Annotated in this window: 47 protein-coding genes and 4 tRNA genes; 23 read left to right on the forward strand and 28 right to left on the reverse strand. The window is 59.8% G+C overall.

Going from position 1 to position 57,671, the window contains the following annotated elements; all coding sequences use genetic code 11:
• The 4 genes from KTF55_RS03140 to KTF55_RS10040 form a co-directional block, all read right to left on the reverse strand.
• The coding region (locus KTF55_RS03140; RefSeq protein ID WP_217108525.1) for an N-acetylmuramoyl-L-alanine amidase at positions 1 to 1,838 on the reverse strand (1,838 nt) is incomplete at its 3' end.
• Between the two features lie 207 nt (positions 1,839 to 2,045).
• Positions 2,046 to 3,149, reverse strand: coding sequence for a hypothetical protein (locus tag KTF55_RS03145; RefSeq protein ID WP_055252476.1), 1,104 nt, complete (start codon positions 3,147 to 3,149; stop codon positions 2,046 to 2,048).
• A 140-nt stretch (positions 3,150 to 3,289) separates the two neighbouring features.
• Positions 3,290 to 3,412: a hypothetical protein gene (locus tag KTF55_RS10035; RefSeq protein ID WP_255413388.1), complete on the reverse strand. Its 123-nt coding sequence runs from the start codon at positions 3,410 to 3,412 to the stop codon at positions 3,290 to 3,292.
• 49 nt (positions 3,413 to 3,461) lie between these two features.
• Positions 3,462 to 3,944, reverse strand: a complete 483-nt coding sequence (locus tag KTF55_RS10040) for an IS3 family transposase (protein ID WP_158571032.1) — start codon at positions 3,942 to 3,944, stop codon at positions 3,462 to 3,464.
• A gap of 160 nt (positions 3,945 to 4,104) precedes the next feature.
• On the opposite strand from KTF55_RS10040, the gene KTF55_RS03155 reads away from it, so the two are divergent.
• The 4 genes from KTF55_RS03155 to KTF55_RS03170 all read left to right on the forward strand — a co-directional run bounded on the left by KTF55_RS03155 (position 4,105) and on the right by KTF55_RS03170 (position 8,078).
• Positions 4,105 to 4,332 carry a phage holin gene (locus KTF55_RS03155; RefSeq protein WP_217107906.1) on the forward strand — a complete coding sequence of 76 codons (228 nt, stop codon included), beginning with the start codon at positions 4,105 to 4,107 and terminating at the stop codon, positions 4,330 to 4,332.
• Between the two features lie 162 nt (positions 4,333 to 4,494).
• Positions 4,495 to 4,986, forward strand: a complete 492-nt coding sequence (locus KTF55_RS09945; RefSeq protein ID WP_226790515.1) for a hypothetical protein — start codon at positions 4,495 to 4,497, stop codon at positions 4,984 to 4,986.
• On the forward strand, positions 4,979 to 6,253 hold the full coding sequence (locus KTF55_RS03165; protein WP_158571031.1) for an SIR2 family protein: 1,275 nt from the start codon (positions 4,979 to 4,981) through the stop codon (positions 6,251 to 6,253). The genes KTF55_RS09945 and KTF55_RS03165 overlap by 8 nt, the downstream gene beginning before the upstream one ends.
• A complete protein-coding gene (locus KTF55_RS03170; protein ID WP_217107907.1) occupies positions 6,246 to 8,078 on the forward strand; it encodes an ATP-binding protein in 1,833 nt (610 codons plus the stop codon). The genes KTF55_RS03165 and KTF55_RS03170 overlap by 8 nt, the downstream gene beginning before the upstream one ends.
• Positions 8,079 to 8,467: 389 nt before the next feature.
• Here KTF55_RS03170 and KTF55_RS03175 read toward each other — a convergent pair whose 3' ends face one another.
• Entirely contained in the window at positions 8,468 to 8,764 is a 297-nt protein-coding gene (locus tag KTF55_RS03175) for a hypothetical protein (protein ID WP_055252705.1), read from the reverse strand.
• A 433-nt stretch (positions 8,765 to 9,197) separates the two neighbouring features.
• Between KTF55_RS03175 and rhuM the strand changes: the two genes are divergently transcribed.
• From rhuM to KTF55_RS03190, 3 genes are all read left to right on the forward strand, one after another.
• A complete protein-coding gene (rhuM, locus tag KTF55_RS03180; protein WP_217107908.1) occupies positions 9,198 to 10,142 on the forward strand; it encodes a RhuM family protein in 945 nt (314 codons plus the stop codon).
• Between the two features lie 184 nt (positions 10,143 to 10,326).
• Positions 10,327 to 10,869: a hypothetical protein gene (locus KTF55_RS03185; RefSeq protein WP_055252273.1), complete on the forward strand. Its 543-nt coding sequence runs from the start codon at positions 10,327 to 10,329 to the stop codon at positions 10,867 to 10,869.
• Positions 10,869 to 11,519 carry a nucleotidyl transferase AbiEii/AbiGii toxin family protein gene (locus tag KTF55_RS03190; RefSeq protein ID WP_055252274.1) on the forward strand — a complete coding sequence of 217 codons (651 nt, stop codon included), beginning with the start codon at positions 10,869 to 10,871 and terminating at the stop codon, positions 11,517 to 11,519. The genes KTF55_RS03185 and KTF55_RS03190 overlap by 1 nt, the downstream gene beginning before the upstream one ends.
• A gap of 23 nt (positions 11,520 to 11,542) precedes the next feature.
• Here the strand turns inward: KTF55_RS03190 and KTF55_RS03195 are convergent, their stop codons facing one another.
• From KTF55_RS03195 to KTF55_RS03220, 6 genes are all read right to left on the reverse strand, one after another.
• Entirely contained in the window at positions 11,543 to 12,109 is a 567-nt protein-coding gene (locus KTF55_RS03195; protein WP_217107909.1) for a hypothetical protein, read from the reverse strand.
• 191 nt (positions 12,110 to 12,300) lie between these two features.
• Positions 12,301 to 14,787 (reverse strand): glycosyltransferase family 2 protein, encoded by a 2,487-nt coding sequence (locus KTF55_RS03200; RefSeq protein WP_217107910.1) that lies wholly within the window; start codon positions 14,785 to 14,787, stop codon positions 12,301 to 12,303.
• Positions 14,788 to 15,855 (reverse strand): glycosyltransferase, encoded by a 1,068-nt coding sequence (locus tag KTF55_RS03205; RefSeq protein WP_117746658.1) that lies wholly within the window; start codon positions 15,853 to 15,855, stop codon positions 14,788 to 14,790.
• Positions 15,856 to 15,867: 12 nt separating this feature from the next.
• The gene (locus KTF55_RS03210) at positions 15,868 to 16,986 is read right to left on the reverse strand and encodes a glycosyltransferase family 2 protein (protein ID WP_217107911.1); all 1,119 of its coding nucleotides are present in this window, start codon (positions 16,984 to 16,986) and stop codon (positions 15,868 to 15,870) included.
• 74 nt (positions 16,987 to 17,060) lie between these two features.
• The gene (locus tag KTF55_RS03215) at positions 17,061 to 18,101 is read right to left on the reverse strand and encodes a glycosyltransferase (protein WP_217107912.1); all 1,041 of its coding nucleotides are present in this window, start codon (positions 18,099 to 18,101) and stop codon (positions 17,061 to 17,063) included.
• A gap of 6 nt (positions 18,102 to 18,107) precedes the next feature.
• Positions 18,108 to 19,211, reverse strand: coding sequence for a glycosyltransferase (locus KTF55_RS03220; protein ID WP_217107913.1), 1,104 nt, complete (start codon positions 19,209 to 19,211; stop codon positions 18,108 to 18,110).
• A 256-nt stretch (positions 19,212 to 19,467) separates the two neighbouring features.
• On the opposite strand from KTF55_RS03220, the gene KTF55_RS03225 reads away from it, so the two are divergent.
• Positions 19,468 to 20,487 carry a glycosyltransferase gene (locus KTF55_RS03225; RefSeq protein WP_161145066.1) on the forward strand — a complete coding sequence of 340 codons (1,020 nt, stop codon included), beginning with the start codon at positions 19,468 to 19,470 and terminating at the stop codon, positions 20,485 to 20,487.
• A gap of 24 nt (positions 20,488 to 20,511) precedes the next feature.
• Here the strand turns inward: KTF55_RS03225 and KTF55_RS03230 are convergent, their stop codons facing one another.
• The 3 genes from KTF55_RS03230 to KTF55_RS03240 form a co-directional block, all read right to left on the reverse strand.
• Entirely contained in the window at positions 20,512 to 22,308 is a 1,797-nt protein-coding gene (locus KTF55_RS03230) for an AAA family ATPase (RefSeq protein ID WP_217107914.1), read from the reverse strand.
• A 205-nt stretch (positions 22,309 to 22,513) separates the two neighbouring features.
• Entirely contained in the window at positions 22,514 to 24,328 is a 1,815-nt protein-coding gene (locus tag KTF55_RS03235; RefSeq protein ID WP_217107915.1) for a hypothetical protein, read from the reverse strand.
• Positions 24,329 to 24,466: 138 nt separating this feature from the next.
• Positions 24,467 to 24,898: an Rrf2 family transcriptional regulator gene (locus KTF55_RS03240; RefSeq protein ID WP_117770222.1), complete on the reverse strand. Its 432-nt coding sequence runs from the start codon at positions 24,896 to 24,898 to the stop codon at positions 24,467 to 24,469.
• A gap of 218 nt (positions 24,899 to 25,116) precedes the next feature.
• Here KTF55_RS03240 and sufC point away from each other — a divergent pair, with 218 nt between their 5' ends.
• Genes sufC through sufU form a run of 5 tightly spaced genes read left to right on the forward strand, consistent with a single transcriptional unit; the run spans position 25,117 to position 30,362 of the window.
• Complete coding sequence (gene sufC / locus KTF55_RS03245) at positions 25,117 to 25,917, forward strand: Fe-S cluster assembly ATPase SufC (RefSeq protein WP_117821353.1); 801 nt, start codon at positions 25,117 to 25,119, stop codon at positions 25,915 to 25,917.
• 12 nt (positions 25,918 to 25,929) lie between these two features.
• A complete protein-coding gene (sufB, locus tag KTF55_RS03250) occupies positions 25,930 to 27,342 on the forward strand; it encodes a Fe-S cluster assembly protein SufB (RefSeq protein WP_022094821.1) in 1,413 nt (470 codons plus the stop codon).
• Positions 27,342 to 28,613, forward strand: a complete 1,272-nt coding sequence (locus KTF55_RS03255; protein ID WP_217107916.1) for a SufD family Fe-S cluster assembly protein — start codon at positions 27,342 to 27,344, stop codon at positions 28,611 to 28,613. Before sufB ends, KTF55_RS03255 begins: the two co-directional genes overlap by 1 nt.
• Positions 28,610 to 29,935 (forward strand): aminotransferase class V-fold PLP-dependent enzyme, encoded by a 1,326-nt coding sequence (locus KTF55_RS03260; RefSeq protein ID WP_215673611.1) that lies wholly within the window; start codon positions 28,610 to 28,612, stop codon positions 29,933 to 29,935. Before KTF55_RS03255 ends, KTF55_RS03260 begins: the two co-directional genes overlap by 4 nt.
• The gene (gene sufU / locus KTF55_RS03265) at positions 29,928 to 30,362 is read left to right on the forward strand and encodes a Fe-S cluster assembly sulfur transfer protein SufU (RefSeq protein WP_138340649.1); all 435 of its coding nucleotides are present in this window, start codon (positions 29,928 to 29,930) and stop codon (positions 30,360 to 30,362) included. The genes KTF55_RS03260 and sufU overlap by 8 nt, the downstream gene beginning before the upstream one ends.
• A gap of 66 nt (positions 30,363 to 30,428) precedes the next feature.
• Here the strand turns inward: sufU and KTF55_RS03270 are convergent, their stop codons facing one another.
• Complete coding sequence (locus KTF55_RS03270; RefSeq protein WP_217107917.1) at positions 30,429 to 31,418, reverse strand: transposase; 990 nt, start codon at positions 31,416 to 31,418, stop codon at positions 30,429 to 30,431.
• Positions 31,419 to 31,640: 222 nt separating this feature from the next.
• On the opposite strand from KTF55_RS03270, the gene KTF55_RS03275 reads away from it, so the two are divergent.
• From KTF55_RS03275 to KTF55_RS03285, 3 genes are all read left to right on the forward strand, one after another.
• Positions 31,641 to 32,375, forward strand: a complete 735-nt coding sequence (locus KTF55_RS03275; RefSeq protein ID WP_006235554.1) for an iron-sulfur cluster assembly scaffold protein — start codon at positions 31,641 to 31,643, stop codon at positions 32,373 to 32,375.
• Between the two features lie 18 nt (positions 32,376 to 32,393).
• Positions 32,394 to 33,398 (forward strand): GGGtGRT protein, encoded by a 1,005-nt coding sequence (locus tag KTF55_RS03280; protein WP_006235553.1) that lies wholly within the window; start codon positions 32,394 to 32,396, stop codon positions 33,396 to 33,398.
• 256 nt (positions 33,399 to 33,654) lie between these two features.
• Complete coding sequence (locus KTF55_RS03285; RefSeq protein ID WP_217107918.1) at positions 33,655 to 35,181, forward strand: FAD-dependent oxidoreductase; 1,527 nt, start codon at positions 33,655 to 33,657, stop codon at positions 35,179 to 35,181.
• A 346-nt stretch (positions 35,182 to 35,527) separates the two neighbouring features.
• On the opposite strand, the gene KTF55_RS03290 is transcribed toward KTF55_RS03285, so the two are convergent.
• From KTF55_RS03290 to KTF55_RS03300, 3 genes are all read right to left on the reverse strand, one after another.
• A tRNA-Lys gene (locus KTF55_RS03290) sits at positions 35,528 to 35,600 on the reverse strand.
• 43 nt (positions 35,601 to 35,643) lie between these two features.
• Positions 35,644 to 35,719: transfer RNA gene (locus KTF55_RS03295), tRNA-Lys, on the reverse strand.
• A 22-nt stretch (positions 35,720 to 35,741) separates the two neighbouring features.
• Positions 35,742 to 35,818: transfer RNA gene (locus KTF55_RS03300), tRNA-His, on the reverse strand.
• Positions 35,819 to 35,984: 166 nt separating this feature from the next.
• Here KTF55_RS03300 and KTF55_RS03305 point away from each other — a divergent pair.
• Complete coding sequence (locus KTF55_RS03305) at positions 35,985 to 37,166, forward strand: pyridoxal phosphate-dependent aminotransferase (RefSeq protein WP_217107919.1); 1,182 nt, start codon at positions 35,985 to 35,987, stop codon at positions 37,164 to 37,166.
• Positions 37,167 to 37,306: 140 nt separating this feature from the next.
• Positions 37,307 to 38,197 (forward strand): ROK family protein, encoded by an 891-nt coding sequence (locus KTF55_RS03310; protein WP_117746673.1) that lies wholly within the window; start codon positions 37,307 to 37,309, stop codon positions 38,195 to 38,197.
• A 114-nt stretch (positions 38,198 to 38,311) separates the two neighbouring features.
• Here the strand turns inward: KTF55_RS03310 and KTF55_RS03315 are convergent, their stop codons facing one another.
• From KTF55_RS03315 to argS, 4 genes are all read right to left on the reverse strand, one after another.
• Entirely contained in the window at positions 38,312 to 38,761 is a 450-nt protein-coding gene (locus tag KTF55_RS03315; protein WP_006235485.1) for a VanZ family protein, read from the reverse strand.
• A gap of 7 nt (positions 38,762 to 38,768) precedes the next feature.
• Positions 38,769 to 40,169: a hypothetical protein gene (locus tag KTF55_RS03320; protein WP_217107920.1), complete on the reverse strand. Its 1,401-nt coding sequence runs from the start codon at positions 40,167 to 40,169 to the stop codon at positions 38,769 to 38,771.
• A gap of 313 nt (positions 40,170 to 40,482) precedes the next feature.
• The gene (rho, locus tag KTF55_RS03325; protein ID WP_371814730.1) at positions 40,483 to 43,056 is read right to left on the reverse strand and encodes a transcription termination factor Rho; all 2,574 of its coding nucleotides are present in this window, start codon (positions 43,054 to 43,056) and stop codon (positions 40,483 to 40,485) included.
• Between the two features lie 790 nt (positions 43,057 to 43,846).
• A complete protein-coding gene (argS, locus tag KTF55_RS03330) occupies positions 43,847 to 45,700 on the reverse strand; it encodes an arginine--tRNA ligase (protein ID WP_217107921.1) in 1,854 nt (617 codons plus the stop codon).
• A 342-nt stretch (positions 45,701 to 46,042) separates the two neighbouring features.
• Here argS and KTF55_RS03335 point away from each other — a divergent pair, with 342 nt between their 5' ends.
• Together KTF55_RS03335 and KTF55_RS03340 are read left to right on the forward strand one after the other, a co-directional pair.
• Positions 46,043 to 46,528 carry a CarD family transcriptional regulator gene (locus tag KTF55_RS03335; protein ID WP_022094807.1) on the forward strand — a complete coding sequence of 162 codons (486 nt, stop codon included), beginning with the start codon at positions 46,043 to 46,045 and terminating at the stop codon, positions 46,526 to 46,528.
• 108 nt (positions 46,529 to 46,636) lie between these two features.
• On the forward strand, positions 46,637 to 47,236 hold the full coding sequence (locus KTF55_RS03340) for an HD domain-containing protein (protein ID WP_217107922.1): 600 nt from the start codon (positions 46,637 to 46,639) through the stop codon (positions 47,234 to 47,236).
• 70 nt (positions 47,237 to 47,306) lie between these two features.
• Here the strand turns inward: KTF55_RS03340 and KTF55_RS03345 are convergent, their stop codons facing one another.
• A complete protein-coding gene (locus tag KTF55_RS03345) occupies positions 47,307 to 48,593 on the reverse strand; it encodes a glutamate-5-semialdehyde dehydrogenase (protein ID WP_217107923.1) in 1,287 nt (428 codons plus the stop codon).
• Positions 48,594 to 48,705: 112 nt separating this feature from the next.
• On the opposite strand from KTF55_RS03345, the gene KTF55_RS03350 reads away from it, so the two are divergent.
• A complete protein-coding gene (locus KTF55_RS03350; protein ID WP_254179344.1) occupies positions 48,706 to 50,124 on the forward strand; it encodes an alpha/beta fold hydrolase in 1,419 nt (472 codons plus the stop codon).
• Positions 50,125 to 50,223: 99 nt separating this feature from the next.
• Here the strand turns inward: KTF55_RS03350 and proB are convergent, their stop codons facing one another.
• The 5 genes from proB to KTF55_RS03375 all read right to left on the reverse strand — a co-directional run bounded on the left by proB (position 50,224) and on the right by KTF55_RS03375 (position 54,706).
• Complete coding sequence (proB, locus tag KTF55_RS03355; protein ID WP_217107925.1) at positions 50,224 to 51,351, reverse strand: glutamate 5-kinase; 1,128 nt, start codon at positions 51,349 to 51,351, stop codon at positions 50,224 to 50,226.
• 79 nt (positions 51,352 to 51,430) lie between these two features.
• Positions 51,431 to 52,936, reverse strand: coding sequence for a nicotinate phosphoribosyltransferase (locus KTF55_RS03360; RefSeq protein WP_217107926.1), 1,506 nt, complete (start codon positions 52,934 to 52,936; stop codon positions 51,431 to 51,433).
• Positions 52,937 to 53,020: 84 nt separating this feature from the next.
• Positions 53,021 to 53,479, reverse strand: a complete 459-nt coding sequence (locus KTF55_RS03365) for a hypothetical protein (protein WP_006235473.1) — start codon at positions 53,477 to 53,479, stop codon at positions 53,021 to 53,023.
• Positions 53,480 to 53,543: 64 nt separating this feature from the next.
• Positions 53,544 to 53,616 (reverse strand) — tRNA-Ala (locus KTF55_RS03370).
• Between the two features lie 151 nt (positions 53,617 to 53,767).
• Positions 53,768 to 54,706 (reverse strand): radical SAM protein, encoded by a 939-nt coding sequence (locus KTF55_RS03375; protein ID WP_006235472.1) that lies wholly within the window; start codon positions 54,704 to 54,706, stop codon positions 53,768 to 53,770.
• Positions 54,707 to 55,231: 525 nt separating this feature from the next.
• Here KTF55_RS03375 and KTF55_RS03380 point away from each other — a divergent pair.
• Complete coding sequence (locus tag KTF55_RS03380; protein WP_022094798.1) at positions 55,232 to 56,431, forward strand: MraY family glycosyltransferase; 1,200 nt, start codon at positions 55,232 to 55,234, stop codon at positions 56,429 to 56,431.
• Positions 56,432 to 56,590: 159 nt separating this feature from the next.
• A complete protein-coding gene (trpS, locus tag KTF55_RS03385) occupies positions 56,591 to 57,640 on the forward strand; it encodes a tryptophan--tRNA ligase (protein WP_217107927.1) in 1,050 nt (349 codons plus the stop codon).
• Positions 57,641 to 57,671: the final 31 nt, after the last annotated feature.

A 57,671-nucleotide genomic window follows, 5' to 3' on the forward strand; every position in this document is an offset into this window, starting at 1 on the left:
ACGTCGAACGCCTCGGAGCCGCGGCGGCCCTCCGACATGCCGTAGTTGATGAAGTGCCGCAGGACGGCTGAGTCGTCGACCACAGTCACGCCGCCGTAGGTCGACTTAGTGAAGGCCTTCTCGACGTCGCGGTTGCGGGAGAGGTAGAACTCGGGGTCGTAGACGGGAGCGTAGTCCACGCCGCCTGCCTTGGTTGCGGCGCCCTTGAGCTTCGAGCAGCCGGTGGCGTGGCGCCCCTCCTTCTTGCCGTACATAAGGTAGTGCGAGTAGTAGCTGGCGAGGTCGGTGCCAAAGGCGGCGCGGAGATCGGGGTACTCATTGTAGTAGCTCTGCACGTCGAACGCCTCGGAGCCGCGGCGGCCCTCCGACATGCCGTAGTTGATGAAGTGATCCAGGGCCTTATCTTTGCTTCCGTTTGCCCATTCGTTAACATCTGGATACTTATTGAGATAGTAGTCGGCATCGAAAACAGACGAATAATCAAGCCAAGAGGATTTGGGGAACTGCGCGATGATGGCATCCGCATCAGCTTCTCCAAGACGTTTGCACCCGGCATCACTAAAGTACTTGTTCGCATCGCCCCAATTGGAGATAAATCCGTGTTCAATCAAAATACCGGGGATTCCAGCTTCACGAGCACAACGAATAACGGCGAATTCGTCGCCTACCTGCATCTGAAAGACACCACGGTTTGTAAGTCCGAGAGCAACAAGATTGTTCTGAACCTTCTGGGCCAGTTCGTACGAAACCTGGGTATAGTCAGCCCCGTTCACGGTAGGCGAATATACCTCGGCACCATGAGCTGCGGACGAACCCGAATTGATATGGAAACTGATATAGGCCTGAGCGCCCTGTTTGACGCAACGCTGAACGCGGTAAAGGAAGTCGTTGTTTCCGTAACTGCCCGACTGCTCACGAGCGAGAATTACCTTAAATCCGTAATTCTCAAGCTTGGTCTTACACGCGCTAACAATCTTCCAAGTTAAGTCGGCTTCGCTCTTCCCATTGCCCTGAGCGCCAGAATCGGATCCACCGTGACCGGCATCAAGTGCAATCACACGAACGTTTTTACGAGCTGAACGGGAATCGATGCTATAAGCCGCAATGCCGTCATCATCTTCAGAACCGGAAAGCGCCTCTTCAATAGAGAAAGCCTCGACAGGATTGCCGTTCTCATCGGCATAGTAGACCGACATATCATCGGAATTGTCAACGCGATCAGATGAAGAAGACGAACTGACTACGTCAAAGCTGTAATCCTCAGACGAGAGGTCCACTGAATAGACTGCGTTCGAATCCTTCACCTGATACGTAATACCGGTTAAAAAATACCGCGCTACCAACAAATCTTGTCCGAATGTAAAGCCCGCAGCATTCCCAGAGAAAGCCGAAGCTTCAACGGAGCGCTCTTCGCCAAAATTGCTGACGAATGATAGGGACGCAGAGGTCAAAACATCAGAATCAGATGCAGTTGCGAACGCCGCCTCTTGCATAGCACCCAAAGAAAGAGAGGGCTGCGCAATGTACAAGTATTGGAAAGAGGCATCGACAGAAGAGGAATCGGGAGATTGGGCCGGCTGAGCGGCCGATTCGACTTCCGAATTACAAGAGTCGGCTTCGGCGGTCTCCTCAGTATCCTCACAAGAGTCGGATTCGGCGGTCTTCTCAGTATCCTCGGAAACGAAATCCGAAAGTGAAGAGGAGCTAGAGGTCTCGGCTTCATTATTTGAGAGCGAGGAAAACTCAAGTGCATAGGCCGACGAAACGGGAGCAAGGAAGGAAGAGGAAACCAGAACAGCGGTAACCAAATTAGCAACTGTGCAACGAACCTTTTTCATATATGCACTCCCAATAAATTACGTAAATCTAAATAGTAGACTTTAACCAAAACAAAATAGAGCTCAAGCAATTCTAACTGAATTACTTGACCTACTGTTAACCCAATTTCGCCCTTACACCATTATCGGAACCGAGCTGAGGAAGGCAGCGTAGGAGAAACGCGATTACGAATTTGTGCACAGCTTGGGACTTGGCCCAACAATGGCCTACCTTGGCAAAGAGACCCCTGCAATCTTGTCCCACAAAACATCAAACACCCTACCCGGATGCTTGAACAGCGCCCGATACAGAACCTGTCGAATCGCCTCGACGCAGGACGCGACAACATACACGCCGGTCACTACAAGCATTACGGACAGCAGCCCCCACGCTGGGTGGCAGTGGGAGAACACAAGCAAGTTCTTCCACAGCAGCTCCTGCATGTACGCGCTGTCCGTGGCAAGGTACACGCCAAACGACAACGTGGCCAAGTAATTGACAGCAGGCCAATGCGCAGGTTGAGCATTAAAGACAAACAAGCACACCGGAAGTGCGATCGCAAGCGACAAAAGGCTTCCAGGATTAGTCACCACCGATCCGTACACGCTGGAAGCGAAAGCGCTCAAAAGGAGCACGTCCTTTTGAGCCACAAAGTAGCAAACGTACACAGCAACGTACGAAAGAACGGGCAGCACCAAAACCCTCGGACCCGCCCCACCGCAATAATGCCACTTAAACCAACATGTCACGCACGCGATCACGACCGTCTGACCCGTCAGGGAGGAAACAAAGCCACCAATTGTCGAATACGGCACAACGGGCAAGACCCCATATAGCACGACCAGTAGCATACAGAGCTCGCCCAGCCGCCGGCTCGTCAACGCACGCAACCCGTCGAACAGATAGGGTGCCACAAGAATCAGCAGAATATACACCGTAGGAAACCACCACAGCGAGGCGAGCGGAGCAAAGACGGCAGCCATCAGCTCTCCAGCTTGCAGCCCATCCCCCGCATTAAACACGCCAAAGTACAGGACGAGCGGCACACTGTAAAAGAGCATCTGCCCCAGCAGGGTCCAAGCCCTTCGCAGCTGACCCTTAAGTGTCAGTTGCGCGTCGGCCAGATACCACACCGTAATGATAAAAAACACGGCAACGGCAATACGCCCCGAAGGGTACAACACGCCGTGCAGTACCATGCGTGCAACGGTCCCGGGGAAAACGGAAATAGGCTCAGCATTATGAATCACGAAATGATGAGCCACTATGAACCACATCGAGATGATGCGCAGAAGCTCAACCTTTGAATTGCGCCCTTTTGAACGTCCCAAACTCTCCCCCATCAACCGTGCAACTTTTATGAGTCGCTAACGTATCCCGCATACCAACAATTTAGCCAATTACACCTGGAGGGCAAGTTGTGTCACGAAAAGTGGTGTAAGCCCCTCCAGGGCCGTTGTCGGCCGATATCCTACGCGACCTTACCGAGCTTGTCCATGAAGGCGGCCTTCAGCGCGGCAACGGTGGCGCCCCCGACGCGCTTGTGGCGGCACCACTCCGCGACGTTGCGCTCCAGGTGGACTGCTTCTGTCAAGGGCTAAACTGAACACCGGGGACTGCAGTGGAAACCCCGGACTGTGTTCCTACGCTACAGGACCTAGGCTTCTTCGGAACTGCATCGGGCTCATATAGCCCAGGTCGCTCTTGCGGCGCTTGTCGCGGTACCAGAACAGATAGGCGTCCGGCATCTCCATGAACTCCCCCATGCCAGCATCGTCCCAGCCCCTTCCGTGGAAGGACTCCACCTTCAGCCTGCCGAAGAAGCCCTCCGCCCTTGAATTGTCGGGTGAGCACCCCTTCCTCGTCATCGAGCGCACGATGCCGTGCCCATCGCAGATGGCGATCCAACCGGGCCACCGGTAATGGCTGCCGCGGTCGGAGTGCACCCAGTGGTGCTCACCATACGCAAGCTGCGAGCAGGCCCGCAGGAGCGATGAGTTGGCAAGCACCGCGTTCGGGGGCGTGCCGATGGACCAGCCGACGGGCATTCCGTTGAAGCAATTGATCGCCGGCGAGAGGTGCACTTGCCGGCGGGGATGCGGAATTCCGTGATGCCTGTGACCCACAGCCCGTTTGGCTGGCCGCGAAGCGGTGTCTGCCCCTCTCGTCCAGGCAGGTGTTCCCAGGCGCCACGTAGACCTCGCCCACGTACGGGCTGTACCTGCGCCTCCTCCGCGGCGCGCAGGCGACCAGCCCCTTTGAATTGCCCATGGAAGGAGAAGACCTATGGGCATCAACTGGAGGGTCCGCACGAAGCCGCTGGCGTTCTGGCTGGGCATCGCGGGCGCGGCGGCGACACCGGTGCTCGCGTACCTGGGACTCGGCTACGAGGCCATTCCACGCGCATGGGCGGCCCGCGGCGCGACCGACCCAGCTCGGCACCCGGAGCGAACGCAAGTTCGGCGCGGGCGGCCCCCGACGGGCGAGCACGTGGCAGTGGTTGCTCCGCTGTAATGGGCATAATAATGAACGGTTGGCCTGCGTCCCGTGGCGGTTGCTGCAAAGGCTCCGCTTGGGAACAGATGCAATATTGCGTCCGCACCTTCTGTTAGAATTGTTCACTAGTGTTTTATGCTGCGGTTTTCTGATCCGCCGGCATGGGCTAAGGGGTGTTTTTTGGCTGTACAGGGTAAATCAAAGGAGCGCGTTCAGGACGTTGGCGAGGTCTTCACCAACGAGTGCGAGGTGAACGCCATGCTTGACATGGTGAAATCCGAGACGGAGCGCATCGACTCCCGGTTCCTGGAGCCGCCGTACGACAACGGCAACTTCCTCGCTGAGGTGCTGCGACGCAAGCTTTCCGTGGTGGCCTCGCGCTACCGCAAGAGCGCGACCGACTGCATACACGGTGCCGTCGCGGCGAGAAAGGCTGGCGCAGAGAAGCCGAAAACCGCGGCCGACAGCGGCGCGGCCGGCGTCGAACAAGGCCCAGTTGAACGCACTGGGAGCCGGGTGCAAGGTGCGCCACAAGGCATGGGGCGCCGGCACCGTGACGAGGATAGACGGCGGCTCGATCTACGTGAGCATCGGGGGCAAGGAGCGGATGTTTCAGTTCCCGGGCGCGTTCGAGCAGGAGTTCTTGAGTTTATTGGGAGCATGCATGTCTGACAACGCAATAAACATACCGGGCAACGTGTCCTCCGATATGCAGAAAGAATCCTCCAAACCCCTTTTTACCTTGCAGAGGGGTGCAACAAGGCGTGAGGTAAACGCGGTAGAAGCCAGACATTTTGTTCAAGGCATTCTTTCCAGGTCGATTAACCTAGCCACGCTTATCGGCTCTGGCGCATCTACTCCGGCCATTCCCCTGATGGGTGAAACCTTCAGGAACTTGCGAGCGGACCTCAAGCTCAACGATCCCGATCTATCTATCCTTCTGGAAAGTCGGATAACTAAAATTGCCTGTCGAGATAACGAAGACCCTGCGAAGTACTCGAACATAGAGAACCTCCTCTCGTGGCTGAGTCAGCGCATCGAGGGCTCTCTAGATAGCGCCGATGACGACAAGAGGGTTTCCGATGCAGTTCGCAAGGCCTTTCTCGAGTCCGTCGACATCAAATACAGCGCGGAGCACTCCGACGTCCTTGATAGCTATCGTAAGTTTGTTCAGGGACTTGGCGTATCGCGACAGATCCTTGCGCGCGGTGGTCAAGCTGCCTTCGACGTCGTTAATCTCTTCACAACAAACTACGACCTATTTCATGAGATGGCCCTTGAATCGAGCGGCTACGCCTATGTGGACGGGTTCTCGAACGGGCTGATACCCACATTCAACCCGCGGGAATACCATCGCAGGCCGATTGACCTCGACGAGAGATTCAGGGATCACTACGAACCGGTGAACCCCTTCTTTCGCCTTTACAAGATGCACGGGTCCATCAACTGGAGGATTTATGACGGAAACGTCGTAAGGGTCCCCAGGTTTCCCGACATCACCGACGAGTACCAAGGCGACAGACAACTTATCGCCCCGATGACTTCCAAATACGCCTTGACCCAGGGCTCCCCCTATAGCGATATGTTCCGCGAGTTCGTAAATGCCCTCGCCGTCCCCAACACAGTCCTTCTGACTTGTGGATTCAGCTTCGCGGACTCTCACATATCAAACCTTATCAGCCAGGCTCTTGCGAGGCCCGATTTCACGCTCCTCGCCTTTATCGGCAACCCGGCAGAAGCAGATGTCGGTTCCCCTACACGTGTGTTCTACGATAAGGCAGGTGGCGCGAACACCTATTTCGTATATCCAAGTGAAAGGGAACTGGACCGCAAGCGCCCGCTATACTTCTCGGAATTTGCTGACTTTATCGGGCCCGAGATCACCTTCGGAGACGATGTGGCATCTGGATCTTTGGGGCTTGGTGACAAGAATGACTAATGAGGTTCCCAATCCGGGTTGGCTCATCGGCACCATCTGCTATATGGATCAGGAGAAGATAAGACTACGCGCATCACGTTCCGACTTTTCAGACCGGATGCTCGATGGCGAGCCAAGGCATCTAAACGGGCTCAATCAATATCTCTTTTCCTATCTCTCTATCTCGACAAAGATCATTTTTCGCGTGACTTCCGTAGAAGAGGCCGAGAGGCCGTATTCCGACCAGCCTTCGTCGAGGTTTAGCACGAGCTATATCTTCACCGCCGTCCCCATTGGAGAGATTGAAGGATCTTCCTACGTGCCCGGCGTAGTAGACCTCCCCATGGTCGGCTCCAATGTCTATGCCTGCGATGAATCAATCCTCAAGAGGGTCTTTTGCGTGCGGGAAGGAGTCGAGATTGGGTCCCTCGCTGGGTACGATTCAGTAAGACCCACTTTTGATATCGATTCCCTGTTCTCTGGTCATCTCGCTATTCTCGGTAATACCGGCTCGGGAAAGTCCTCAACCGCGCGGCTCCTGCTTGATAGGGCGGCATCGCTCTTAGATGCCGAGGACGCGCTCGATGCAGAGCCCCGATTCTTCGTCTTCGATCTGCACGGCGATTATGACTTTCTCACGCGCGGCGGTTACGGCTGCACGAGACGAATCGGCGCTGATGAGTACCACCTCGCGCCCGGAGAGTTGTCGATGGATGACTGGTCAGCTATTCTCGACCCCTCGCGACGCATCCAGAAACCTCTGTTTGAGAGGGCCGTGAGATACTCCCACCTCAACGAGGAGGGCAAGAAGAAGCTATTTGCTGCCTTTGCATATACCGCAATTCGGGACACGAGCATCGATAGCCACGCAGCGAGGAAGTTTCAGGTCTCAAAGTATTACCAGCCGATTGAGGGAGAACTTAACAAGATTCTCGAACGCGAGTCCGGACCCTTCTCTCGCCCTCAGACCGCTCATAACCTGTTAGTGTCTTTCAACCTGGAATACGGAAACATATCGAAAGATGTCGTCGAAGGGCTTGAGTCCCTTTTGAAGGAGTTCATCGAGGACGAATACATGTCCGATGGACTTCCCAATATCGAACGCATCTTATGTGAGTACGAAAAACCTAAAAGCGAGGTCTCAATCTCTGACGTCGTTGATGCGCTTGACTTCGTGTTCGACGAAGAAGAAGTGCGGGGCAACCGTCAGATAAGGTCGTATTCAGAGGGGCTGGTTACTCAGCTTAGAAACCTTAGGGAAAGGTATTCGCAAGACCTCTTCTCACTTGAGCGGGGCGAGTCAATTGCTGCCCTCTTAAACAAGGGGCATGGCATTCTTGTGCTAGACGTATCTCAGATAATCGACGAGTCAGGATTGAAGTTGTTTTCCCACTACGTTGCGCGCACCCTCTTTCAGGCTAGCCTAGATGCAGGAAGAGGCTCCTCGACACCCATCTATCTCATTTTTGACGAGGCGCATCGCTATATCAGGGATGCAGACCTGACAGACGACTCAGTGTTCAATCGAATTGCACGGGAGGGCCGTAAGTTTGGCATTTACCTTACCGCCATCAGCCAAATCCCCAGTGAGCTTTCCCGCGTCGTGCTCTCTCAGACGGGAACCTTCATAATCCACCGCATTCAGAACTCTTACGACCTCGATTACGTTCGCCGCAATATCCCTTCCATATCAAATGGCCAGGTCATGCGCCTTCCCGCATTCGCCCCGGGAACCGCGACCGCGCTGGGAAGCTCCATTACGGTGCCCCTTGAACTACAGATAGACGATGACTTTGCCGACGAGACGCCAACGATCCGGATGATGAAGAGCAATCGGATTCGATAAAGCTATTTGTGGCCGGCCCGGAGAATGCCCGCAACGGAGACGTTGTGGGCATTTCCTTTTGCCCGCTCGGGGCATGGGAGTCATACGTGGGTGAGTAGGATGGTAAGCCGCAGGAGCAGGCGCCGCAGGTAGAGGCGGTGTCGAACTACTGCGAGCTTCTCAACCGGCGGGACGCGCGCTACGCCTAGCAACAAGCCAGAACAAGCACAGTAATTTTCAGCGCACCATACACGCACTCGCTGCTAAGGTTCGGCCCCAGCCACGGATCACCCGTCAAGAAGAACTCCAGCCAGTGCTGCATAAACAGTGCCTGCTCGCGCTTCCAACGGCGCAGCTTTTCCTCGCTGGCCTCTTCCCTGCTGCGCGAAGTGAACTCGTAGTGGTGCAGCTCAGCATAAGGTGTAAAGATGGTGCGGTAGCCCCCATACGCGCAGGCAAAAATCCGCATCGTTAAAACCGACGGCAAACTTCTCGTCGCAGCCTTCAACCCGTTCATAAACGTCGCGACGGACCATCTGGCAGGCGCCCGTAACGGCGCTGAAGTTGCCCGGGTGCACGGCACGGGCAAGATATCCCTCGCGCTTTGCCGAAAAGTCCCAGTTGGCATGGGCAAGGGCGCCGCGCACGCCGACCACAATGCCAGCTAGCTGAACCAGATGGCCAGCAAAGTAGAGCTTGGCACCCACTAAAGCCCATTACTTGCTCAGGATGACCAGGAAGGTCAAGAGAAGTAGGAGAAGGATAATCCTATCCATCTGACTACCCCCTGCCTTGTAGAACCGCGGCCCGGAATACAGCTGGCTTCGGAGAACAAGGTAGAGGACGACACACCGCCGCGTCCAGCTAAAATTTAAACAGAAATACGTACGCATGTTCGCGTTTCGTGGTACACTGTATCTACCAGAATAAGACAGAGTGAAAGTCGCTTCGGAGGCCCCCAATGGTACGAAGCGCCGGCGCCGCGGATCCCCGCTGCCCCGACCCTGGCTTAGCCGGCGCACGCGACGCCGACTGACCGGCGGGATGCCGGTTGAAGCTACGCAATACCGGCATGTTGAAACCACTCGTCCTCCGGCGTGCGGATCATAGCATGTCGACTAAACCGAAGGGGCATACATCATGGACAATTCCAACGCAAGCCAGCAGATCGCTTTGTACGAGGACCCCGACCACGCAGTCCACCTTGACGTGCGCGTCGACGGCGATACGGTCTGGCTAACCCAGCAGCAGATGGCGACGTTGTTCGGGCGCGGAGTGCCGACTATCTCCAAGCACATTCATTCCGCAGCAAAGGAAGAGCTTGCCGGAATTCGAACTATTTCATTTTTTGAAATAGTTCGCTTAGAGGGAACAAGAACGGTCAAACGTCAGGTCGAGCACTACAACCTCGACATGATCATCTCGGTTGGCTACCGCGTGAAGTCTCAGCAGGGCGTGTACTTCCGCCGGTGGGCAAATGGCGTGCTCAAGCAGCATCTACTCCAGGGATACTCCATCAACCAAAAGAGACTCGAGGCGCTCGGAACGGTCTTCAAGGTCCTCGAGAGGTCGAGTACTCCGGAACTCTCCGGTGCGGCAGAAATTCTACAGAAGTACCTTCCGAGCCTGACTCTGCTCGATGAATACGACACGGGAAGGATGAAGGCGCCCCAGGGCAACGAGCCCAACTGGGAGCTCGGTTACACCGAAGCCCTCGAAGTCGTCCGCAGTCTACCGTTCTACTCGTCGTCCACCCTGTTCGGACGAGAGCGGGACAACCAGTTCGCCGGAATCATCAGCGCCCTCTATCAGGGCTTTGGCGACCAAGACCTATATCCCTCCGTTCAAGCAAAGGCCGCCAACCTTCTCTACCTCGTAGTGAAGGACCATCCATTCTTGGATGGCAACAAGCGCTCTGCAGCGGCGCTCTTCATTCACTTCCTCGACAAGAACGGGATACTGCGCAACGGCGAAAGACTCCACGTGGAGGGCAACGCGCTCGCGGCCATGACGCTCATGATTGCCCTCTCTGACCCAAGCGAGAAGGACTCCATGGTTACGCTGGTGGAGAATTTCATCGCGTAGCGCCTTCGCCCGAGCACCAGAATCGACGTTCCTTCATATAGCAGATGCAAACGAGGAAAGGGCCATCAAAGTAAGGCACCGTCATGGCGAGGGAGGTGCCGCAATGAGTCGTTCCATGAAAAGCCATATAAGCCTACAATTGTCATCAGATGTAGGCTTATATGGCTTTCGAGGGGAGGTCGGCATGGTGATCACCTACCGGGAGGCGCTGGCTGAACTCGGGAGCAGGTACCGCGTTCGCAAGGCGGTGTCGGAAGGGACGCTCCACCCCGTCGGCCGAGGGATGTACTCGACCAACCGGGACGAGGACGCCCTCGCCGTGATCGCGAAGCGCTACCCCGGGGGCATCCTGACCGGGCAGACCGCGCTCTACGCCCACGGGCTCGTGACCGCGCCCCCCGACCGGATCGACCTGGCCACGAAGCGCGGTGGGACCAAGATACGCGACGCCGCCGTGCGCCAGCACTTCATCCCGGAGGGATGGCTGGGCGTCGGGAGGTCGACCGTCTCGGTGGACGGGACCGAGCTTGCCGCTTACGACCCCGAGCGCATGCTCCTCGAGCTCATGCGCTCGCGCAACAAGCTGCCCTACGACCTCTACCGGGAGGCCGTCGCCTCGTTCCGCAGGCGGTCGGAGCGGCTGGACATATACAGGCTGCAGGACTACGCGGAGGCAATCCCGCACGGCGAGGCACACCTCGAGCGCGCCATGGAGGAGGTATTCTGATGGACCTGAACGAGATGAGGGCGCGCTACGAGCGCGAGGAGGGCTACTCCTGCCTCAACGCGACCGCGCGCGTCTGCCAGGACGTGATCCTCTCAAAGCTGGCGGCATCCGGCATGCGCGACCGAGTGACGGTCAAGGGAGGGGTCCTGATGTGCGCGCTGTCGGGGAGCGGGCGCCGCGCAACCCAGGACATAGACCTCGACTTCGTGCGGTACCCGATGACCGACGCCTCCATTCGCTCCTTTGTGTCCGCCCTCTCGAACCTCGGCGACGGCGTAACCGTCCGCATCGCCGGCGAGATAGAGGAGCTGTCGCAGCAGGACTACAAGGGCAGGCGCGTCAACCTCAAGGTCAGCGACGGGCGCAGCACGTTCGACACGAAGCTCGACCTGGGGGTCCACGCGAGCGCTGCGATGGAGCAGGACGAGCTGTGGTTCGACGTGGCACACCGGCAGGAGGGCGTCTGCCTGCTTGCGAACTCGAAAGAGCAGGTGTTCGCCGAGAAGCTCAAGTCCCTGCTGCGCCACGGCATCCGAACGGCCCCGGAAACTCGTTTCATGGAGCGTTTCATGGAAAATCCCCCCAATCTAGCAACGGTTCAGAGTCTACTAGATTGGGGGGACGCGAGCCAAGTCGACAAGGGCAGTTAACCGGCGGCTATTCATGCCTCGATTTAGAACCGCTCGAGAATCTCCGCGGCGTTCTCTCGCAGATAGATATCTAGGTCCGGCACGGCAAACTGCACGTAGCCCCTCTGCGGAGCTTGAATAACCTCTCTTTGAAGCAGCTTAGCCCTAATAGAGCTGACCTCATTGGTCTTTTTACCCATGCGTTTAGCAATCTCAGATGATTTGGACTGCTGCTTATCCTCGCACATGGCCAAAAGGTATTTGATATCGTTGAGTCCAAGTCCAGAAATCGCGGGCTCGTGAACAACATCGTGAAAACGAGCCTCTGCCAGCGCAATGCCTTCGGTGACGTCGCCCTCGCTCACAATGGCACTTTTGGCACGATGCAAGTTGGCGCGTTGCCAAATGGAGTAACCGACCAGTTGCACCAGATAGGCATAGCCCTTAGTGGCCTTAGCGGCTCTCGACAGAAGATTGTCCTCTATGGTCAAACCAGTCGCGACAAAGCTATCGCCCATAGAGAGCGCTACCTCCACCTGGTTGATAGGTGCCAGATCTTCGGGGAGGGCATGACGCAAGAACGTAAGCGCCTTGCCGTTAATAAGATCCATAACGCCGGCGGGTAAGCCGGCAAAGGCAAGTGCGATATCTACTTATATCGGATAATATCGAGTTATATAAGCCTGTATAAACTTATCGCGAAAGTATCGAGCTTTCGTAATTTATCTTAGCAAGTAGTCCAACGTTGCTTTATTCCAAGCTCATATCGTAAGTAAGTTGAGGACTTCCTAAAATCCATTTTCTAAAGCGAGAAATACTCGCTTTCAGCGGATAAGTTCGGCCCCAACCACGGATCGCCCGTCAAGAAGAACTCCGGCCAGCGCTGAATAAACAGTGCTTGCTCGCGCTTCCAGCGGCGCAGCTTTTCCTCGTTGGCCTCTTCCCTGCCGCGCGAGGTGAACTCGTAGTGGTACAGCTCTGCATAGGGCGTAAAGATGGTGCGGTAGCCGGCCTCCCACACGCGCAGGCAAAAGTCAGCGTCGTTAAAACCGACGGCGAATTCCTCGTTGTAGCCGCCGACCCGCTCAAATACGTCGCGTCGGACCATCTGGCAGGCACCCGTTACGGCGCTGAAGTTACCGGGGCGCACAGCGCGGGCAAGATAGCCCTCGCGCTTTGCCGAGAAGTCCTGGCTGGCATGGGCAAGTGCGCCACGCACGCCAACCAAAATGCCGGCATGTTGCACCAGATGATCGGCAAAGTAGAGTTTGGCGCCCACCACGCCCGCATCGGGACGCTGCAGATAGCCCATCATCTCTTCGATAAAGTCCGGGCTTATGACCTCGGTATCGTTGTTCAGCAACAGAAGGTAATCACCCTTGGCATGCTCCACGCCAAAGTTAATGATCTGGGAGTAATTGAACTCACCCGGCCAATACGCAACGCGCGCGATGCCCTTGCCTTCGGATGCTGCAGCCACGCGCTCTGGCAGGGTTTCGTAATACGCAAACGTCTCCGGGGCTTCGCTGTTGTTCTCCACCAAGACGATCTCGTAGTTGGCATACGTGGCCTTCAGGGCGATCGACATCACACAGGCATCGAGCGTCTCAACGTGGTCCTTGGTGGGAATCACAATGCTCACCAGCGGCGCAGACTCCGGCAGCGCATAGCGCATGCGGTAGACAAACGGCGTCTCGGTCTCCTCGGCCGTTCCGTGAATGCCCAGCGCGTCAAAGTGACGCTGAAGCGCAAGGCGCCCGGCTTCAATAGCATACGGCTTGCTATCGGCAGAGCCATCGGCGGTCGATCCCGGATGAACGCGCCAGTGATACAGCACGTGCGCGACATGCTCAAACCGCGCGCCCGCCGCAAGGCAGCGAAGCGTAAGGTCGTAATCTTGGGCGCCCGCGACGTCTTCCGGCGACATGCCAATACGGTCGATGAGCGCCTTCTCCACCATCAGGAAATGCGTCACGCAGTTATGGCTATAGAGCAGGTCGACGTTGAGTTTGGTCTTAAAGACCGGCTGGCCCCACTCCCCCGTTTTCTGGAACATGTCCTCGTCGCAGAACAGGACCTGGGGACGCTCGTCCTCGGCAGCCTTGTTCAGCGCGGCAACATAGCGGAATAACGCGTCCGGTTCCAGAATGTCGTCATGGTCCAAGAACGCGATGTAGTCGCCCGTCGCTTGCTCAATACCAGCGTTGGTGTTGACCACAATGCCGCCGTTGCCGGGCAGCTCAATGCGACGGATGCGCTCGTCATTGGCATCCGCCGCAATGTCGGCCACCGCATCCCATTCAGGCGAGGCATCCATAAGGAGCAGCTCCCAGTTGTCATAGCTCTGGGCTAGCACCGATTCCAGCAGCTCGCGCAGGTAGACCCGATCAGTCTTGTAGCACGGCACCACAATGCTCACGAGCGGCCTATAGGCAAAGGTCGCCGAAGCGACACGCTGGCACGCCAGATCGCCCGGCTTTGCGCGATGCTGTTCAAACCAACGTCGATAAGCCGCGTCGTCTGCACGCGCGTCTTTCATGCGGTTCCAGCTGTCGTCGACCATGCCGTTGTACAGGCGGCCATCCATAGCGCAAAAACCACTCTGAATCTGCTCCGTGGGATCGCTCACGATCGCGACAAAATCTCGTATATCCTGAGGCATCTCAACGCTCAGATACGATTTATTGATGCGGCATCCGTTCTGCTGCGGAACATCGACCTGCGATTCAAACACATGCACGGTAACATCGATGGCATTCATATGCGTATCGAAGATCTGGAGCTCAGGCGCGCACTGGGGGTCTCCCGCCCAGGTAACCTCATAGCGCCACACCGCGCCGACGTCTGCCGGCAAATAGCGAATGGCATCGATCTCGTAGCGGCCGCAGTGTTCGCCACGCTGCGCATCGCGGATAAGCGCGCACAGCGCAGGCTTTGCTTTGTAGTTAATCTTGGATTCCAATTTGGCCACGCGGCTATCGAGACGAATAGAGCCCAACCTTTGGCCACCGGATGCAAAAACGGCATCCATCGACGAGCCATCCAAAAACGGAAGCACCAAAACGGCGAGCTCGCGCTCGTAATCGGAAACAGAAGGGCATAGCGCCAGCACACGGCCATGATCGACCGGGAGCACCAGTGACGGCAAACAAGAACCGCTCGTAGTCGCATGGGCAAACGCCTGAGAGGCCTCCCGCTCAATAAGCGCGGCGACATCCTGACCGGCAAAACGAAGCAGCACAAAAAGACGGCCCTGGCTGCGGCAAAGTGCCAAACGCTTGATACTCATCTACACTTCTCGCTTTCCCAGGGCGTTCGCTGCCACGCGCTTGCAGGCACCCAGGCGCCCAAACCTCAAGACATCGTAATCGAACATGAGCTTTTTGCACGCACGGACATTGGGGGCCTTGCTGGTAAGCGCCGCACGCACCATAGCAGCAACAGAAGGAGCGCATTGTGCGAGCGCAGCATCGCTGCCCACGGCAGAACCGGCAAGCGCCGTGGCAACGGCAGCAAACACCTTGCCGCAATCCGTACTCAACAGCCTGAGCGCATCGTACAGCACCAGATCGCAGAGGAAGTACGCCAGGTCATCGGCATGCTGAGCATCGAGACCGTCGCGCTGCCAGTCAGCCAGCACCGCAGAGTAAATCTTCACGTGCTCCAGCAGACGCGTCTCGTCGTCGTAGCGCATGGTGTCCATGAGCGAACCCTTGCGCGCCACGCGGTAATCATACAGCTTGTTCGAGATAAGCGCGGTCTTGTGCGAACGACCGTACACGGCAAAATCGAAGACCTGGTCCTCGCCATACTTAACGGTTTCGTCGAACACGATCCCGTTGCCCAGCAAAAACTCACGCTTGCAGGCGGTGCGCCATGCAAACGGGCGAGATGCTTCCTTAAACAGTAGGTCGGAGCTATAGCCTTCAAACGACACATCGCGCGGGCTCAGCACATAGTTAAGCCACGGATACCCCGCCTCAAGCGGATACGGATTCGCGCCAAAGGTCAAAACGTCGCAGTCCTCGCGCTCAAAGGCATCGACGATCACGCGGCATGCATCGGGCGTAAATCGGTCGTCGGAATCCAAAAACGCAACGATAGGCGCCGTGGACGCGGCGATGCCTGCATTACGCGCACTCGACAGGCCGCCGTTCTCCTTATCGACCAGCGTAAAGCGCGCGTCCTTTTCGCAATAGGCAGCCGCAATATCGCGCGAGCCGTCCGGCGAGCCATCGTTGACCAGCACGCCTTCCCAATCGGGCATGTCCTGCGCAAGCAGGGAGTCCAGGCACCAGGCCAGGCACTCCTCCACTTTATAGATGGGAACGACAACGGAAATCTTGGGGGTAGCCATAGTCACTCGCTCCTACTGTGCGGCCGGAACGTCATCGGGGTGCGGGTTGTCGCCGTAGGTGCACTGATACGTCAGCACACGCCAGACCAGCGGCAGGCCGCCAATCTTAAAGTAATGCTTAAACGTATTGAGCTTGCCCGGCTTCTTAAAGTCAAAGCGCGAATCGATATAGGCGCGGGGCGACTTGACCATCAGGCGCAAGTCGGTCTCGCCACGCGGATCAAACAGCGACAGATCAAAGCGACCGGCATCCCAGTCGGCCTTGAGCTCGGACGAGGCTTTCTTCCAAAACTGCTCGCGCAGTTCATCGACCAGGCGCTCATCGTTCCAACGGTACGTATCGACCTTCATGCGCATTAAAATACCCTGAAGCTGAGCCTTAAGCTCGGGGCGTTCATCCAAAAAGCGCTGCATCTCGGCGTATTCGTCGCACACGCAAAATACCTTGTTGGGCGAATTAACGGAGCTCTTCTCGTTGTCTTGGCGATAGCACAAAATGGGGTCCGCGATAAACGCAGCACGCTCGGCGCATGCCCAGACCTTAAAGTTAAAACCCGCATCCTGATACGAGGCGCCCGGCGTGGGAAGGAAGCGAATCTGATTGTCGTTGAGGAACGCGCGCCGATAGATAGCCGACCAAATGGAAGGTTTGCGGTAGAAGATGCCCGGGCGATCGACGGGGCGATACGCGGCGCCCGTCATATGCTCGTCGATAATCCCAAACAGCTCACGTCGCTCGCTGGGCGTGGACCAATACAGATAAAAGTCGCCCTTTACCGCATCGGCATGCTCAGCATCGGCCTTGGCGACCAGCTTTTGAAGCGAATCCTCAAACATAAAGTCGTCGGACTCAAGGATGCCCACGTACTCACCGCGCGCCATCTCCAGGCCACGGTTCATCGAGTCGCCGTAGCCGCTGTTGGCTTTGTCGATCATCTTTACACGGGAATCGCGCTCCATGTACTCGCGGATGATATCTGGCGAACTATCGGTGGAGCCGTCGTTGATACAGATAATCTCGATGTCTTTGAGCGTCTGCGCCACGGCGGAATCAAGGCACTCGCGCAGGTAGCGTTCGACATTGCAGATGGGGACAAGCAGCGAAACTTTAGGGGTATCAGAGTTCTGCAAGAGAACCTCCTGTTGAATAGCGTGTAACAGGGTTATTTTAGCAGCCGAGTTGCGGCGGGCGGCAGCGCTTGGAATTAGATAAAGTGCTCCAAGCAGGCTTTGAGACCGCGAGTCGAAAGATAGAACAGCGTGGCGTCTGCCATCGTAACGCCCGAGGTCGCCGCAACGAGCTTGCGGGCAACACGGCGAACGGCGCCCTTAGCAGGCACATCCGCCCACGCCGTTCCCAAAAACGTCGTGAGGTCCATGTTGACGCGAGCCGCCACGCGATGGAAGTCATCGGCATCCAAGCGCGCCAGGTCGAACACAGTTAGGTCCAAAAACCAAGTTATCAGCTCGCCGGGGCACAGGTCTAAAAGACCGTAGGCCGCCCAGTCCTCCAAGACCTCCTCGAGCATCCTCATGTGGGCGTCAAGCTTTTTAGCGCGAGCCTCGACACTGTTGAACTCGTGCGTCGCCGATTCGCTCTCCATCACGTAGTGGTAGAACTTGTCCGGCATGACGACGGTCTTGCGGGCAAGCGCATAAGCCGCAAATTGGAAGACGACGTCCTCGCCCAAAGCCAAACCGGGGGCGAAGCGAATGCCTTCGCGATTGAGCAGCTCGCGCGAAAAAGCCGCACGGCAGGCATAGGGCTGCGCATTCGAATGGAACAGCAGCTGAGGATCGCGGGCGCCGAAGGTACCAGCTTTGGGGCTCATGAGTTGCTGGACGCGTTTGGGGGCAGCATCGGCAGGTTCACAGACGCCGCCAAAAACGGCGGCCTCGGCATCTGATGACTCCATGGCATGCAGCACGCGCTCGACCGTCTGGGCATCGATGTAATCGTCGGCGTCCACAAAAAAGACGGTCTCGCCCTCGGCGACATCGATACCGGCATTTCGAGCACACGAGACACCCGCGTTTTCCTGGTCAATCACCAGCACGCGATCGTCGGCCTGCGCGATCTGGCGCAACACGTTCAACGAATCATCAGTCGAACCGTCGTTGACGCAGACAACCTGAATCGAGCGCTCGGACTGGGCCAACAGCGAATCGAGGCATCGCTGAATGGAGCGCGACGAATTGTAGACGGGAACGACAATGGTCGCTTTGGGAATCAAAGTCTCTTCCATGTCGACCTACCCCCTCAGCGATTCGATGAGGAAGGCAGCAACCACGCCTGGACCTCCAACCGAGGCGTAATACTTAGCACGCCCCAAGGCACCATCCGTCGCAAAACTCGGATGCTCGTCAACCCAGCCCTCAGGATCTTTGAGGATGACAGCGAGATTTGCGCGCTTCCACGGCTTGAGGTCGTCAAGCGAAAAGTCCCCCGCGTCCAAGGCCGCCTGAAATTCCTTAGCCATCTGAACCAGGAACTCCTTATAGAACTTAGGCGCCAGGCGCACGTAGTTCCACATGTATGAATCGTACTTAATGAGCTGGTTGAACTTGAGCATGCGCGCGACATCGCCGCTTGCGTGGTCGCGGGCATAATCCTCTCGAATCCAACGCTCAATCTCGGCATACTCGGTATTGACGCAAAAGACCTTAGCTGAAGAATTGACCGAGGAATTCTCGTTGTCCTGGCGATACGACAACACGGCATCGTGCAGGTAAATAGCCTTATCGGCGCACGCGATCACCTTAAAGGCAAATGACGTGTCCTGAAAGGATGCCCCCGGAGTCGGCAGGAACGTAATGCCGTTGCGCTCAAGAAAATCGCGACGGTACACGGCCGACCAAATCGACGGCTTTTGCTTAAAGAACTGCGTCGTATCGCTCGGGTGCACTGGCTTGCCACAGTCCTTGGCTTTAAACATCTCGTGCAGCGAACGGCGCTCCTCGGGCTTAGACCAGTAGAAATCAAAGTTCGCCTTCGCAAAGTCGGCATTATTGCTATCGGCGGCCGAGACAAGCTTTTCGAGTGCGTCGGGCGCCATAAAGTCATCGGACTCCAAGATACCAACGTACTTGCCACGCGCCATCTCCAGACCGTGGTTCATCGAGTCGCCGTAGCCGCTGTTGGCCTTGTCGATCATCTTGACGCGCCCATCGCGCTCCATATACTCGCGGATTATCGCCGGCGAGTTGTCGGTCGACCCGTCGTTAATGCAGATGATCTCAATATCCTTGAGCGTCTGCTCCAGGGCGGAATCGAGGCACTCGCGCAGGTAGCGCTGAACATTGTAAATGGGAATAAGCAGCGACAGAACAGGGCTGCCAGAGGCGTTAGTAGACAAATGTGCTCCTTAGGAAATACCTGTCGTTTCATGGTATCAAAGGGTCAGCGCGCCAGCGGGCGTTTATATAATCTATGGAGCCTCTTGCGGGCAAAGCGGCCCCACGTCATGCGGCGGGCCCATGGCAGGTTCCTGCGTTTTATTCAAAGCTTGCCGCCAAGGTGCGCCGAGCCTTTACAATAGGACAGTCCCAAGGACGTATTCGATAGCTTCCGCGCTGCACTCACCCGCCGCGCGTGAAAGGATATATTGCCCCATGCCTTCAACCCTTCCCGCTCCCATCGATAAGCTCGCCATTGTCGTCGTTACGTACAAGCGCCAGGAACTCCTGGCCAACTTGTTCGACTCCATGACCGAGCTTACGGCAGCGCCCTGGCGCATCGTGATCGTCGATAACGAGAATTCGCGTGAGACCGAGGCCATGTGCACCGCATTCAACGAGCGCCTGGCCAACCTGTGGGGCACCGACATCGAACAGCCCGACGCGAAGGGCGGCACTGACCGCGTCATCTACGCACCACAGCTCGAAAACGGCGGCGGTGCAGGTGGCTTCTCCGCCGGCACCAAATGCGCCTACGACCTGGGCGCCCAGTGGTTCTGGGTGATGGACGACGACGTGCTCGTCATCCCCGAAGGCATCGAGCGTCTTGCCAAGTGGACCGACCGCTACGATGTCATCCAGGGTTCGCGCCTGGACTTTGACGGCGGCGCCTTCTTTTGGCAGTACCAGCTCATCCTTTCGCTTGGTATCCCCAACCCCATCGCTAAGTGGGACCTGGGCCCCAAGGGCTACCGCGCCATGAACCAGTTGTGCTTTGAAGGCGGCCTGTTCTCGCGCCGCGTGGTCGACAAGATCGGCCTGCCGGATGCGCGATTCTTCATCTACGGCGACGATGCCTGCTACGGCTACGTGGCCAGCCAGCACTTCCCCGCCGCCGTTGTTGCCGACGTGGTGCTCAAGCGTGCCCGCGCTGTCTCTAACTGGGATATCGCCGGCAAGCGCCAGCTCAACTCTACGAGCGACACCAACCGCTACTACATCATGCGCAACCGCGGTTATCTGGCCCGCTACATGCAGATTTACGGCGACTATCACCCCGCGCTGTTCCGTCTGGGCAACGTCGCGACCTTCTGCAAGGAGTTCATTCGCCTGGCTGCCGTTGACAAGTGCTTTAAGACCGGTATTCCGGCGCTGCGCCGAGGCATGAAGGACGCCCGCAAGATCGTCAAGGATCCCAACTGGAAGCCCATGCCGCCCATGAAGGACACCGAGTAACGGAAGCCGGAAACACCTCGGCGCTTAAAGCCGCTGGCACACCGTAGCCACATGCTGCCCATCAAAACCGAACCCCCAGCGCATGCGACCCACGCCGGGGCGCGGCACACGGATTTCGTCGATGCCGTCGCGCTCTATGTCGAGCAGCGCCTGCACGGCCAGCAATTCCAGGCCCAGCGCATCCACACCGGGGTCATACATCATGTTGATCGTTATCAGCGGACGTTCATCGAGCATACCGATCGTATCGGCTATGTCGAACACGGCGCCCGTAGGAAAAACCTGGATGTCGCAGCGACCCGCGCCACACTTTCGCCTCGAGGCAGGATTGGCATAGCCCGGCAAGCCAAAGCAGAGCCCCTGCAAGAGCAGATGATATGGCAGTGGCGCATCTGGGTCGGTCGCACCGATTCCCGCATCTCCTAAGATGCGGCTTAGCGCCCGCCTCACGGTATCCTCGTTCCCATGGCACAGCCCGTCGCGAAACGCATCGACGTCTCGAATGTCTTCTGCAGCGCACTCAAACCACTCAATAATCACTAGACGCAAGGTCTGGCGAAGCTCGTTATTGGGCAATCGCAAAGCACGGAGGCGATCGCCATGCTCCGGCTCCTCAGTCATATCCGTCGTGAGAAAACCGGACAGATACAGCGCTGTCCACATGCCATCGTCAGGCGAGACATCTGGCTCTGCAGTGCCCAAACAAAGCGGGACCTCAGCGCACCCATGGGCCTCGAGCAAATCAAACAAGACCGAAAGGCGGTCGAGATTCCACCCGGCAACTACCCTACTCAGACAATCGGCATATCCATACAGATCGGCACGCACAGGCGCCGTGCAGCCTCGGCCCAGAAAACCGATCACACGCTCTGGACTCGAGCAATAGGCCCTGCCAAACCGATATCCCTCGAGCCATTCACGCGCATCATCCAGGTATTCCTCGCGCCCAGCATGATTCAACAGAGCCTCGACCTCGGCATCCGAAAAACCGAACCAACGGTCACACCACGCCGACAGCGGCGTCGTCAGACAATACGAGCAGCCGCGCGAAGAAAGCGCCGCTTCGACGGGACCGGAACACTCCCCCATCAGACACGTCAGCCGCAACGAATCGCGCGCAGTGGCAATGGCGTCAAACAGCGCACGGTCAAGTAGTTCTGCCGGATCGGCGTCGGAAGCGTCCCTCGCGCTCGCACGGCGAGACCACGCCGCATCGTACCCATCAACGAGCAATACAACCTGCTCATCGCAGGCAATCTCCAGCAGCTCTATGAGCACGCCAAGCACCGAGGCGACCTCATCCTCGCTCGCCGCGCCACGCGCAACGCGTTCGATGTGACGCACCTTGTCTCGAGCTAAATCCGGAGCCTCCAAAAGCGCCAGCAGACGAGCGCACTCGCCCGAAAGAGCATCGCGCACGACGTCGGCAATAGCGGCGCCACGCCTCGCAGCGCCAGAAAAGTCCAGCGATATCACCGGATAGCAAGCGTACTCATCCCGATAGCGCCCGCCGTCTGCATCCCAAATCTGAGCATCGGCAAACAAACGCTGACCAGCGCGACTGACCGCCGGACGCTCCAGAAAAGCCCTGAGCATCGACAAGTTCATGCTCTTGCCAAAACCCTCGGGTCGACAGCACACCACAACGGACGCGTCGCAGTCCAACACATCGGCAATAAACATGGTCTTGTCGACCAGCATGCAGCAACCAAGAGCTTCCGCATAGTCGTGCATGCCAATGGGCAAAATCGCATCGTCATCACAGCCGATCAAACGCACGCCAAAGCCGGCAGCACAACCATTATTTGCCTGTTCAGACACCAAAACGTTCCCCCCTAAATCGCAGCACGATGCCAATTGTAATGACCGCCTCGCGCGTACCGATGTCGCCGCGCGAACATATCGGGCAACGGTAGCAACAAGAGGTGTGAGGGGGCACAACTAATCGTTGCACAACAAAAAACGGGGCCCGATGCATTCGCACCGGACCCCGTTCCGACTCTTTAGTTATCTGGCAACCGAGAGGCTACTCCTCCGAGCTGTCCTCCCCAGAAGCTTTCTTCTGCTGATCGAGCTTATGCTTACCGCTCACGATGGACGTAGCGCCCAGCGTAGCCAAGCTCGCACTGGCAAGGCTCGCCATCACGATCAAGTCGCCCGTCTTGGGCATATTGCCGCCAGATGACTTGGTCGTTGTAGTCGTCGTGGTTGTAGTGGTCACCGTCTTGGAGTCATTTTGCTCCTGAACCTGGTTATCAGCGCCGCTCTTGTCGTCGTCTTCGGACTGTTTCTTTTCGCCCTCGGTCTTGCTCTCGTCCTTCTTCTCAGATTCAGACTTCTTATCCTCGTCCTTCTTCTGAGCGGACTTGTCGCCCTTCTCATCAGAGCTAGGACCCTTATCGGATTCAGCCTTCTCGGAAGCCTTGTCCTTGGAGTCGCCCTTTGCGGCTTCGGTCTTTTCCGTGGAAACCTGATCAGAGTTGTCCTTGTTCTGGGCCGAGCCGTTATTGACGCCAGCCATCAGCGAAGAACCCAGCGTAGAACCAAGCTGCTCGGAGAAAGAAGGCTTCTTGTCCGGCGAAGCAACGGGAGCGTCCGGCGCCTTATTCGAGTCGTCCTTGGAAGCATCGGAATCAGGGGTCGTGTCAGAGCCGGAGCCGTTGTTAGAGCCGGTGTCAACGGACGAATCGCTCGAGCCGGTAGATGAGTTAGAGGTGCCAGCGTCGGTCGAACCAGAAGCGTCGCTGTCCGTATTGCCGGCAGAGCTTGAAGGCGAATCGCTCGCAGCAGAGCCGTTCGAATCGGAGCCGTTCGAGGTAGAGCCGTCGTTGGTAGTGCCACCAGCAGAGCCATTACCGTCAGCATCGGTCGAGGGCGCATCCATCCTGTCATCGTTGGCATCGTCACTCGAGCCGTCATTCGAATCAGGTGTCGGCGAGGGCGCCGGCGCAGGCTCGGGCTGCACGGGCGTCGCAGCGGCAGCGGCCTCGTCCTCGGCGATATAAACCAAGCAGTCCTTCAGCTCGTTGCGGTAGCGGTTCTTCCAGCCCTCATGATACTGGGGCTGACTTGAAAACTTGGTGGCGACATTGTTGACCACGCTATTGGAGAGCGCCGTCGCAAACTCGCGGTCGGACATATCGTTGGAAAGATTCGCCCAGCGGAAGAAGTCTCTGCAGCCACCGGTACCGCACATGTTGGTGATGCTCCACACCATACCCTTGACGCAATCGGCGCGGCCGGAGATGTCAATGCCAAGAGCGCTCTTAAGCCACGCCTCGGTCACCGCATAGTACGAGTTGTACGCATACGCATCCTGCAGAGCCGAAAACTCAGCAGGATCGGTGTTATAAGCACCCTGGAAGGCCTCCTGTGCAATACGGCCCAGCTCGGTAAGCTGGTCGTTCTCGTACATGGCATTGCTCGCGTTGGAAATCTCGCTGCCGCGATCAATCGCATCCTTGAGCATGCTGTATTTTTCGGGGCTGTAGTTGTAGACCTGCTTCATAAACGGAATGAGCGACCAACGGCGGTCGAACTGGTAATAGCCCAGCGCGTTGTAGCCGTCACCATACGAAAAGCCCTGGTTGTAGTTACCATGGCTCTCGTACTTGGTAAAGTACTTCATCTCGGTAGTCACGTTGACAAACGAAACGCCCTGGACCGACCTCAGCACGCCCGAGAAGGACTGCTGGGTGTAGAGACCCTTATCGATATCGGTGGCATCCGAGGCAACGCCTGGCGTGGGCTCCTCGGCAGCGGCGGGTGCCGGCGCGGAAACGGCGCCAAACGAAAGCGCCAGCGTCAGACCCGCGACAATAGCAGAATGCTTGGGCTGCATAAGATCCTCCCTGCATTGGTGTAGTTAAAGTGCAGTTTGCAAAGATAGAATCAGTATTGCAGCTCGTCCGTTGTTGCACAACAACCCCTCGGTAAACGGCAACAACCTTCCGCGAAATCTTAAGGAATTGCGCTCAACCTACAGCTTAATGTCAAAGTTGATCTCGGGGACGGCGGCCAAGTCGGCCAACGTCACGCCGTCGACGTACTTTTCGATCACGTCGTCCAGACCGCGCCAGAACTTGACGGTCGAGCACAGATCGCTGCGGGCGCAACTGTTGTCGATGCCGTCGCACGCCACCGGAGCCGTGCTGCCCTCGACGGCGCGCAGGATGTCGCCGGCACGCACCTCGGCCGGGTCCTTGGCCATCATGTAGCCGCCGCCCTTGCCGCGCACGCTCTTAAGCAGGCCCGCCTTCATAAGCGGACGAACCAGCTGCTCCAGATACTTTTGCGAGATATGCTCGCGGTCGGCAACCTCGCGCAGGGCAATCTTGCCCTCGGCGTCGCCCAGCGCCGCGATATAGATCATCAGTCGGAGGGCATAGCGGCCCTTAGAAGAAATGAGCATACCTACCCTCCCATCGTTACTGGGACAAAACCAGGCTTGTTTGCCCAAATCCTATGCACGCGGGGCAAACAAACCTGATTTTATGTCCCTCATCTAAAAAGTCGAGTGGATTAGTCGGGTTTTCCCTTGACTAACGCCGAACCCATAGTAACTTTATTCCGAGAAGATTCCTAGGGTTTAGTACACCTATGAGTACACCATATACAGAGAGGGACAGCATGAGCGCAAATCCGCTGCTTTCCATCGAAGGTCTGACCGCCTCCGTGGACGAGAAGACCATCCTCCACAACGTCAACCTTAACGTCGCCGCCGGCGAGACCCACGTGCTGATGGGACCCAACGGCGCCGGCAAGTCCACCCTCGGCCACCTGGTCATGGGCGACCCCGTTTACACGGTCAACGACGGCCGCATCGTCTTTGACGGCCAAGACATCACCGAGCTCACCACCGACAAGCGTTCGCGCGCCGGCCTGTTCCTGAGCTTCCAGGCTCCGGTCGAGATCCCGGGCGTGCCGCTGTCGAGCTTTTTGCGCGCCAGCATCGCCGGCCGCCCCGGCCTGGAGATGAAGGGCAAGGAGTTCCGCCGTCGCGTCAAGGAGCTCGCGGCCGAGCTCAACATGGACACCGCCTACCTCAACCGCGAGCTGGGCGTGGGCTTCTCGGGCGGCGAGAAGAAGAAGGTCGAGATGCTCCAGCTCCTGCTGCTGCAGCCCAAGCTCGCCATCCTGGACGAAACCGACTCCGGCCTGGACGTCGACGCCCTGTCCACCGTCAGCCACGGCATGGACGCCTACCGCAAGAGCTGCGACGGCTCCATGCTCATCATCACACACAACACGCGCATCCTGGAGCACCTGGATGTCGACCGCGTCCACGTTATGGTCAAGGGCCACATCGTGCGCGAGGACGACGCCTCGCTCATCCCCTGGATCGACAAGAACGGCTTTGAGACCTTCGAGCGCGAGGCCGCCGAGCAGCGCGCCCAGGCCGAGTCTGCCGCTGCCGAGCAGCAGGCGTAAAGGGGCGACGCAATGACCAAGAACCGCACCGAGGTCGCGGACATCGACCGCAGCCTCTACGACTTCACCTATGGCGAGGAGGGATTCGAGCGCCTCGACGCCGGCATCACGCCCGACATCGTGCGCGAGATCAGCGCCAAAAAGGACGAGCCGCAGTGGATGCTCGACCTGCGCTTAAAGTCCCTCGAAATCTTCAACCGCTTCCCGGATCCGACGTGGGGCCCCTCCATCGAGGGCCTGGACATGGATAACATCGTCACCTACGTCAAGCCCAACACCGACCAAAAGCACGACTGGGAGTCGGTGCCCGACGACATCAAGAACACCTTTGAGCGCCTGGGCATCCCCGAGGCCGAGCGCAGCTACCTGGCAGGCGTCGGTGCTCAGTACGACTCCGAGCTCGTCTACCACAACATGCAGGACACCGCGTCCAAGATGGGCATCGTGTACTCCGGTATTGAGGAAGCCCTGCACGACCCGCAGTGGGAACCGCTCATCCACGAGAAGTTCATGACGCTCATCCCGCCCACCGACCACAAGTTTGCGGCCCTACACGGCGCCGTGTGGTCGGGCGGCTCGTTTGTCTACGTTCCCAAGGGCACCAAGTTGGACTTCCCGCTGCAGAGCTACTTCCGCCTCAACGCCAAGGGCGCCGGCCAGTTTGAGCACACGCTCATCATCGTCGAGGACGATGCCGACCTGCACTTCATTGAGGGTTGCTCCGCGCCCAAGTACAACGTGGCCAACCTCCACGCCGGCGCCGTCGAGCTCTTTGTGGGCAAGCGTGCGCACCTGCGCTACTCGACCATCGAGAACTGGTCCAAGAACATGTACAACCTCAACACCAAGCGTGCGCGCGTGGACGAGGACGGCGACATCGAGTGGATCAGCGGCTCCTTCGGCAGCCACGTGGGCTACCTCTACCCCATGAGCGTGCTCAATGGCCGCCGCGCCCGCTCGAGCTTTACCGGCATCACCTTTGCCGGCGCCGGTCAGAACCTCGACACCGGCTGCAAGGTCGTGCTCAACGCGCCTGAGACCTCGGCAACGGTCGAGACCAAGGGTATCTCCAAGAGCGGCGGCATCCAGACGTTCCGCAGCTCCATCGTGGCCACGCCCAAGGCCGAGGGCTCCAAGGCAACCGTGAGCTGCCAGTCGCTCATGCTCGACGACCAGAGCCGATCCGACACCATCCCGGCCATGGACATCCGCGCCAAGAACGTCGACATCGGCCACGAGGCCACCATCGGCCGCATCGGCGACGACAAGGTGTTCTACCTGATGAGCCGCGGCATCTCGGAGGAAGAGGCCCGCACCATGATCGTCAACGGCTTTGCCAACCCGGTCTCCAAGGAGCTGCCGTTGGAGTATGCCGTCGAGATGAACAACCTGATCAAGCTCGAGATGGAAGGAGCGATCGGATAATGAAACAGACCACGAACACCGCTGCTACCACCCTTGAGCAGGTCAATGCGATGCCGGCTGCCACATGGGGCTGGCTGAAGATGAACCAGACCAAGCTCGAGCTCTCTGACGAGCTTGCCGCCGCTCCCGCCGAGACCGTTAAGGTTGAGGGCTTGGACGAGCAATTTGCTGGCGTGGCAGACGCGTTCGACGCCGCCATGGACGCCATGGCCGAGCGCTTCCCCGAGCGCCGCGCCTCCGCGCCCGGCGATGCCGCCGACCGCGCCCGCATCACGCCCGAGACCGAGCTCGACGTGCCCGCCACCTCCGTCTACCAGGCCGGTGCCATTAAGCTGGAGGAGGAGCTCTCCCCCGCTGAGGCCTTCGAGACTGGCATGGGCGAGGCTGCCTACACCTACCTGGCCGACCACGCCACCAAGCGCGTCGTCATCGATGTGCCCGCATACAAGCACGCCACGGTTACCGTGCGTGTGAGCGGTGTCGATGCCGCCGCGGCCATCGCCGCCATCGACGTCGTCGTCCGTCCCCAGTCGACGCTCGACCTGCAGATCACCCTGGACTCCCCCGTTGCCGGCGAGGGCGTCGTGGGATCCGTGCTGCGCGTGTGCGCCCACGAGTACGCCACCGTCAACGTGGCCTGCACGCAGACGCTCGACGATAGCTGGATCGCACTCGACGATACCGGCCTGTTCCTGGACGAGGGCGCGCGCGTCAACGTGCAACACACCGTCCTGGGTGCCGGCGCCAGCGCCACCGGCCTTGCCGGCGACCTGCTGGGCGATACCGCCAAGGTCACCATCGATACTGACTACCTTGGCGCCCGTGAGCAGGTGCGCGACTTTAACTACGAGCTGCGCCACCGCGGTCGCAAGACCGAGTGCGAGATCGACGCCAACGGCGTGCTGACCGGCACGTCCAAGAAGGTCTACCGTGGCACCATCGACCTCGTGCACGGCTGCAAGGGTGCAACCGGCACCGAGCGCGAGACGGTGCTTTTGGCCAACAAGGGCGTCGACAACAAGACCATTCCCGTCATTCTCTGCGACGAGGACGACGTCGCCGGCAACCACGGCGCCACCATCGGTCACGTCCGCGACGAGCAGCTGTTCTACCTCGCCTGCCGCGGTCTTGACCAAAACGCCGCCGAGGACCTGTTCATCCGCGCCAAGCTGGAGGACGCCGCGCTTTCCGCCACCGACGAGCGCACCCGCGCCGGCATCGTCCGCCTGGGCAACAACCTGATCGACAACTTTGAAGAGGAGCTCGCATGATCGACACCGAGCACGTTAAATGCGACACCTGTACCGCACCGGAGCCTATGGAGCTCGACGCCAGCGACGAGGCCTCGCGCGGCTGGCCTACCGTCGACATCGAGACCAATCCCTACAAGGCGCAATTCCCGCTTTTCCAGCAGCACCCCGAGATCGCCTTCCTCGATAGCGCCGCCACCGCGCAGCGCCCCGCCTGCGTGCTTGACGCCGAACGCGACTTCTACCAGCGCATGAACGCCAACCCCCTGCGCGGCCTGTACTCGCTGTCCGTCGAGGCAACCGACGCCATCGCGAAGGTCCGCCAGCAGATCGCCGACCTCATCGGCGCCTCACAGGCCAACGAGGTCGTCTTCACCCGCAACACGAGCGAGTCGCTCAACCTGGTCGCCAAGAGCTTTGCGCCCACAGTGCTCAAACCGGGCGACGAGGTCGTCATCACCATCATGGAGCACCACTCCAACCTGATTCCGTGGCAGCAGGTCTGCCGCGAGACCGGCGCCAAGCTCGTCTACCTCTACCCCACCAAGACCGGCCAGCTCACCACCGAGGAGGTTCTTGCCAAGGTGGGTCCCAAGACCAAAATTCTGGCCGTGGGTCAGGTTTCTAACGTGCTGGGCGTCGAGAACCCGGTCAAGAACCTCGGCAAACTCGTGCACAAGTACGGCGGCTACCTGGTCGTCGACGGTGCGCAGTCGCTGCCGCACATGCCGGTCGATGTGGCCGACCTGGGCGCCGACTTCTTTGCCTTTAGCGCGCACAAGGCCATGGGCCCCATGGGCATCGGCGTGCTGTGGGGCAAGATGGACCTGCTCAACGCCATGCCGCCCATGCTCACCGGCGGCGAGATGATCGATTCGGTCACCGAGCAGGACGCCGTCTGGGCGCCCGTCCCCGAGAAGTTCGAGGCCGGCACGCAGGACGCCGCCGGCATATTCGCCACGGGTGCGGCACTCGACTACCTCGTCAACACGGTTGGCTACGAAAACATCCAGGCACGCGAGCAGGCACTCGTCCACTACCTGATGGGCGAACTCATGCAGCTCGACTTTGTCCAGATCATCGGCTCCATCTACTGGGACAACCATCACGGCGTCGTCAGCTTTAACGTCAAGGGTATCCACCCGCACGACGTCGCGAGCATCATGGACATGGACGGCGTGTGCATCCGTGCCGGTCACCACTGCGCGCAGCCGCTGCTTACCTGGCTGGGCGTCGAGAACCTCGCCTGCTGCCGCGCCAGCGTGGCCTTCTACAACGACAAGGCCGACATCGATAAGTTCATCGCCGGCCTGCATCACGTTTGGAGCACGTTCAATGGGTAATCTGTACACCTCCACCACGTTTATGGAGCACAACTCGCACCCCGACTACAAGTACGAGATGGATGCCCCCACGCACGAGCACGACGGCATCAACCCCAGCTGTGGCGACGAGCTCACCTTGCAGCTGCGCGTCGAGAACGGTGTGATCGAGGAGGCCTCCTTTACCGGTCATGGCTGCGCCATCAGCCAGGCCAGCGCCGACATCATGGCCGACCTCATCACCGGCGAGACCGTCGAGGAAGCTCACCGCCTGGCAGAGCTCTTCCTCGCCATGATCCGCGGCGAGCAGCTCTCCGAGGAAGATCTGGAAGACCTGGACGAAGCCGCCCAGCTCCAGGACATCTCGCACATGCCCGCCCGCGTCAAATGCGCCGAGCTCGCCTGGCGCACCCTCGACGGCATGCTCACGGGACAAAATAATCAGTAGTATTTGTCCCAAATCTTAAGAATTTTGTTGGCCGAATCGCTTGACTAAGAGTGGTTCGGCCATTTTCTATTCCGAGAGCTCGGCCTGTGCCTTCACCCGCGCATAAGCGCGCACGATACGAGAGACGGTACTTTTGCCAATCCCGGTATACCGCTCAATCTGGCGCACCGTAAAACCGGCATCGTGCAATCCAAAAATAACGGTATCGCGCTGCGCCGGCGGTGCGACTTTAACCCCACGAAGCGGAACCCCTAGCTCCTTCGCCAACTTGTTGGCAAAGGCGTGGCGTTCCCACTCCGTCTCTTTCATATCGCACAGAGCTGGCTCACTGCCGTCGGGCGTCGAAAGCGAATAGGCAATAAAGCCCTCGGCAGAGCCAAAAAGCTCAAGCACGCAAGAAGGATCAGAAAATCCCCTCACGACATCGGCCGCGTCACCGTCGTAAGCGCACAAATGCTCCGCAAAGCTACTCCAGGGATAACGCTCGATTAGGCTAACGCCCGCCTCCTGCGGATCGGCGTGTACGGAGCGAATAGCCTCCATCACCTGCCAGTCGGTATCGAGCGAGCGCCGGTCAAAACGGTTCTGGAACAGATGCCCTGTGCGCCCCGTGCGTTTATTGAACCGCCGCGCGTACGTCAAAAGCAACCGGTGCATCGCCGCGCTCATCCTGTCCTCGTAATCTGTAAGCACCAAATGCACGTGATTGCCCATAAGGCACCAGGCGATAACCGTCACACCCTCCTCGCAGCAGCACTCGCGCATCAGCTCCAAAAACTCCCACCGGTCTTCATCGCCCTCAAAGATGAGCTGCTTGCCCGTACCGCGGGCACAGACATGGTAAAAGCCGGTAACCGTTTTCCAAACGCGCTGCATGGCGCTCCCTTCGCCGGGATCTGCTTGCCATCCAATACAGCACGATTGAAGCGTGCCATCAAAACATTCACGCAAAACAATACACTCGCGCGGCCAAAGGCAGTAATCAGGCGGCGAACGGCACCGTTGCAACAGGTCAACCCCTGTAACGCTTACAAGAGCTGACCAAAAGCTTGCCAAGAAGGACCCCCTCTACGGAAGTTCACGACCACATAACATAGGGTTAAACCGTTTCAATTAAAACTTCCGGACTTCTCGCTACGAAAACTGAGCCGTTCGCCGAATATTCCGTGCATTTCGCGGTATTATAGGGGCTGCATGTCATGTCCCTTTCGAAGGGTCGCCCGGCAATCGCCAGCCACGACCCCCAGACGGGACGCCAACACGATAGAGAGGAGAGGCATGCAGTACTCACAGGAAGTGGAGAACATGTGCCCCGTTGCCAAGGGTGCATACCACGGCCCCGCACCCATCCCCGAGGAGGGCAAGTGGGTCCAGGCTAAGGAGATTTCCGACATCTCCGGTCTTACGCACGGTGTGGGTTGGTGCGCACCTCAGCAGGGCGCCTGCAAGCTCACGCTGAACGTCAAGGACGGCATCATCGAGGAGGCCCTCGTTGAGACCATCGGCTGCTCGGGCATGACCCACTCTGCCGCCATGGCTTCCGAGATCCTTCCCGGTAAGACCATCCTCGAGGCCCTCAACACCGACCTCGTCTGCGACGCCATCAACGTTGCTATGCGCGAGATCTTCCTGCAGATCGTTTACGGCCGCAGCCAGACCGCGTTCTCCGAGGGCGGCCTGCCCGTGGGCGCCTCCCTCGACGACCTCGGCAAGGGCCTTCGCTCTCAGGTCGGCACCATGTTCGGCACCAAGGCCAAGGGCGCTCGTTACCTCGAGCTCGCTCAGGGCTACGTCACCCGCATGGCTCTCAACGACAAGAACGAGATCATCGCATTCGAGTTCCTGAACCTCGGCAAGTTCACCGACGCCGTCAAGGCCGGCAAGACCCCCGAGGAGGCCATCGCTGGCGCTATGGGCCACTATGGTCAGTGGGAGAACGCTGCCAAGTACATCGACCCGCGCACCGACGAGGAGACTCACTCCGTCGCCAGCGTGTTCCCGGTTCACGAGTAGAAAGGGAGGGAAATAACTATGACTGTTACGTTCGAAGGTTACGAGCGCCGCGCTGACAAGATCAACAAGTGCCTCGCCGACAACGGCATCGCCTCCCTCGAGGAAGCTCTGCAGATCTGCACCGACAAGGGCTTCAACCCGCGTGAGATCGTCAACAACACCCAGTCCATCGCCTTCCAGAACGCCGAGTGGGCCTACACCCTCGGTTGCGCTCTCGCTGTCAAGCGTGGCGCCAAGTCCGCTTCTGAGGCTGCCGCCATCATCGGCGAGGGCATCCAGGCCTTCACCGTTCCCGGCTCCGTCGCCGAGGACCGCAAGGTCGGTCTGGGCCACGGCAACCTGGGCGCTATGCTGCTCTCCGACGACACCGAGTGCTTCGCCTTCCTGGCCGGTCACGAGTCCTTCGCTGCCGCTGAGGGCGCTATCGGCCTGGCTCTGAACGCCAACAAGGCTCGTAAGAAGCCGCTGCGCGTCATCCTCAACGGTCTGGGCAAGGACGCTGCTCAGATCATCGCCCGCATCAACGGCTTCACCTATGTGAAGACCCAGTTCGACTACTTCACGGGCGAGCTCAAGGTCGTCGAGACCATCCCCTACTCCGATGGTCCCCGCGCCGCCGTCAACTGCTACGGCGCCGACGACGTCCGCGAGGGCGTTGCCATCATGTGGCACGAGAACGTCGACATCTCGATCACCGGTAACTCCACCAACCCCACGCGCTTCCAGCACCCCGTCGCTGGCACCTACAAGAAGGAGCGCCTCGAGGCTGGCAAGAAGTACTTCTCCGTCGCTTCTGGTGGCGGCACTGGCCGTACCCTGCACCCGGACAACATGGGCGCCGGCCCTGCCTCTTACGGCATGACCGACACCATGGGCCGCATGCACTCCGACGCCCAGTTCGCCGGTTCTTCCTCCGTGCCTGCGCACGTCGACATGATGGGTCTCATCGGCATGGGCAACAACCCCATGGTCGGTGCCACCGTCGCCTGCGCTGTCGCCGTCGAGGAGGCCCTCAAGGCCTAATCGCGCCCGCGCGATGCTCATATAGCTGAGCTTTGGAGCCGCTACCCACCCGGGTAGCGGCTCTTTTTGTTTGCGCTGTCGCAGGGTAGCTAATGTCGATATATCAGCTGGGGCGAAATACGAGATGTGAAGAGATGGAGCGCCAGAGCGTCCATGACGCCCACCTGCCATATTTGCCCTTTACCGATTTGCCGGGTCTTTGCGGCCCCATTGCCGATCACCCGTGCGACAATGCGCCGGACGAGAAAGGAATCCGATGGAATCGACTGATGTACTGGTAATTGGATCTGGCATTGCGGGCCTTTGCGCCGCCATCGAAGCGGCACGCACGGGCGCAACCGTCACCGTGGCAAGCGCCGGCAAGACTATGAGTGGATCGAGCTTCTTCCCCGGAACCTGGGGCCTGGGGCTTATCGGACCCGTTAACGAAGACGACGAACAAGACCTCATCGACACCATTCAGACCGTTGGTGGCGGCGTCGCCGACCCCGAGCTTGTCCAGACGTTTGTCCACGGCATTCCCCATGCAATTGAATGGCTCGAGCAAGACCTGGGCGTTGAGCTTCAGCGTCCGCAAAGCGCCGAGAGTGCTCAGCAAAAGCAGTTTATCCCCTGCTTTGACCACAAGACGCGCATGTGGCGCGGCCTCACCCGCAAGCCCCTTGAGGACGCTCTGACGACCTGGATCGAGTCGCTCGGCATTCGCCTGCTCCCCCGCCATGAGCTTATTGACCTTGTTGAGGACACGAACGGCAGAATAACCGGAACCGTACTCTACGACCTCACCGAAAATCGAATCGTGCCCTTTGCTGCCAAGGCCACGATCATCGCAGCCGGTGGCACAGGCGGCCTGTTCGAGCGCAGCCTTACGTCGGCTGATGTGCTCAGCTCCTCGCAGGCCATCGCGCTGGCGCACGGCGCAACACTTACTAATATAGAGTTCATGCAGATGATGCCCGGCTTCATCGAGCCTAAGCGCAACCTGGTCTTCAACGAGAAAACCTGGCGCTACGTACATGTAGACCAGCCGGTAGATATTGCCGACGACAAGCTGGACGACCTGCTCGAGCAGCGCTCTGGATATGGTCCCTTCACGTCATGCTTGGCCTCCCGCGCTATCGATCTCGTCATCGATCAGGCAGGTGCCGAAGGCCTGGCACTCCACTACGACTTCCCCCGCGAGGATGTCCCAGAGTTTGTGCAGACCTTTGCCACCTGGCTGCAAGACGAGCACGGCATCGCCCCGACTGACGAGATGCGCGTTGCGATGTATGCCCACGCCGCTAACGGCGGCATCAAGATCGATAAGACCGCGCACACGGGCGTTGAGGGCCTCTACGCTTGCGGCGAGGCGACAGGCGGCATGCACGGCGCCGACCGCATTGGTGGCTTGTCATGCGCCAACGGCATCGTATTCGGACGTATCGCGGGCGCATCGGCAGCCCTCACAGCGCAGAAAGAGCCTGAGGCGGCCCTGAAGGCGGATATCACCCTCCCCCAGTACGGCATTGCCACAACAGATGCCGAACGCCTGACACACAGCCTTAGGCACACGATGAGCACCTATTGCATGATCAACAGGACCGAAACAGGCCTATCCGAGGCCCTGCAACAGCTTGAAAGCCTGCAAGACGAAGCCACGGCTCTAAATAAGCCACATGCCAACGACAGCGAAATCGCTGCCCTCGCCCGCCCACAGTCGCAGATTCAGCTGGCGATGGAGATGGCCAAAGCCATGCGCAAGCGAACTGAAAGCCTGGGTTCGCACTATCGAGCAGACTAAATCGATTCTCACTTTGAGTTTGATCACAACTTCTCAACATGCATCGAGCCCCGTAAGCATGATTCCCCTAAGGAGAACACGCCTACGGGGCTTTAGCCGTGTTTCCCTAAGGGAATCACGGTGCAGATTACTCAGCTCCGCGCCCTTTCGGGTTCGACCCCATGCGTGGTCAACAAAAAACGACCAGCCTGAGCCAGTCGCTTTAACAATCTTTGGGTGGGCCGTCAGGGGGTCAGCCCGCTGCGCAGGCGGTCGCTGCGGCGCTCCGCGCCCCGACGGGTTCGACCCCATGTGAGGTTAACAAAAAAGCGACCAGCCTAAGCCAGTCGCTTTACCATGCTTTGGGTGGGCCGTCAGGGGGTCGAACCCTGGACCTTGGGATTAAGAGTCCCCTGCTCTACCAACTGAGCTAACGACCCAAAGCTAAAGTCCGTTGTGGCGGACTTTAGAGGAGATATCGTGTGGTGGGCCGTCAGGGGTTCGAACCCTGGACCTTGGGATTAAGAGTCCCCTGCTCTACCAACTGAGCTAACGACCCGATATCAACACGAAGCAAGAACTGGGGTGGGTAAAGGGACTCGAACCCTCGACCTACGGGACCACAACCCGTCGCTCTAGCCAACTGAGCTACACCCACCGTGTCCTGTGCGCTTCGCGCTCGACTATTATTGCAAGGAACGCCATGCGATGCAAGCCCCAATTTTCAAGAATTTTGAAAAGAGTTTTTTAGATCCATTTCGGGCAAATCCTACCGGTTCCATAGGAGTAAACTTGCCCCACTGCAAATGCTCGAAAGGACCGGCATGAAAGAACTCTCCAACCGTACGGCAGCGTTTACCGATTCCGTCATCCGCCGTATGACGCGCATCTCCAACAAGTATGACGCCGTCAACCTGTCGCAGGGCTTCCCTGACTTCGATCCCCCAGCGCAGCTACTCAACAGCCTGAGCGCCATCGCCAGCGACCCCAAGCCGCTCTATCACCAGTACTCCATCACCTGGGGCTCCCAGGCCATGCGCGAGGCGCTCGCTGCCAAACAGGAGCACTTTATGGGCATGCCGGTGAACCCCAACGAGAATATCGTAGTCACCTGCGGCTCCACCGAGGCCATGATGGCCGCCATGATGACGGTCACGAACCCCGGCGACAAGGTCGTCATCTTCTCGCCATTCTACGAGAACTACGGCGCCGACACGATCCTTTCGGGTGCCGAGCCCATCTACGTGCCGCTCAACCCGCCTGCGTTCGACTTTGACCGCGAGACACTGGAGGCGGCCTTCCGCGACAACGATCCCAAGGCCATCGTCCTGTGCAACCCTTCCAACCCCTGCGGCAAGGTCTTTACGCGCGAGGAGCTCACCTTTATCGCCGACCTCTGCAAAAAGTACGACGCCTACTGCATCACCGACGAAGTATACGAGCACATCGTCTACGCGCCCCACGAGCACGTCTATATGGCCACGCTGCCCGGCATGTTCGAACGAACCATTAGTTGCAGCTCGCTGTCTAAGACCTACTCCATCACCGGTTGGCGCTTGGGCTACACCATCGCCCCGGCCCAGATCACCGAGCGCATCAAGAAGGTCCACGACTTCCTCACCGTGGGCGCCGCCGCTCCCCTGCAGGAAGCTGTCGTCACCGCCCTCAACTTCGACGACAGCTATTACGATGAGGTCCTTGACCTCTATACCGCCAAACGCGACCTGTTCTGCCAGGGACTCGACAGTATCGGTCTTGAGCATAACGTGCCGCAGGGCGCCTACTACGTCATGATGGACATCTCAGAGTTTGGCTATGACAGCGACCTCGAATTCTGTGAGGACCTCGCGTCTAAAGTGGGCGTGGGCGCAGTGCCCGGCTCGAGCTTCTTCCGCGAGCCCGTCAACCATCTGATTCGTTTCCACTTTGCCAAGCGAGACGAGACGCTTAACGCGGCACTGGAGAACCTCAAGTCGCTACGTGATAAAATCAAGCCGCGCGGGTAAGGACGGCCCGGCAACTAAAGCAACCAAAGAAGCCTCGCACCGCCCGCCGCGTTGCGAGGCTTCTTTCTATAGCGCTTTCTTAAATGGTTTGAACTCTATACTTTAGTCACGGAGCAACTCGTCCCAGAGAGAGGAATATTATGGCAGAGCAGCAGCTTATCGGAGCGCTCGAGGCCGGCGGCACCAAGATGGTCTGCGCCACGGGCTATGCAGACGGCACGGTCCTGGAGCGTGAGCAGATTGCGACCACGACCCCGCAGGAGACCGTCGAGGCCGTCAACGCGTGGTTTGCCGACAAGGGCATCGCCGCGCTGGGCATTGGCGCCTTTGGCCCTACCGCAGTCAACCCCGCCTCGCCCCAATACGGCAAGATCCTGGAGACGCCCAAAACGGCATGGCGCTACTTTGACCTGCTGGGCACTATCCAAAACGAGCTCAATATCCCCTGCGGCTACGATACCGACGTCAACGTCGCCTGCCTAGGCGAGGTCACGTTTGGTTGCGCCAAGGGCCTTACCGATGTGGTCTACCTGACCATCGGCACCGGCGTGGGCGCCGGCGTGCTCTCGGGCGGTAAGCTCGTGCACGGCATGATGCATCCCGAGGCCGGCCACATCCTGGTCACGCGCGACCCGCGCGACACCATCGGCGAGCATAGCGCCTGCCCCTTCCACGACAACTGCCTCGAGGGCCTCATCGCCGGCCCCGGCGTTAAAAAGCGCTGGGATGGCAAGAGCGCCGGAGACATGGCCGATGACCCGGAGGCCATGGACCTGCTCGCCGGCTATCTGGCACAGGCGCTCATGACCTACACGCTGTGCTACGCGCCGCAAAAGATCATCATCGGCGGCGGCGTGGCCGACCACACCCCCATCGTGCCGCTCGCGCGCAAGAAGTGCGCCGAGATGCTCAACGGCTATATCGTCACGCCCGAGGTCAACGACATCGATAACTACATCGTCAACAACAGCCTCGAGGGCAAGCAGGGCATCATGGGCTGCCTGGCCCTGGGCGCACAGGCGCTTCAGTAGCAGACGCACCCACGGGGCGTGGCACGCCCGGCAAATCCGACCTACGGAACGACGCCACCACGCCTCATATAGGCCCTCAAATAAAAAAGGCCGCCTAGGACCAAACAATACGTCCTAGGCGGCCTTTTTGGCGCACATCAGCGACCGTAAGAGATATCGGAGCACAACGCCCGTTGCCGCTCCACAGCAGTCGATCATCACATCGGTGATCATTCCAGCGCGTCCCGGCACAAAGAGCTGAATCGTCTCGTCGATCGAAGGAATCAGCAGCAGGAACACCGCCGTGGGCAGCAGCACGTCAAAGGTGCGCCGGCCCTCAAAATCAAAGGCGTGCGTTGCCAGGATGCCGAGCACCATATACTCGGTAAAATGCGCGCACTTGCGAACAACAAAGTTGGTCACCCATTCATATGGAAGTCCCACGCCGTGCAGGAAACCGCGGATAGCTTCCATGACCGTTAGGCTCAGCGAGCCCGACCCCGAGCCGGGAACCAGCGAATTGCCCCAGATCAAGAGCGCCATCAGGCAGGTTACAACCGCCCATTTTCGATTGATCTTAACCATGTAGAAGTTATGCCTCCGCGCGGAGCGGCGCGAAGCTGGCGGTACCGCCCTCGATAACGCTCAGATAGGCACGGCCCGTACGCTTGGCGGTTGAGGACTGCAGGCGCTCGATCTCTTCCTCGAGGATCTGATTGACGCGCTCGTGACGACGGTTTTCCATAATGCCGGCGGCAATAGCCTCGGCCCGCTCGATGCTCTCGCGCGAGATACGGGCAGTATCCTCGGGGAACACAGCACTGTGACGGCCGACATAGGCGGGGGCAGCAGGCTGAGGGGCAGCGACGGGAGCGGGGGCTGCAACAGGAGCAGGCTCGTCAATCTCATCCAGAATCGCGGTGGCGGCGGCCCACATGTCCTCGTGGCCCGAGTAATCAGCCATGGGGACATCAACCTCGAGCGAGGCGTCCGGAAGGTCGCCGGTGTCGATGCGATCTTGGACATCAATCGATGCGGTGATGGCTGCAGGCTCATCGAGGTCATCAAGATCGATGTCCGCGGCACCGGAGATGATAGGCATGCTGGCGAGGTTTGCATTGTACGGCGCAGCCTCAGCCGCCTGCTGCTGGGCAGGAGCGCCCCACAGCGAGCTTTCGGCGGCACGGCGGGCGGCAACGGCCTCCTCGTCCGCAGTCATGGCTTCATCAACGTACGAATTGTCGGCAGAAGCGTTCGCGTCCGCCGAGGTAGCGTTGTAGGCGTTATTGGCTGCCGCGTTGGCAACGAGTGCCACGAAAGCCGCCGTGCTGCCCGCAGGGGCGGCCTGGGAACCAGACACAGCGCGTGCCGCGGCGGCGATGTCGTCGCGATTGAAGGAGCCGGTCTGCCCGCCGTTGGTGAGCTCGTCGATGGCGACTTGATAGACGTCGCGCGAGTGTGCAGGGTCGCAGCTCACCGGCGAATCGTCGTCGAGCATACTGTCGATCATGGACCAAGCCTCGTCCTCGTCCATAGCATCTGCGGCTCGAGCGATGGTAGGAACACCATCATCGGCATGACGGCGCTGGAACGCACCAGTCAGGCCGGAAAGGAATGCCGAGGTAGACTGCTCCGCCTGAGCCTGAGAAGCAGAAGCCGCAGCGTAAGGAGTCGAATCCTGCTGCTGAGCTGGAATCGAGGCGGTCTTGAACTCGCTTTGATGCTGATTGAGATTGGCGGCACCGCCCATGGCATCGGGTTGGAACAGACGCTCTTCACGCTGCGCACGATACTCGGAGATACCCAGCGAGGCGGCATAGATACCCACGCCCGCCACCGCGCCCACGGCGAAGGGAACCGCACCCGCCACGACCGTCTCGTTCACAGACGAAAACGGCAGCGTCGCGGCATACATAACCACGGGAGCGGCAAGGCCGATCCCGCACGAAAGTCCTGCAAGGACTGCTCGTTGTGTTGCATCAGAAGAAGCCATGAGCTCTCCCCATCTTCCAGCACCCAAATCGCATCATTCAGTTGGCTGCGCGAGAGAAGATGAAGCGGGGCTATGCCCCAAAGCAACGGTATATGGTTCGTTTCATCTGCGTTTTCCGTCGCGAAGCTTAAACGCTATTATGCGAAACCGCCCTGTCGATTGCAAGCGACGATGTCGGATTGAAACGGGAAACCTGCTGCTTGCCAGTCCTATGGTCAAAAATAAGCGCGGAGCGGCGATATAGAAAAGGGCCGAGGCTCAAAGCCCCGACCCTTTATTGCATTGATGACTATCGCTGCGTGTGGATGACAACCTAGAACGTCTGCTCGTAGTCGCTGTGCTTTTTGGCCGAACGCACCAAGAACTCCTGGTTGGTATTGGTGCCCTTAAGACCCTTGATAAACGATGCGGCCGCGCGCTCGGTGTTGTTCATGCCGGCAAGAATGCGACGCAGACCAAAGACAAACGGACGCATCTGCTCGTCGACCAACAGGTCCTCATTACGCGTACCGGAGGCAACGGGGTCGATAGCCGGGAAGATACGGCGGTCGGCCAGGTCGCGGTCGAGCTTAAGCTCCATGTTGCCGGTGCCCTTGAACTCCTCAAAGATGACCTCGTCCATCTTGGAACCAGTGTCGATGAGGGCAGAGGCCAGGATGGTGAGCGAGCCACCGTTCTCGATATTACGGGCTGCGCCCAGGAAGCGCTTGGGAGGATACAGTGCCGCCGAATCGACGCCGCCCGAAAGGATGCGGCCTGAGGCGGGCGCCGCCAAGTTGTAGGCGCGGGCAAGACGCGTGATGGAGTCGAGCACCACCACAACATCGCCGCCCAGCTCCACGATGCGCTTGGCGCGCTCGATGACGAGCTCTGCCACGCGAGTGTGGTTGTCGGCGGGCATATCGAAGGTCGACGCCACAACCTCGCCCTTGATGGAACGCTGCATATCGGTGACCTCTTCGGGGCGCTCGTCGACGAGCAGGCAGATGAGGTGCACCTCGGGGTTGTTAATCGAGATAGACTGGCAGATCTTCTTGAGGATCGTGGTCTTGCCGGCCTTGGGCGGGGACACGATCAGGCCACGCTGACCCTTGCCGATCGGCGACACGATGTCGATGGCGCGACCGGTAATGGAGTCCTTGCCGTGCTCCATGCGCAGCGGCTCGTTGGGATAGACCGGGGTGAGGTCGCCGAACTTGGGACGGTTGCGAATCTGCTCGGGGTCCAGACCGTTGACGGTCGTGATTTTGGCGAGGCCGGCGCGCTTGTCGCCGCCGCGCGAAGGACGCAGCGAGCCCTCGATGACGTCGCCCGTGCGCAGGCGCGCTGAGCGGATGAGGTGGGCGGGCACGAAGGCGTCGTCGTTGGACTTCATGTAGCCATGGGCGTGGATGATGCCGGAGCTGTCCGGGCGAATCTGCAGAATGCCCTTGATGTCGCGGAAGCCCTCTGCCTTCGCGGCGGTGACGTAGATCTCCTCGACGAGCTCGGCTTTCTTCTTGCCGGTCGTCTCGATCTCGAACTCCTTGGCCTTCTCGCGCAGTTCGGCGACCTTCATGGCAGCGAGCTCCTCGCGCGAAAGCGTGGGCTCGGTGGGGGCGGCGTTGCGCTCCTTGTTGCGCTGTTTGCGATCGCGCTGACGGTTGCGACGGTCGTTGTTGCGCTCGTCCTTGCGATCGTTGCGCTCCTCGTTGCGCTTGTGCTGGCGACGGTTGGAACGAGTGCCGTCTTCGCCCTCAGCGGGGGCGGCACCATCGGTTGCGGCGGCGCCGGCATTGGCCGCAGCGGCGTCATTGGCCTCGGCGCCGGAATCAATCTGCGCTTCGGCATCAGTCTGCTGCTCGGACGCCTTGGCCTTAGCGGACTTCTTACGACCGCGCTTGGGCTTCTCGGACGCAGACTGTTCGACGTCTTGGGGCTCGGCGGCATCAGTCGATGCATCGGCGGTCGTCTCGGCGGAATCCTCGGACGCACCCTTCTTGGCAGCCTTGGCCTTGGACGTGCGCTTAGCAGCAGTACGATGGCTGCGACCAGGACGGACGTCGGCGGGCTCGGCATCGGCGGGAGCGGCCTCGGAAGTCGTAGCATCCTGAACGGGTGCATCGACAGCAGTTGCAGACTCGGCGGTCGCCGCAGCATCCCGAGCAGCTGCGGCTGCGGCTGCGGCCTTCTCTGCCTCGACGAAGGCCTTGGGCTTGCGACCGCGACGGTGCGGGCGCAAAGCCGGATCGACAACGGGAACTTCGCTGGCCTCGACAGACGCAGCGTGCTCAGCAGGCGATGCGCCCTCCCCTGCCGTGGAACGGACCGAAGCCTCAGTGAGCTCGGGGGTTACCTGTTCAGCAACCTGCTCGGCCTTAACAGCCGTGCGACGGCGTGTGCGCGTTGCCGGCTTCTCGGTCGGCAGGTCGGCGGCAGGGGTCTCGGTGGCGGCAGGGGTCTCGGGCACAGACGGAGCTGCAAGCTCGGTCAGAGCCGCGGCCTCGCGCTCGGCAGCACGACGGCGGGCGCGCACCACCTGAGCCTCGCTAATCTGCGCCAACGCACGTGCCTGCGCGACCTCATCGGAAATCGACGCCGAGGAGTCAGCTGCAACGGTGCGCTTGGCGCGCGTCGTGCGCGTGGTACGGCGCTTGGGCTTGGTGACCTCCTCGCCGTCAGCGGCAGGCTTGGCCGTGCGGCGCATGCGCTTGGGCTTTGCCGGAGCAGCCTCCTCACCAGTTGCAGGCACGGCCTTCTCAGCCGCTGAAGGCGTAGGCGTCGAAGCAGCCTTAGACGTCTCAGGAGCCGAGGCTTGCGCGGGCGCCGCGACCTGGTCCGACGCAACCGGTGCAGCGGGAGCGGCTTGCGTCGTCGTTATTTCGTTTTCTTGCTGTTGATCAGACACAGTGTTTGCTCAACTTTCTTTTCAAGCCCTGTGATCACATGCTCCCTGCATAAACCTTCAGGGCGGCTAAACAGTCTAGCTCCGTCAAATACCGACGGACATCATTGATCTGTATCGAGATATTTGCGTCATATACGCAGCGTTAGTGTAACACAACCGCCGCCACCTGCAACTTAGTCATTGGGGACGTTCTTAAACGACTAGTCAAAAGGGACACTCCTCCTCAAAAGCGCCTTGAGATGTCGCGCCAGAGGAGTGAAGCCGTGGCACCCGGAATAGCCGCGCCACGAATCGCGCCCATCTACTACGTTTGCCCCCGAGCCCCTGACCATACCCTTGTTTTTTCAAAAACAACGAGTCTGCTACCTGCGGTTTTAATATCGTACTTTTCGGCATGGTTCGGGATATGCGTCCAAACGTAGGAGATGAGCCCAATTCGTGGCGGACGGTATCCCGCCACCCCTCCGCGAGACAAAAATGATCCATTTTCCTCCGTCCCCAAGGGACAATTTTCAAAACTACGCCGGATTACGCGGCCAGAATGCTGCAAGCCAACCATACCCTGCATTTTCAAGAAACAATAAGCCATCTACCTGCGGGTTTACTTTTGCTATTGGCACCATGGTCGCCAGTTAGCGATTCAGTCCCGTAAACCGGTATAGTTGCGATTTGGTAGCATTTCCCAGCAAACCAAATAGTCTCACCAAACGCAAAAAGCCCGACCTCCGCATGGAGATCGGGCTTATAGGGCTCAGCAAAGCCGAACCTACACGGTCAAATGATCCGTAGCTTACATCTGCTCGGGAGCGGAAACGCCAACGAGGGTGAGCACCAGGGCGAGCGTCACGCGGACGGCATCGCAAGCGGCCAGACGGGCGCGCGAAAGCTCGGGGTCGACGGGACGGCCCTCGCTCGGCAGCACCTGACAGGCAGCGTAGAAGCTGTGGAAGTCGCCGGCGAGTTCCTCGGCAAAGTGCGTCAGACGGAACGGGGCGCGGTCGCGAGCGCAGCTGGCGATGAGGTCGGTGAGCTCGTTGAGCTTACGCGAAAGGGCGAGCTCGGTCGGGTCGGTCAGCAGCGAGTAATCGACGTTCTCACCGATGGCCTTGGCGGCAACGGCCTTCATGCCCATCTCGTCAGCCTGCTCGGGCGTAACGTCAGCGGCACGGCGCAGGATGGAGCATACGCGGGCGTGAGCATACTGCACGTAATAGACCGGGTTGGAGTTGTCGCGCTTCTTAACGGCCTCAATATCGAAGTCGACCATCTGGTTGGAGCTCTTGGAGATGAGCGTGTAGCGAGCGGCATCGGAGCCGACCTCGTCGACGAGCTCCTGCAGGGTCACCATGGTGCCCTTACGCTTGGACATACGGACGGGCTTGCCGTTGCGCAGCAGGTTGACGAGCTGGCCCAGCAGAACCTCAAACTTGCCGGGGTAACCCAGAGCGTCGCAGACGCAGCGGACGCGCTCGATGTAGCCGTGGTGGTCGGCACCCCAGATGTCGATGACGTGGTCGACGCGCTGGAACTTATCCCAGTGATAGGCAACGTCGGAGGCGAAGTAGGTGTACTCGCCGTCGGACTTGATCAGGACGCGGTCCTTGTCATCGCCCAGGTCGGTGGAGCGGAACCACAGGGCGCCGTCCTTGGTGTAGAGGTAGCCCATCTTGTCGAGCTTCTCAAAAGCGCGGTCGACGGCGGAGGTGCCGGCGGTCTCGCCCTCGGTGTCCTTCACGTACAGCGAACGCTCGGAGTACCAACGATCGAAGTCGCAGTTGACGGCATGGCAGAGGTCGCGCATGTTGTCGACCATCTTTACGTAGCCGCGCTCGCGGAAGCTCTCCATGCGCTCCTGAGGATCGGCGTCGACCCACTTATCGCCGTCGGTGCGCCAGAACTCAGCAGCCTCGTCGATGATGTAGTCGCCGCCGTAGGAGTCCTTGCCCAGGGTCTCGGCAAAGTTGTCCTGATACGGATGGGTCTCGGGATGCTCGTCGTTCTCGTCGGCGACAAAGGCGTCGCGGTCGGCGATCAAGATCTTGTGAGCCTCGTCGATATCCACGCCCTGCTTGGCGATGATGTCGGCAAGCTGCATATAGCGCGTGCTGATGGAGTTGCCGAAGGTGTTCATCTGAGAGCCGTGGTCGTTGATGTAGAACTCACGCTGGATGTCGTAACCGGCGTGGTCCATGACGCGGCAGAGCGAGTCGCCCAGAGCGGCCCAGCGGCCGTGGCCGATGTGCATGGGGCCGACGGGGTTGGCAGAGACGAACTCGACCTGGGTCTTCAAGCCGCCACCGACGTTGGACTTAGCGAAGTCCATGCCCTTCTCGCGGGCCTCGCCAAAGATGGCATTCTTGACGGCGACGGAGAGGTAGAAGTTGATGAAGCCGGGGCCTGCGATCTCGACCTTCTCGATCGCGGGGTCCTCGGGCATATGGGCAACGACGGCCTCGGCGATCTTGCGCGGGGCACAGTGAGCCAGCTTGGCGGACTTCAGGGCCATGGTGGAGGTCCACTCGCCATGAGAAGTGTCAGCCGGTCGCTCGATGGCGCAATCGTCAAGTTCAAATGCGGAAAGGTCGCCGGCCTCCTGGGCCGCAGCAAGCGCAGCGCGTACCAGCTCTTCAATCTTCTCGGGCATAGGTCCTCCTTGTGTTAAAGCCCCCGAGCTCTTGGTCACTCGTAGGGCAAAAGCCAGAGTTTGTAGCACTCTATCACAAGCGGTAGCTACTGTCGCAGGGTAAAGCTAATAGATATTGCATATGCACAAAATTGACTACAGCTTGTATGGAGTCACTCAAAGATGCCAGTCTGCCTGCAAATTATGCACGCGTTGAAAATGCATAAAGGTGTGAATGAGCTGCGTCTTTTATCGAATACTCTTACCTATCAGAGTTGTGTGCTTTTCCTGCATAAAGTGAGGATTTGCGCACGTCAGCGTGTTATTCTAGACATACGTAAATTCGTATAAGTTGGAGGTAGCATGTTCTCAATCGGTCAACACGTCATTCATCCGGGTCAGGGAGTCTGCACCGTCGTCGGTTTTAGGGACGACACACCGCAGCCCATGCTGCTGCTCGAGACCAAGCAGGGACACGCGCAGACGATCCTCATGTACCCCGTGGCGCAGGCCGACCGTTTGCACGCCGCCATCTCTCAGCAAGATGCCGAGCACCTGCTGAGCCACTACGACGAGCTGGAGTGCGACACCTTTACCGAGCGCAACAGCTCACTTGAAGAGACGCACTTTAAGCAGCAGCTCAAGCTGGGTGCGCCCGAGACGGTCCGCGTGGCAAAGACCATGATGCACCGCATTCGCCAGGCCGAGGAAGCTGATAAAAAGCCCAGCTCCTACTACATGCGCGTACTCAAGGAAGCCAAGCGCCGCTCCATCGAGGAGTTCGCTGTGGCCTTGGGCGTCACCGAGGAGGACGCTGAAGCCCGCCTAGCCCAAGCTGCCCTCAACTAACCCAACCGCGCCAAAAACCACCACAAAGGGGACAGGCACCTTTGTGGTGGTTTTCTTGTTCTAGTAGTATTCATTCTCATCGATACCCACGAGCACAAGGAGTCTCTTATGGCAGAGCCGCTTACCGCCGGAATCACCCGCGACCGCGCGTTCGAACTGCTCAACGAGCACAATAAGGACCCGTTCCACATCACCCACGGCGAAACGGTCGAGGGCACCATGCGCTACTTTGCGCGCGAGTTCGACCCCGAGAACGAGGAGTTTTGGGGCATCGTCGGTCTGCTGCACGACCTAGATTGGGAGGAGCATGAGGACGACCCCATGAACCACACCATCTATGCGGCCGAGATCCTTGAAGGCGAGGGCGCCTCTCCCGATCTCATTCGCGCCATCCAGACGCACACGTCCGATTTCAACACCTCGCTGCCCAAGCCCGAGCTGCAGATGGAGAAGATCCTGTTTGCCTGCGACGAACTCACCGGCCTGATCGGAGCCGCCGTCGTCATGCGCCCGAGCAAGAGCGTCATGGACTTTACGACCAAGTCGCTCAAGAAGAAGTTCAAGGACAAACGCTTTGCCGCCGGCTGCTCGCGTGACGTGATTACGCAGGGTGCCGAGATGCTGGGCTGGGAGCTCCCCGAGCTCTTTGACCGCACCATCGCGGCCATGCAGTCCTTCGCCCCCGACCGCGATACCTTCCAGGCTTAATCGCCCACGCCACCTAAAACCACCACAAAGGGGACAGGCACCTTTGTGGTGGTTTTTGTTTGCGCGGGCGTTAGGGGCGGACCTGGCCGGTGCCTCGGAGCTTGTATTTGTAAGTGGTGAGGGCCTCGGCGGCGAAGGGGCCGCGGGCGTGGAGCTTTTGGGTCGAGATGCCGATCTCGGCGCCCAGGCCAAACTCGCCGCCGTCGGTGAAGCGCGTGCTGGCGTTGGCGTACACGGCCGAGGCATCGACCGCATCCAGGAAGCGCTCGCAAGCATCCGTGTCCTCGGCAACGATGGCCTCGGAGTGCATCGTGCCGTAGCGGTTGATGTGTGCGATGGCCTCGTCCTCGCTTGCCACGACCTTCACGCTCATCTCGAGCGCCAGGTACTCGCGACCCCAGTCCTCCTCAGTCGCGGCGACGTAGTCATCACCCTCGGCAAGCCCGGCATCGGCGCATGCGGCGCAGGTTGCCTCGTCGCCGTGAATGAGCGCGCCGTGGTCATGCAGCACGGCCACGACTGCGGGCAAAAACGCATCGGCCACAGCACGGTCGACCAGCAGCGACTCGGCGGCATTGCACACGCCTACGCGCTGGGTCTTGGCATTAACGATAATGTTGAGCGCCTTATCAAAGTCGGCGGATTCATGCACGTAGATGTGGCAGTTGCCCGTGCCCGTCTCGATCACCGGCACAAGCGACTCACGCACGCAGCGCTGGATCAGGCCTGCACCGCCGCGCGGAATGAGTACGTCGACAATACCGCGGAGCTTCATGAGCTCGCCAGTGGCCTCGCGGTCGGTGGACTCGATCATCGACACGGCCTCGCGCGGGAAGCCCTTGGCCTCGAGCGCATCGGCCAGCAGCTCGGCGATCATGGCACACGAGTGATAGGCCAGCGAGCCGCCGCGCAGAATGCAGGCGTTGCCGGTACGGATGCAGATGCCCGCGGCGTCGGCCGTCACGTTGGGGCGCGCCTCGTAGACCATAGCGACCAGGCCCAGCGGCACACTCACACGGGTCAGGTCCACGCCGCTTGCAAGCACGCGGTGGTCGAGCACGCGGCCCACGGGATCGGGCAGCTCGGCGAGCTTTTCCAGGCCGGCGGCCATGCCCTCGACGCGCTCGGGCGTCAGCAGCAGACGATCGAGCAGTCCGGCCGAGGTACCCGCATCGCGCGCGGCGGACATATCGAGCTCGTTGGCGGCGACGATGGAGTCGACACCGTTGCGCAGTGCTGCGGCCATGGCGCGCACGGCCTCCTGGCGCTGTTCATCGCTCGCCGTGGCAAGCGAGGCCGACGCTGCCTTGGCGGCAACGGCAAGATCGTGGACATACGTGGCTATATCGACCGACATGGGCGGCCCTTTCTCCTAGAAGTTTGCAACCATGGTAGCCGATTTGCACATGGCCTCGCCCGCGGCGGTAGAATTGGTCAACCCGAAACACCGCAACGAACGGAAGACTCACATGGCCCTCATCACTTCGTACCACGTCCCCGGCCTTTACGTCGAGGACCACAGCATCGACGTCCCCCTTGACTGGCGCGGCCTGGAGCCGATGCTCCTGGCCGTCGGCAGCACCATGCGCCGCGGCGCTATGCCGGCACCAATCGCCGGCGCGCCCGAGAGCATCAAGCTCTTCTACCGCGTGGTTTGCGCGCCCGACCGCATCAACGACGATCTGCCGCTGCTCCTGTTTTTGCAGGGCGGCCCCGGCGGCGAGAGCCCGCGTCCGCTGTCGCCCACAAGCGACGGCTGGATCGAGGAGGCCGTCAAGCATTTCCGCGTGGTCCTTCCCGACCAGCGCGGCACCGGACGCAGCAGCTGCGTGGACGGACGCACGATCAAGGCACTGGGTGATCGCGCAACGGCCGCCGGCGCCGATACAGCACGCTCGCAGGCGGACTTCCTCAAGCGCCACCTCGCCAGCTCCATCGTGCGCGATTTTGAATACCTGCGACTGGTGGGCTTTGGCGGCAAGCCGTGGGTCACACTCGGCCAGAGCTACGGCGGCTTTTTGACGCTGAGCTATCTGTCGCTCTTCCCCGAGGGCGTGGCGGCGAGCTTTACCTGCGGCGGAATCCCCCACGTGCCGGCGAGCGCAAGCGAGGTCTACGCGCATACCTTCCCGCGCATGGCCGCCAAGACGCAGCAGTATTATGACCGCTACCCCGCTGACGTCGAACGCGTGGCAGCCCTGGCCGATGCGCTCGAGGCTCAGAAGCCCGTGCTGCCCGACGGCTCGCCGATGACGGTCGAGCGCCTTCAGCTCATGGGCAGCGACTTTGGCATGAAGCCGAGCTTTGAGCGCATGCATTGGATTATCGATCACGCTTTTGTTGACGGCGACGGCACGCCGACCTGCGGCGCCTCGGTATCTGACAGCTTTTTGATGCGCGCCTTCGAGCGCACCAACACGCGTACAAACCCGCTGTACTGGACACTGCAGGAGTTCATCTACGCCGACGGCGACACCATGCCCATTGGCTGGGCCGCGGCTGAAGAGAAGGCTCACCGCGCCGAGTTCGACACCCTCGCGCGCCCGCTCATGTTTACCGGCGAGGCCATGTTCCCGTGGATGTTTGAGCAGATGCCCGAGCTTAAGCCGTTTAAGCCCGCCATGGACCTGCTGATGGAAGACACCAGCTGGGACAAGATCTACGACCCGCAGCGCCTGGCCTGCAACGAGGTGCCGCTCCAGGCCGCGGTGTATTTCGACGACATGTACGTGGATTCGAGCCTGCAGCTCGATACGCTCAGCCGCGTGGGCAACTCGCATGCCTGGGTGACCAACGAGTTCGAGCACGACGGCCTGCACGGCAGCGTGGTGTTCAAGCACCTCTTCGACGAAGCCCTCAACCGCGGAGACCTGCGCCGGATCTTCTAGCAAAGGGGCGTCCCCACCTGCCGGCACAAAAGGAACGTCCCCAAGTGCCGGCACGAGAAAGACAGCGCTGCGGGAAACGATCCGCAGCGCTGTCTTTCTTTATGCAAATACGATCAAGTTATCCCTGTGTATCGCCGGCTTCTCGGCCAGGTTAGCGAGCAGGCGGTTGCTGGCGATCTGGTCCTGGCGGCGGCCGGCGGCAAGTTCCAGCACGTCCGAATCGGCCTCGGCGATACCGCGGGCGACGACCATACCGCTCGGATCGCACACATCGAGCACATCGCCCTCGGCAAACTGGCCATCGACCTCGCGAATACCCACCGCAAGCAAGGAAGAGCCACGGCTGACCAGCGCCTTCGCGGCGCCGTCATCGACCGTTACCGAGCCATGCGCCTTGTCACCCAGCGCGATCCACAGCTTGCGGGGTGCGATGTCCAGACGCTCCGCCGGCGGATCGAACAGCGTGCCCACGCTCTCGCCGCGGGCGAGGCGCACGAGCGCATCGGGCTCCTCGCCCGAGCAAATCACGCTCTGAATGCCCGCCGTCATCAGGATGCGGCTCGCGCGGATCTTGGTAATCATGCCGCCCGTTCCCACCGATGTGGAAGAATCGCCCGCCGAGGCAATAATCTTGGCATCGATCTTATGCACGACAGGAACAAACTCGGCCGTGGGGTCCTCATGCGGATTGGCAGTATAGAGACCATCGATGTCCGAGAGCGTCACGCACAGATCGGCAGAAACCAGGCAGCTCACAAGCGCCGCCAGTGTGTCGTTGTCGCCAAACTTAATCTCATCGACGGTAACGGTATCGTTCTCGTTGACGACCGGCACCACGCCAAGCTCCACGAGGCGCAGCAGGGCGTCGCGCGCATGCAGGTAGGACGTGCGGCGGGCCGTGTCGTGGCGCGTGAGCAGTACGAGCGAGGTGAGCAGGTCGCGCGCATGGAACTCCTCGTCGTAGGCCGACGAGATGATGCACTGACCGGCCGAGGCGCAAGCCTGTAAGCTCGGCAGGTCACCGACCGGCTTGCGTTCGAAGCCCAGCACGGGATAGCCACAGGCGATAGCGCCCGAGCTCACCACGACCAGACGCCAGCCGAGCTTGCGCAGCGCTGCGGCCTGATCGGCAAGTCCGCCGATAAAGGCGCGGTTGACCTTGCCATCGGCACCCACCACCGTGGACGAACCGATCTTTACCACCATCGTTTTATAAGAAGTCGTCATACGTCAAACCAATCAACTGTTCAGCGAACGGCCGAGCTGGCGGCCAAGGGAGCGTGACTCGCCCCTACCGCCCAAGGAATTAGTGAGCCCAGGGAAAAGCAGAGGCCGCGGCCATGTTCTTGCGTACGAGCTCGTCGCGCACCTGAGCCAGGCCCTGCTCCATGCCCACCACATAGGTCTGCGGGTACAGGAAGCGCTTGAAAGCTGCGTCCAGATGATCGAGCGCCCAAGCACAGCGCTCGCGCGCGTCCTGGATGCTCTCACGCGGAGCCACCGCACTGCCATCGCGCACGATCGGCACCAGCAGCTCGCGATACTCAAGTTCGGACACGTCGGTCACCAGGGCGGCATCATTCACGGCCACGAGGGTATTGCCGCGCGCGGCGCCCTCCCCCGCCAGATGGTCCTCGTCGTAGATCATGTCGCAGACCGGGCCGCCAAAGCCGTCGTAATAACGGCGCACGCGTTGCACGCCCGGGATCGTGCGCTTATAGGGCTGCTCGGAGAGCTTGACCACCGGCGTCCATGGATCTGTCTCGCTCGCACGGCGGGCGGAAAGCTTGTACACGCCACCCAGCGCCGGCTGGTCATAGCAGGTCGCGAGCTTGGTACCCACGCCAAAGCTATCGATGGGCGCGCCCTGGTCCAGCAGCGACTGAATCGTGTACTCGTCAAGATCGTTGGAAACCGAGATCCCCACATAGGGCAGGCCCTCGGCATCAAAACGGCCGCGAACATACTTGGAGAGCTTGGCGAGGTCGCCGGAGTCGATGCGAATAGCCGACAGACGCTCGCCCACCGCCTCCATCTCCTTGGCAACCGTAATGGCATGCTCGCAGCCCTCGCGCACGTCATAGGTGTCGATGAGCAGCGTACAGTTCTTGGGGCTCGACTTGGCAAAGGCGCGGAAGGCCTCGAGCTCGGAATCGAAGCTCATCACCCAGCTGTGCGCATGCGTGCCAAAGACGGGAATACCATAGCGGCGGCCGGCGAGCACATTGGACGTAGAGGAGCAGCCGGCAACGTAGCTCGCGCGCGCAACGGCCAGGCCGCCATCGGGACCCTGGGCGCGGCGCAGGCCAAACTCCGCCACGGGGCGACCGTCGGCGGCGAGCACCACGCGCGCCGTCTTGGTGGCGACAAGCGTCTGGAACCCGACGATGTTGAGCAGCGCCGTCTCAAGCAGCTGGCACTCGAGCGCAGGACCGGTGACGCGCACCATGGGCTCGCGCGGAAAGACGAGCTCGCCCTCGGGGACGGCGTCGATATTTACATGCGCACGAAAATCGCGCAGGTAGTCGAGGAATGCGGACTTGAACATCGCGCCGCCGGCAGGGGCCTCAAGCGAGGCGAGGTAGTCGATATCCTCGGGCGTAAAGCGCAGGTTCTCGACGAGCTCGGGCAGCTCGGCGGTGCCACACATGACGGCATAGGCGCTGCCAAAGGGATGGTCGCGGTAAAACGCGGTAAAACAACCCTGCTCATTGGCCTTGCCGCTCTCCCACAGGCCCTGGGCCATAGTGAGCTCGTACAGATCGGTGAGCATTGCAATGTCGGTGGGATGCGAGATGTCGGTCAAAGCCATGGGGCGACCTTTCGGATGTGTGGTGCAGAATTTGAGGGTTGGACGAGAGCAGAGCATGCGGACATGACGCCCGATGCGAGTCGGTTAGAGCAGGCCCATGCTGGTCAGGATCGTGTAGCCCATAAAGATGACAAACGCGATGAGGGCAAGGACAATGATGATTTTTTGAGCCGGCGCCATGCCAGGGATCTCGTTCTCGCCCATAGGCTCCTTGGAGGTAACCATGCGCTGGGCAAAGGTCATCTCGTCACGGCTCGGCTTGGGCTCGACGGACTTGGGACGGGCGGCCTTTTTAGGCTGAGGTTTGGGCGCGGCAGGTGCAGGCTTCGCAGCAGCGGGCTTGGGTGCGGGCGCGGGCGCCGATGCGGATGCGGCGTTCGCGGCGGCCTCCTCGGCCTTCGCACGCTCGGCACGCAGGGCAGCCAGCTCCTCACGCTCGCGACGGGCCTCTTCCCGAGCCTCGCGGCGGGCCTTCTCAGCGCGGAGCTCTTCCAACTCGGCGCGCTCCTCGTCGGACAATGGTTGGGACTCAAGCTCGGCCATGATATAGCCCTTTCTTTTAAAAAAAGCCGCCGACACAATGTCAGCGGCTTATCAAATCCATGGGTGGAGACGAAGGGAGTCGAACCCTCGGCCTCTGCCATGCGACGGCAGCGCTCTCCCAACTGAGCTACGTCCCCAGGACAAGTCGATATTTTACCTACGGCTCGCCAACTGTCAACGCCCAATAACCAGTCTTTTTGGGACGCGGCTATTTTGACAACTTTTCGAACAGGCGATCCTCTCGATGATTTTTTAATCCCCGTCCCAGAAAAATCATCAGCGTGCGCTCTACTTTGCGCTGGTGAGGACGCCGGTGGTGTCGAAGGCGGGGGTGAAGCTCTCGTCTACCGCGCCGCCCTCTTGCCAGAACATCGTCGTAAAACCCAGGTCGTCGGCATGGTCGAGCACCTGCTCGTACTCCTCACGCGTCACGGCGCGTGCCAGGTCGCCGCCCTGCTCGCGCATGAGCGCATTGGGCGTGTACTGGTTCATAACCGAGATCGGCACGTCGCCCACCGTCTGCCACACCAGGTCCAGCACGCGACACGAATCGTCTGCATGCCCCGGAAGCACCAGGTGACGCACGATCATGCCACGCTTCATAAGCCCGTCCTCGTCCACCAACTCTCCCCCGCGGCGCTCGATCTCGCGCGCCATCTGGGCCAGACCCGACACGGCCACACGCGGGTAATCCTTTATATGGGAGAGCGACTGCGCAAGCCCGGCATCGGCATATTTAAAGTCGGTGAGCCACACATCGACCAGGTCGCCCAGCGCCGCCACGGCACTCGCGCGCTCGTAACCACTCGTGTTGTAGACGATTGGGATAACCAGTCCGCGCGCCCGTGCCGCGGCAATCGCGGCAGGCAACAGGTGCGCATAGTGCGTCGCCGTCACCAAATTGATGTTGTTGGCACCCTGGTCCTGCAGTTCCAGCATAATCTCGACCAGGCGCTCAGGCGAAATCTCAAGGCCAAAATTGCCGGTCGAGATCTCGTGGTTCTGGCAGTAGATACATTTGAGCGAGCAGCCGCTAAAGAAGATCGTGCCCGAACCGGCCTCGCCCGAGATAGGCGGCTCCTCCCACATATGAAGCGCGGCGCGGGCCACCTTGAGCGTGTCGTTAGCACCGCAGACGCCGTGCGCGCCCTCATCGCGCGCCGCACCGCAACGGCGCGGACACAAATGGCAGGCGGGCGAAAAAAGTTCGGTCAACGACGTCGGCATAAAACCATGCTCCAAAACAACGATTCAGCAGCTCAAACGTAAAGGGATCAACCCCACAGACGGCTCGAGCCCAAGGCGCCGTAATCGTCCGACACGATTTTTGTAATGTCAAGACTGGAATCGATAAAGTGCCGCTTTATGATGTAGGTATTCCGCCCCCCGCGGAGCAACTGGGTGAACCGTCGCGTTTATTTAGGGAGCCCACACAGTCGTACCTAGTACAGGTATCCTTCGTTGTTAAGGACGCTGGAACAGTCGATGAGGGCACCCACCTGTTTTAGGTGGGTTCATTTTCGTAACGTGGGGGGTGGTTTTCTTTTGCCGAAAATCACCATTACAGTCCATATGGATCCCCGCCGGCATCCCGACAAGCCATCGACAACATCCCAATATCTGGTAAGCGCGTGATTATCGCTGCGTGCAATTCCATGCACCCCCCTTGGTCGAGTATTATGGTTCGGCTATGCCCTTTGCGCATGGCGTTCTTCTGACCTTTTCCTTCGACGCTTGGCGGTTTTTAGATTCATGGCTTCATCCCCGAGCTACATACCGTACCTATGCGTGGCAGCGGCGGCCTTTATCACGACCTTCCTCACGGTACCCCTGGTCAAGCGCCTGGCAATCAAGCTCGACGCCGTCGACTATCCTTCTAAGCGCCGCATCAACACCAAGCCCATCCCGCGTTTGGGCGGAACGGCGGTGTTTTTGGGCCTGGTCGTCGCCTGCACTGTGCAAATCCTAGGCACCTGGTACCTGGGTTGGCCGCCCGTTTTGGTGCCCCACCCCCGTCTGCACATCAGCTACCCCATACTTGCGCTTTCTTTTACCGTTATCTTTGCGACCGGCGCCATCGACGACGTCTTCCAGCTCACGCCCAAGCAAAAGCTGGCCGGACAGGTCCTCGCCGCGCTTATCGCCTGCATGGGCGGCCTGCGGATCGGCGTCATCGTCAACCCGTTTGCTCCCGGCGAGATCATGCTCGGATGGCTCGCCTACCCCATTACCGTGATCTATCTGGTGGCATTCACCAACATCATTAACCTCATCGACGGCCTCGACGGCTTGGCCACGGGCATCTGCGGCATCGCATCGTTCACCATGTTTTCGATGGCTGTTCTCTCGGGCCGCATCGACGCCGCCGCGCTCTCCATTGCGCTCTTTGGCGCCTGTCTGGCCTTTTTGCGCTACAACTTCAACCCCGCAAGTATCTTCTTGGGCGACTCGGGGTCGTTGCTTCTGGGCTTTGCGCTGGGCTCCATCTCGCTGCTCAACGTGAGCCGCACCGCCGCACTCACCTCGCTTATCATCCCGCTCATCGTTGCCGGCGTGCCTATCATCGACACGTTTAGCGCCATCGTGCGCCGCAAGCGCGCCCACATTAGCATCGGGCAGGCCGACAAGGGCCACATCCACCACCGCCTGATCCAAGAAGGCTACAACCAAAAACAGGCTGTGCTGCTCATCTATGCCTGGTGCATCATGCTTTCGGCCGGCGCCGCCGCGATTAACCAGGTCGAGGTGCCCATGCGCGTGCTCATCTTTACCGTGCTCGCCATTGGCTCGGCGGCCTTCGCCAAGCACCTGCACCTGTTTGAGCCCGTGCTGCGCCACCATTACAACAAGCGCACGCACGAGGACGAGCTCGTCACCCCCGACGACCCCGCCTTTAAGCAGGAGGAGCAGGCAGCTGAGGAACGTAAGGAAGAGCGCCACCACAAGCTCTAGGGCAAGCTGCCGAGGATGTGCCAAGGCGTTGGCAGCCGTTCGCGCGAACGCCGCGGCGGACTTGAAAGCCGGCCCCTGGCAGTCCCTCACCCACTCACGCCCACCCCTCTCAATAAACACGCTATCATCAAAACCTGCGAACGAACGTTAGGAGCAATCATGCCAAACGAGAACAGCTACGAAGTCGCGCTGCAAAAGAGCAACGCCATTCGCGAGGGCCTGACCAAGACGCCCGAGAAGTTCACCATGCTTACCGGCGACCGCCCCACCGGCCGTCTGCACCTGGGTCACTACTTTGGCACCCTCAAGGGCCGCGTGGAGCTGCAGAACATGGGCGCCAGGACCAACGTACTCATCGCCGACTACCAGGTCATCACCGACCGCGACACCACCGAGCACATCCAGGACAACGTGTACAACATGGTCATGGACTACCTTGCCTGCGGCATCGACCCCGACAAGACCATGATCTACGCGCACTCCGCCGTGCCCGCCGCCAACCAGCTCATGCTGCCGTTCCTGTCGCTGGTGTCCGAGGCCGAGCTGGCGCGCAACCCCACGGTCAAGGCCGAGATGGAGGCCTCGGGGCACGAGCTCACCGGCCTTCTGCTCACCTACCCGGTGCACCAGGCCTGCGACATCCTGTTCTGCAAGGGCAATGTGGTGCCCGTCGGCCGCGACCAGCTGCCGCACATCGAGCTCACCCGCACCATCGCCCGCCGCTTTAACAACCGCTACGGCAAGGTGTTCCCCGAGGTCGACGCGCTGCTGTCCGAGACCCCGCTGCTGCCCGGCCTGGACGGTCGCAAGATGAGCAAGAGCTACGGCAACGCCATCAACATCTCGATGACCGCCGAGGAGACGGCCAAGCGCATCAAGAAGAGCCAGACCGACTCCGAGCGCATGATCACGTTCGATCCCGAGAACCGCCCCGGCGTGTCCGGCCTGCTTTCGACGGCCGCCATCTGCACCGGCCGTTCCGAGGTCGAGATTGCCGAGGAGATTGGCATGGGCGGCTCCGGCCAGCTCAAGAAGTACGTGACCGAGGCCGTCAACGAGTACTTCGCACCGATCCGCGAGCGTCGCCAGCGCTACGAGAACGATCTGGACTATGTGAAGGACGTCCTTCACGAGGGCAACCGTCGCGCCAACGAGATCGCCGATCAGACCCTGGCAGAGGTTCAGGACGCCATGGGCATGGTGTACTAGACCGATTTGCTGGCTTGAGCTTTCGATTGCT

Source organism: Collinsella sp. MSK.8.10, from assembly GCF_019041915.1.
Lineage (GTDB): Bacteria > Actinomycetota > Coriobacteriia > Coriobacteriales > Coriobacteriaceae > Collinsella.

Bases quoted from the DNA above. Each gene is read 5' to 3' on its own strand.
- KTF55_RS03155 (WP_217107906.1), top strand. From the start codon at position 4,105: ATGGGCATCAACTGGAGGGTCCGCACGAAGCCGCTGGCGTTCTGGCTG.
- KTF55_RS03165 (WP_158571031.1), top strand. From the start codon at position 4,979: ATGTCTGACAACGCAATAAACATACCGGGCAACGTGTCCTCCGATATG.
- KTF55_RS03170 (WP_217107907.1), top strand. From the start codon at position 6,246: ATGACTAATGAGGTTCCCAATCCGGGTTGGCTCATCGGCACCATCTGC.
- rhuM (WP_217107908.1), top strand. From the start codon at position 9,198: ATGGACAATTCCAACGCAAGCCAGCAGATCGCTTTGTACGAGGACCCC.
- KTF55_RS03185 (WP_055252273.1), top strand. From the start codon at position 10,327: ATGGTGATCACCTACCGGGAGGCGCTGGCTGAACTCGGGAGCAGGTAC.
- KTF55_RS03190 (WP_055252274.1), top strand. From the start codon at position 10,869: ATGGACCTGAACGAGATGAGGGCGCGCTACGAGCGCGAGGAGGGCTAC.
- KTF55_RS03195 (WP_217107909.1), bottom strand. From the start codon at position 12,109: ATGGATCTTATTAACGGCAAGGCGCTTACGTTCTTGCGTCATGCCCTC.
- KTF55_RS03200 (WP_217107910.1), bottom strand. From the start codon at position 14,787: ATGAGTATCAAGCGTTTGGCACTTTGCCGCAGCCAGGGCCGTCTTTTT.
- KTF55_RS03205 (WP_117746658.1), bottom strand. From the start codon at position 15,855: ATGGCTACCCCCAAGATTTCCGTTGTCGTTCCCATCTATAAAGTGGAG.
- KTF55_RS03215 (WP_217107912.1), bottom strand. From the start codon at position 18,101: ATGGAAGAGACTTTGATTCCCAAAGCGACCATTGTCGTTCCCGTCTAC.
- KTF55_RS03225 (WP_161145066.1), top strand. From the start codon at position 19,468: ATGCCTTCAACCCTTCCCGCTCCCATCGATAAGCTCGCCATTGTCGTC.
- KTF55_RS03235 (WP_217107915.1), bottom strand. From the start codon at position 24,328: ATGCAGCCCAAGCATTCTGCTATTGTCGCGGGTCTGACGCTGGCGCTT.
- KTF55_RS03240 (WP_117770222.1), bottom strand. From the start codon at position 24,898: ATGCTCATTTCTTCTAAGGGCCGCTATGCCCTCCGACTGATGATCTAT.
- sufC (WP_117821353.1), top strand. From the start codon at position 25,117: ATGAGCGCAAATCCGCTGCTTTCCATCGAAGGTCTGACCGCCTCCGTG.
- sufB (WP_022094821.1), top strand. From the start codon at position 25,930: ATGACCAAGAACCGCACCGAGGTCGCGGACATCGACCGCAGCCTCTAC.
- KTF55_RS03255 (WP_217107916.1), top strand. From the start codon at position 27,342: ATGAAACAGACCACGAACACCGCTGCTACCACCCTTGAGCAGGTCAAT.
- KTF55_RS03260 (WP_215673611.1), top strand. From the start codon at position 28,610: ATGATCGACACCGAGCACGTTAAATGCGACACCTGTACCGCACCGGAG.
- sufU (WP_138340649.1), top strand. From the start codon at position 29,928: ATGGGTAATCTGTACACCTCCACCACGTTTATGGAGCACAACTCGCAC.
- KTF55_RS03275 (WP_006235554.1), top strand. From the start codon at position 31,641: ATGCAGTACTCACAGGAAGTGGAGAACATGTGCCCCGTTGCCAAGGGT.
- KTF55_RS03280 (WP_006235553.1), top strand. From the start codon at position 32,394: ATGACTGTTACGTTCGAAGGTTACGAGCGCCGCGCTGACAAGATCAAC.
- KTF55_RS03285 (WP_217107918.1), top strand. From the start codon at position 33,655: ATGGAATCGACTGATGTACTGGTAATTGGATCTGGCATTGCGGGCCTT.
- KTF55_RS03305 (WP_217107919.1), top strand. From the start codon at position 35,985: ATGAAAGAACTCTCCAACCGTACGGCAGCGTTTACCGATTCCGTCATC.
- KTF55_RS03310 (WP_117746673.1), top strand. From the start codon at position 37,307: ATGGCAGAGCAGCAGCTTATCGGAGCGCTCGAGGCCGGCGGCACCAAG.
- KTF55_RS03315 (WP_006235485.1), bottom strand. From the start codon at position 38,761: ATGGTTAAGATCAATCGAAAATGGGCGGTTGTAACCTGCCTGATGGCG.
- KTF55_RS03320 (WP_217107920.1), bottom strand. From the start codon at position 40,169: ATGGCTTCTTCTGATGCAACACAACGAGCAGTCCTTGCAGGACTTTCG.
- argS (WP_217107921.1), bottom strand. From the start codon at position 45,700: ATGCCCGAGAAGATTGAAGAGCTGGTACGCGCTGCGCTTGCTGCGGCC.
- KTF55_RS03335 (WP_022094807.1), top strand. From the start codon at position 46,043: ATGTTCTCAATCGGTCAACACGTCATTCATCCGGGTCAGGGAGTCTGC.
- KTF55_RS03340 (WP_217107922.1), top strand. From the start codon at position 46,637: ATGGCAGAGCCGCTTACCGCCGGAATCACCCGCGACCGCGCGTTCGAA.
- KTF55_RS03345 (WP_217107923.1), bottom strand. From the start codon at position 48,593: ATGTCGGTCGATATAGCCACGTATGTCCACGATCTTGCCGTTGCCGCC.
- KTF55_RS03350 (WP_254179344.1), top strand. From the start codon at position 48,706: ATGGCCCTCATCACTTCGTACCACGTCCCCGGCCTTTACGTCGAGGAC.
- proB (WP_217107925.1), bottom strand. From the start codon at position 51,351: ATGACGACTTCTTATAAAACGATGGTGGTAAAGATCGGTTCGTCCACG.
- KTF55_RS03360 (WP_217107926.1), bottom strand. From the start codon at position 52,936: ATGGCTTTGACCGACATCTCGCATCCCACCGACATTGCAATGCTCACC.
- KTF55_RS03365 (WP_006235473.1), bottom strand. From the start codon at position 53,479: ATGGCCGAGCTTGAGTCCCAACCATTGTCCGACGAGGAGCGCGCCGAG.
- KTF55_RS03375 (WP_006235472.1), bottom strand. From the start codon at position 54,706: ATGCCGACGTCGTTGACCGAACTTTTTTCGCCCGCCTGCCATTTGTGT.
- KTF55_RS03380 (WP_022094798.1), top strand. From the start codon at position 55,232: ATGGCTTCATCCCCGAGCTACATACCGTACCTATGCGTGGCAGCGGCG.
- trpS (WP_217107927.1), top strand. From the start codon at position 56,591: ATGCCAAACGAGAACAGCTACGAAGTCGCGCTGCAAAAGAGCAACGCC.